Here is a 55,421-nt window from a genome sequence, read left to right as displayed (position 1 = left end):
GCATCGTGGCTGGCGCTGACCTGGTGGCATGCGTCCATTCCCGCGGTGCTGCTGTTCCTGGCGGGCGGCTATGTCACGCAGTGGCATTTCTCTCTGCAACACGAGAGCATCCACGCCATGCGCCACTGGCCCGCCTGGCTGCGCACCGCCTTCGTCTGGCCGCCCCTGGGCCTGTGGATGCCCTACCCCATCTACAACAAGAGCCACAGCACGCACCACGTCAACTTCTACCTGACGCACCCGCAGCGCGACACCGAAAGCTACTACCACCTGCAGGGCGCCTGGCCCGCGCCCGGCAGCTGGCGCTACCGACTGGTCATGCTCAACCAGCAGCTGTGGTTCCGCCTGGTGTTCGGCCCCTTCCTCAGGCTGTGGAAGCTGGCGCGCAAGGAAACGCTGCGCGTGCGCACAGGCGACCACTCCAACCTGCGGCACTGGGCCGTGCACGCGGTCAGCCTGGCGGTGATCCTTTGGTGGGTCATCGGCGTGTGCGAGATGCCGCTGTGGAAATACCTCGTGTGCTTTGCCTGGCCCGGCATGTCGCTGGGCATGCTGCGCACCTTCACCGAACACCGCTGGGGCGAGCAGCCCATGGAGCGCGTGGCCATCGTGGAGTCCAACACCCTCATGGGCGTGCTCTACCTCTACAACAACCTGCACCTGGTGCACCACCGCCAGCCCACGCTGCCCTGGTACCAGATCCGCCAGCGCTTCACGGACCACCGCGAGGAGATGCTCGCGGCCAACCAGAACTTCTACTACCGCAGCTACCTGCAGATCGCCCGGCTGTTCCTGTTCCGGCCGGTCTTCGTGCCTCAGCACCCCAAGTGGTGATGGCGGCGCGCCTTCCGGCTTTCCTCCCCTTTCCCGACCCAGGTAGATTTCCCATGCCCTCCTCTTTTACCCGCCTTGCCGTGGCCGCCGCCACCGCCCTGGTGTCCCTGGCCGCCGCGGCCCAGGACTACCCGACCAAGACCATCCACCTGGTCGTGCCCTACCCCGCTGGCGGCATTGCCGACAAGGTGGCGCGCGAGACGGGGGAAGAACTGGCCAAGCGCCTCAAGCAGCCGGTGGTGGTGGAAAACCGCAGCGGCGCCGCCGGCAACATCGGATTCGACTGGGTGGCGCGCCAGCCGGCCGACGGCTACACCCTGCTGCTGGCCCCGGCGTCCAACCTCACGGTGCAGCCCGCCTTGTTCAAGTCGCTGCCCTATGACCTGGAAAAGGACTTCACCCCGGTCTCGCTGCTGGTGCTCACGCCCCAGGTCCTGCTGGTCAACCCCAATGTGCCCGCAACGAATCCCAAGGAACTGATCGAGTACTCGAAGAAGAACCCGGGCAAGGTGAACTTCGGCGTGAGCCTGGGTGCCTACTCGCACCTGGCGGGCGAGCTGCTCAAGACGCAGACGGGTGCCGACTTCACCGCCATCCCCTACCAGGGCGCGGCGCCGGCCATGACCGACCTGCTCTCGGGCCAGACGCAGTTCATCTTCAACGAGGTGATCACCGCCATCCCCAACGTGCAGGCCGGCAAGCTCAAGCCCCTGGCCGTGGCCTACAAGACGCGCGCGCCCTGGCTGCCCAACGTGCCCACCTTCGCCGAGGTCGGCTACCCGGGCTTCGAGGTCACCTCGTGGTATGCCGTGGTGGCCAAGAGCGGCACGCCCAAGCCCATCGTGGACAGGGTCGCGGGCGAACTCAAGGGCATCATGCAGAGCGCGGACTTCAAGAAGCGCTATGACGCCATCGGCGCCTTCACCGTGGGCAGCACGCCCGAGGAGCTGGGCAGCTTCATCAAGTCGGAGACGACCAAGTGGGTGGCCGTGGTCAAGCAGGCCGGCATCCAGCCCAACTGAGCTCCCTCGCTTCGAGCCGCACCATGCCCCATTCCCACACCGTTTCCCCCGCCACTGCCCGCGCCTGGCTGAGCGATGGCCAGGAGATCGCGCTCCTGGACGTGCGCGAGGCCGGCCAGTTCGGCGAAGGCCACCCGTTCTTTGCCATCCCCGCGCCCTACAGCCGGCTCGAAATCGACATTGCCGCCCTGGTACCGCGCCTGGACACCCGGGTGGTGCTGCTGGACGCAGGCGACGGCGTGGCCGGGCGGGCTGCGCAGCGCCTGGCGGGGCTGGGCTACTCCCAGGTGCATGTGCTCGCAGGCGGCGCGCCCGGCTGGGAGCAGGCCGGCTTCACACTGTTCCAGGGCGTGAACCTGCCCTCCAAGACCTTCGGCGAACTGGTCGAGCATGCCTACGACACACCGCACCTGAGCGCGCAGGAGCTCAAGGCGCGCCTGGATGCAAAGCAGCCGCTGGTGCTGCTCGACGGCCGCACGGCGCAGGAGCACCACAAGATGGCCATCCCCGGCGCCGTCTCCGTCCCCAACGGTGAGCTGGCCCTGCGCTGGCGCAGCCTGGTGCCCGATGCCGACACCCCCATCGTAGTCCACTGCGCGGGGCGCACGCGCAGCATCATCGGCGCGCAGATCCTGCGCAGCCTGGGCGTGCCCAACCCGGTGCTGGCACTGGAAAACGGCACCCAGGGCTGGGCCCTGGCCGGGCTCACGCTGGAACATGGCAGCACCCGCAGCGGCGCGCGCCAGGCCGTGGCGCCGCACGCGGCCGACCAGGCCGCCGCGCGCGCGCTGGCCCAGGAGGCGGGCGTGCACTGGCTCACGGCCGCGCAGGCCCAGACCTGGATCGACGACAGCACGCGCACCACCTATGTGCTGGACGTGCGCACGGCCGAGGAATTCGCCGCGCGCACCCTCCCCGGCGCCCGGCACGCCCCGGGCGGCCAGCTGCTGCAGGCCACGGACCAGACCATTGGCGTGCGCGGCGCCCGCGCCCTGCTGCTCGACGACGACGGCGTGCGCGCCGCGGTGGTGGCCGCCTGGCTGGCGCGGCTGGGCCACGAGACGGCGGTGGTCGAGGGCGGCATCGGCGCCGCCCTGCGCCTGCCCGCCGCGGCCCCGCATGCACCCGCCCTGCCCCCGGTGCCCGAAGTACCCGCGGCGGACCTCGCGCAGTGGCTGGACAGGGAGCAGCCGCTGCTGCTGGACCTGCAGCCGTCGCTCGCGCACCGCCGCCAGCACCCCCAGGGTGCCCGCTGGGCCGTGCGGCCCCGCATCGCTGCGGCAGCGCAGGCCGCAGGCGCAGCGCCGCAGCGCCCGGTGCTGTTGATCGCAGCCGACGCCGCCAGCGCCCAGCTGGCGGCCATCGACCTGCGCGAGGCCGGCTGGCCCCTGGTGCACTGGGCATCGCATGCCCAGTGGGCGGCCGCAGGCCTGGCCCAGCAAGCGTCGCCCGAGAGCCCCGCCGATGCCGAGGCCATCGACTACCTGTTCTTCGTGCATGACCGGCACGACGGCAACCTCGACGCGGCGCGGCGCTACCTCGCCTGGGAAACCGGCCTCATCGCGCAGTGCGCACCCGACGAACTCGGCGCCTTCCGCCTGCCAGAACGCCACACGGCGCACGCCTGAAGTCCCACCCGCCCCGCCACCCACGGGTGCGCGGGCGCGTCCAACGAAATCCGGATATGAATAGTTGGAAACGTTTCTTTTCTATCGACATGCGGGGCGGCACCATGCGGCTTTTGCTGCCTATCCACCCATGCTGCCTCTTCGCTCCTTCGCACGCTCCGTCCTCGCCACCGCATCCCTGCTGGCACTGAGCATCCCCGCCGCCCATGCCGATGCCACGCTGGACAAGATCAAGCAGCGCGGCAAGGTCACCATCGGCGTGCTGATCAACGGCGGGCCCTTCGGCTCCATCGATCCTGCCAACCAGCAGCTGGTGGGCTGGAACCCCGAGCTGGCCCGCGCCCTGGCCAAGGGCCTGGGCGTGGAGGCCGACCTGGTGCAGGTGCAGACGGCCACCCGCGTGCAGTTTCTGCAGGCCGGCAAGGTCGACCTGCTGATCGCCTCCATGGAGCTCACCCCCGAGCGCGGCGAGGTGCTGGGCTACGCGCCCACCCCGTTCTACCGCGTGGGCGGCACGGCGGCCACACTCAAGAACAGCGGCATCACGCGCTGGGAAGACCTGCGCGGCAAGACGGTCTGCCTGTCGCAGGGCAGCAGCTATGCCAAACCCCTGGCGGCCGACTACGGTGCCCAGGTGCAGAGCTTCAAGAGCTCGTCCGAATCGCTGCTGGCGCTCAAGGGCGGCAACTGCGTGGCCGCCGTGCACGACGCGACGCTGATCCACCCGCTGCTGCGCAGCAACCCCGAGTGGAGCGGCCACAACGCTCCCATCGCGGCCGAGCTGCTGCCGGCGCCCTCTGTCGTGTGGACGCGCAAGGGCGAGGTCGACACCATTGCCGCCGTGGACAAGGTGGTGCGCGACTGGCACCGCACGGGCTGGCTCATCGCCACCGAAAAGCGCCTGGGCATCGAGCCCGCGCAGCCCTTGCTGCCCGAGCTGCAGGCAAAGTTCAAGTCGGGCACCTGACACCCCGACGGCACCCCACGCCCCGCCAGGCGGTGGGGCGCTTCCCGTGATGACCACTGAACTCCTCCCCCAGGCCGTGCAGGCCCTTCAGGGCATCGGCCTGAACTATGCCTTCGTGCTCGATGCTGCCGAACGCCAGGCCTTCGTGCGCGGCCTCGGGGTCACGCTGCAGCTGTGCCTGCTCACCATTCCCTGCAGCTTGGCAGCCGGCGTGGCGCTGGCGGCCCTGCTCACCTCGCCGCGCGGCTGGCTCGCGCTGCCGGCGCGGGCCTTCGTCGAAGTCACGCGCAACACACCCACGCTGGTGCAGCTGTACTGCGGCTTCCTGGTGCTCAACATGCTCATCAGCCAGCAGCTCAAGGGCACGGGCGTGGGCAACCCGCTCACGCCGCTGGTGTGGGTGGTGATCGTGGTGTCGCTGCACAAGGGCGTGTTCCATGCCGAGGCCCTGCGCGCCGGCATCGAGGCCGTGCCGCGCGTGACCCTGGAGGCCGCGCGCTCGCTGGGCTTTTCGCGCCGGCAGCTGCTGGCGCGGGTGCAGCTGCCGCTGGCCCTGCGCTTTGCGCTGCCCTCGCTGGTCAACAACCTGGTGGACCTGGTGAAGATGACCGCCGTGGCTTCGGCCATTGCCGTGGGCGACGTGACCTACGAATCCATCATGATCTGGACCAACCGCGACAACGTGCTCGAACTGCTGCTCCTGATCCTGCTGTATTTCGGCCTGCTGACCTGGCTGGTGAGCCGCGCCGGCCTCTGGCTCGAACACCGATTGAGGATGCCCGGCTATGGCCAGTGAACTCACCCTGCGCCGTCCCGTGGCGCTGGCCGTGGTGCGCAACCCCTGGCTGATCGGCGCGGCCGCCGTGCTGGCCGTGCTGGCGTTCTGGAGCACCACCGGCACCACGCCCACCGCCTTCGAGCACCTGTGGAAATGGGCGCCCGCCCTGCTGCGCGGCCTGCTGGTCAACATCGAGATCAGCGTGCTCGCCGTTGCGCTGGGCACGGTCGTGGGCCTGGTGCTCGGCGCGCTGGCGCTCTCGCCCGTGGGCGCGGTGCGCACAGCGGTGCGCTGCTATGTGCAGGCCTTTCGCAATGCGCCGGTGCTGGTGCTGGTGTACTTCACGACCTATGTGTTCCCGTTCGAGCTGCACCTGGTGTCCTGGACCCTGCCGTTTCCCGACTGGACCAAGGTCGTGCTGGGCCTGGCCCTGCCAACCAGCGCCAACGTGGCCGAGATCTTCCGCGGTGCGATCCAGTCCATCCCCGCCACGCAGTGGGAGGCCGCGCATTCGCTGGCGTTCCGCCGGCGCGACATCTTCCGCCTCATCGTGCTGCCCCAGTGCCTGCGGCGCATGCTGCCGCCCTGGATGAACCTGTACGCCAGCATCACCATGAGCACCTCGCTGGCCTCGCTGGTGGGCGTGCACGATGTGGTGGACACGGCCCAGATCGCCAGCAACACCGTGGCCCGCACCGACTTCACCATCCTCGTGTACTTCACGCTGCTGGCGCTCTTCTTCGCCTACTGCTACCCCATCGCGCGCGCCACGCGGCTGCTGGAACAACGCCATGACCACCACTGAGACTGCAACCGCCAACCAGGACCAGGGCACCCCGCTGGTCGCGCTGCGCGACCTGCACCTGGCGTTTGACAGCAACACCGTGCTGCAGGGTATCGACCTCGATGTACGCCGTGGCGAGGCCGTTTCCATCATCGGGCCCTCGGGCTCGGGCAAGTCCACCATCCTGCGCTGCATCACGGGCCTGCTGCGCCCCCAGCGCGGCAGCATCACGGTGGGCGACACGCGCGTGGACACGCTGCGCACCGAGGCCGAGCTGATCGCGCTGCGCAAGCGCGTGGGCTTCGTGTTCCAGCAGTACAACCTGTTCCCCCACCTCACGGTGCTGGAGAACCTGGTGATCGCCCCCACCCGCGTGGTGGGCCGCGCGCGCGCCGATGCCGAGCGCACCGCACGCCAGCTGCTCGACCGCGTGCGCCTGTCGCACAAGGAAGCCGCCTACCCGGGCGAGCTCTCCGGCGGCCAGCAGCAGCGCGTGGCCATTGCCCGCGCCCTGGCCATGCAGCCCGAACTGATGCTGTTCGACGAGGTCACCTCGGCCCTCGACCCCGAGACCGTGGGTGAGGTGCTCACCGTGATCCGCGAGCTTGTGCAGGCCGGCATGACCTGCGTGCTGGTCACGCACGAAATGCGCTTCGCCGAGGAGGTGAGCGACGCCGTGTACTTCACCGAGGCCGGGCGCATCGTCGAGCACGGGCCGCCCGCACGCATCTTCGGCCAGCCCGAGAGCGAGCGCACACGCGCCTTTCTCAGCCGCGCGCTGGGCGACGGCACCCGAGCCCGGCCCCCAATGCCCTTCCCCGCGGAGCCGGCCACCCCCTTCGGTGGCCTGCGCTTTGCCATCTGACCCCAAAACGACTACCGTCACCCCCACAGGAACGCCCATGACCACCGCCCACACCCCTTCCAACCCCGCGCTGGCCGCCCAGCGCCGCGCCGCCATCGACCAGGCCCTGGCCGACATCCGCCGCACGGTAGAGGCAGGCCCACCCGACCGCGCCACGCTGGCCCAGGTCACGGCCCGGCTGGAGGCATTGGCCGCACAGGGCACGCTGTTCACGCGGGCCGACTTTCCGCCGCCGGCCTCGGGCGTGGGCGAGTCCACGCGCTACCGGCTCAACGCGGCGGATGGCGACGAGGGCATCGCGCTGTACCTCAATTCCATCAACCCCGGCAAGACCACGCTGCCGCACAACCACACGACCTGGGCCGTGATCGTGGCCGTGCAGGGCCAGGAGGAAAACCGCCTGTACGAGCGCACCGACGATGGCAGCAATCCTGCGAAAGCCGAGATCCGCGTGGTGCGCGAACTCACGGTGCAGCCGGGCACCTCGGTGGCCTTTCTGCCGGACGACCTGCACAGCATCCACGTGGTGGGCACCGAGCCCACGCTGCACTTCCACCTGTATGGCAAGCCGCTGGAGCGCCTGTCGGGCCGCATCGGCATCGACCCGGCCACGGGCGCGGTGATCAACTACAACGCCACCCAGTTCAAGCCCAGCACGGCCGCGGCATGAGCGCGCCCGTGACGACCAACACCTTGGGCGCGGCCACCCGGCTGCTGCACGCCGGCCAGCCGGCACTGCGCGAAGGTGCCGGCCCGGTCAACGTGCCCGTGGTGCGCACCAGCACCGTGCGCTTCGAGAGCATGGCGGCCTACCACCGCTACCACGAGCGCCGCGATGCCGGCGAACGCGTGGCCGCCTATGGCCGCCATGGCATGGACACGCACCGCGCACTCGAAGATGCGGTGACCGGCCTCGAAGGCGGGCACCGCGCCTTCCTCACGCCTTCGGGCCTGTCGGCCATCGCCCTGGTGCTGGTGGCCCTGCTGTCGCCGGGCGAGCATGCCCTGGTGGCCGACAGCGTGTACGCGCCGCTGCGCCGCATCGACCGGCTCCTGCTGCAGCGCCTGGGCGTCACGCTAGAGTTCTTCTCGCCCTCCGAGGACGACCTGGCCGGCAAGATCCGCCCCACCACGCGCCTGGTGTACCTGGAGTCGCCCAGCTCGCTGCTCTACGAGGTGCTGGACCTGCCACACCTGGCCACGATCGCGCGCGAACGCGGGCTCACCGTGGTGGCCGACAACACCTGGAGCGGCGGCTGGTTCTACCAGCCCCTGTCGCATGGCGCCCACATCTCCGTGCAGGCGGCCACCAAGTACCTGGCCGGGCATTCCGACGTGATGCAGGGCGTGGTGGTGGTGGACAGCCCGGCCCTTGCCAAAGAAGTGTCGAACGCCTACGAGGCCCTGGGCCTCACGGTGGGCGCCGACGATGCCGCCCTGACCCTGCGCGGCATGCGCACCCTGCCGGTGCGCCTGGCCCAGCACCAGCGCCATGCCACCGAGGTCGCGCGCTGGCTGCAGCAGCAGCCGGGCGTGGCGCGGGTGTTCTACCCGGCGCTGCCCGAGGACCCTGGCCATGCCCTGTGGCAGCGCGACTTCCGTGGCGCCAGTGGCCTGGTCTCATTCGCGCTGCAGGGCAGCGACCCGGCCGCGGCCGACCGGGTGGTCGACGCGCTGCAGCTCTTTGGCATCGGTGCCTCGTGGGGCGGCTACGAAAGCCTGGCCATCACGGCCGCGCCCGAGCGCCTGCGCGAGCACAGCCACTGGCGCAGCGAGGGCACGCCCGTGGTGCGCCTGCATGTGGGGCTGGAAGACCCGGCCGATCTCACGGCCGACCTGGCCCAGGCGCTGGCACGCAGGGGCTGACCCGCCTCATCCGTGCCGCGGCGGCTTCGCCAGGCCCAGGTGCTCGCGCATCATCCGTGCCGCGGCGGCTTCGCCAGGCCCAGGTGCTCGCGCAGCGTGCTGCCTTCGTACTCGGTGCGGAACAGCCCACGGCGCTGCAGGAGGGGCACCACGCCATCGACGAAATCCTGCAGCCCGCCGGGCAAGGCGTCGGGCATGAGGTTGAAGCCATCGGCCGCGCCGCTCTCGAACCAGTGCTGCAGATCGTCCGCGATCTGCTCGGGCGTGCCCACGATGACGCGGTGCCCGCCCCCGCCGGCCAGGCGCCGCACCAGCTCGCGCACGGTGAGCTTGTCGCGCCGCCCCGCCGACAGCGTCGCGTGAAAGAAGGTGTGGTTGCCGTTGCCGCCCGCCGGCAGCTCGATGTTCTCGGGCAGGGGCTGGTCGGCGTGCAGCCGCTCGGGCGCAATGCCCAGGATGCCGGCGAGCCGCGTCACGTTGTACTCCCAGGGGATCAGGTCCACCAGCTCGTCGCGCCGGCGCACTGCCTCGGCCTCGGTGGCACCGACAATGGTGGTCAGGCCGGGCAGCAGCTTGAGCGAGCCCGCCGGCCGGCCGGCCGCACGCACGGCGGCGCGCAGCTTGTTCGCATAGGCCAGCGACTCCTCCAGGGTGGTCGATGCGGTGAACACCGCCTCGGCATGCTCGGCCGCCAGCTGCAGGCCATCGGCCGAGCCGCCGGCCTGCACCAGCACCGGGTGGCCCTGGGCGCTGCGCGGCAGGGTCAACGCACCGTGCACGGCGAAGTGGCTGCCATGGTGCAGGATGGGGTGCACCTTGGCCGCATCCACGAACTGGCCGGTGGCCTTGTCGGCCACCAGGGCGTCGTCCTCCCAGCTGTTCCACAGGCGCTTGACCACGGTGGCGAACTCGCCCGCTCGCGCATAGCGCTGCTGGTGGTCGGGCACTTCCTGGCGGCCGAAGTTGCGCGCCGAGGCCAGGTCGGCCGTGGTCACCATGTTCCAGCCGGCGCGCCCTGCGCTCACATGGTCTACCGAGGCAAAGCGCCGCGCGATGTTGTAGGGCTCGTTGTAGCTGGTGGAGGCCGTGGCGATCAGGCCGATGCGCGAGGTCGCCGCCGCCATGCTGGTCAGCAGGATGGTGGGCTCGATGGCGGTGATGGGCCGCAGGTGGATCTGGTCCGCGATGGCCGCGTTGTCGGCCAGGAAGACCGCATCGAACTTGGCGGCCTCCGCGATCTGCGCCACGCGGGTGTAGTGGTGCACGTCGATGAAGGCGCCGGGGTCGCTGTCCGGCAGGCGCCATGCCGAGGGCACGAAGCCCGAGTGCAGGATGTTGACGTTCAGGTGCAGCTGGCGCGGCGGAGAGGCTGTGGTCATGGCGCGTTTCGCAGGCGGTGGCACGCCCGTCAATGGACCTTGGGATAGCCGTGGCGCTCGGCCAGCAGTTCGAGGATGCGCTTGGCGTCGTTCACGAAGCGCACCGCGCCGATCGCCTTGGCATCGGCAGGCACGGGGTGCCCGTCGCCCAGGATCAGCGCGGGCAGGCTCTGGTGGTCGGCATCGAGCGCGGCAATGACCACGGGGCGCGGGCGCGGGTACGGCAGGCGCTCGATGTCCAGGCGCGCGGCCAGTTCGGGGTTGCCGGCCAGCAGGCCTTCGATGCCGATGCAGTGCGGGCACACGAAGCGCTCGCCGGGATGGCGGGCATCCTCGAAGCCCGGTTGCAGGAGCAGGAGTCGGTCGCGGCTCATGGCGCTTTCTCTTTCGTTCAATCAAGGTGAGTGCAGCCGGCAAGGCTGCGCCGCGCCGCCACAGCGGTGGCAGCGATGGACAAGCGTCGAATGGAATATGCGGTGCGCAATGGCAGCGGCACAGATATCAGCGAGCCGCCAATATAGCCAGGCGCCGAATCAAAATGGCATGGAATATGTCATATGGATATTCTTCAATATGACATATGCATATGCGCAAACCAAGGCAGCACCTTCGTTTGCCGCTGTGCAGGCCGCTGAAAGGGATACCATGCTCCGGGGTTTGCGGCACCATCCCTGCCGCGCACTGTTTCGTTGATTATTCTTCCAACCGGGGACATTCACATATGAGCTATACCGCATCGCCCTCCCGCTATGAAGGCGCGGCCTACCGCCGCGTGGGCCGCAGCGGCCTGGTGCTGCCCGCCCTGTCGCTGGGCCTGTGGCACAACTTCGGCGACAGCACGCCCATCGACACGCAGCGCCAGCTGCTGCGCACCGCGTTCGACCACGGCATCAACCACTTCGACCTGGCCAACAACTACGGCCCGCCCTACGGCAGCGCCGAGACCAATTTCGGCCGTCTGCTGCGGGAGGATTTCCGGCCCTACCGCGACGAGCTCATCATCTCCTCCAAGGCCGGCTGGGACATGTGGCCCGGCCCCTATGGCAAGGGCGGCGGCTCGCGCAAGTACGTGCTGGCCAGCCTGGACCAGAGCCTGCAGCGCCTGGGCCTGGACTATGTGGACATCTTCTACTCGCACCGCTACGACCCCGACACCCCGCTGGAGGAAACCGCCGCCGCGCTGGCCCAGGCCGTGCAGCAGGGCAAGGCGCTGTACATCGGCATCTCGTCGTACTCGGCACGCAAGAGCCGCGAGATCGCTGCGTTGCTCAAGGAGTGGAAGGTGCCGCTGCTGATCCACCAGCCGGCCTACAACCTGTTCAACCGCTGGATCGAGAAGGACCTGCTCGACGCCACCGAGGAGATCGGCGCCGGCGTCATCGCCTTCACCCCGCTGGCCCAGGGCCTGCTGACCGACAAGTACCTGGCCGGCACGCCTGCCGATGCGCGCGTGAACCGCCCCGGTGGCGGATCGCTGCGCGCCGAGCACCTGTCCGACGCCAACATCCAGCGCGCGCGGGCCCTCAACGAGATCGCCCAGCGCCGCGGCCAGAGCCTGGCCCAGCTCGCGCTGGCCTGGACGCTGCGCGACCCACGCGTCACCTCGGCCCTGATCGGCGCCAGCCGGCCCGAGCAGATCGTGCACAACGTCGCGGCGCTGCAGAACCTGTCGTTCACCGCGGAGGAACTCGCCGAGATCGACCGCCACGCGGTCGAAGGCGGCATCAACCTCTGGGAAAAGCCTTCAACCGAGTACGCCTGAACGGAACGGCGGCAGCAAGCCCTGCCGCCGCATCGCCTCAGGCGTAGGCGCCGGCAGATGCGCCTGGCCGTATCCCCTCGGCTTCCAGCACGTCGGCATAGTGGCGTTCGGCCACATCGGGGTGCGAGCGCAGGCGCCCCTTGAGCAGGTTGCGCCCCGTGTGGGCGATCAGCGGGTTGCGCGGATCCCGGTCCACGCCCCGCGCGCGGGCCGCCAGCGCGGGCGGCAGCGGCAGGGGCGGCAGCTCCGCATCGAGCTGCGGGCTCAAAAAGAAGGCGATGGAAAAGCGCTCGCGGCTTTGCGGCGGGCTCACCACGCGGTGGATGTTGGCGCGCAGGTAGCCGCCCGACTGCACCTCCAGCACCTCGCCCAGGTTGATGACCACCGTGCCGTCGATGGGCGGCACGTCGATCCAGGCCTCGCCAGGCGCACTGCGGTCCAGCACCTGCAGGCCCGCCTCGCGGTGCTGCAGCAGCAGGGTCAGGCAGCCCGAATCCTTGTGCGCGCCCACGCCCTGCTGCGACACGTCGGCGCCACGCCCCGGGTAGCGGATCAGCTTGACATGCTGGATGGGCGCGGTGGCAAAGGCCGCGTCGAAGCAGTCCTCGGCCTGGCCCAGCGCCAGGGCCAGCGCGCGCAGCAGCTGGCGCCCGGCCACCGTCAGCGCCTGCTGCCAGGCCACCACGGCAGTGCGCAGGCCGGGCAGCTCGGCCGGCCACTGGTTGGGGCCCTGCAGGCGCGTCCACACCGGCACGCCCGGGCCCTGGGCAATGGCCGGGTATTCGGCGCCGATGTCGATCTGCTCGCGCCAATCCTGCGCGCCGCGTGTGATCTCCAGGCCCGGCCCGGTGTAGCCACGGAAATGCGGCGAATTCACCATCTGCAGCGCCTGCTTGCGCTCGGCCGGCAGCGCGAAGAAGGCGCGCGCCGCGTCGAACAGCGCCTCTTCCTGCCCCAGCGCCGTGCCGTAGCCGCGCAGGTAGAAGAAGCCCACCCCATGGGCCACCTCGCGCAGGGTGTGCACGAAGCGCTCGCGCTGCAGCGCATCGCCCTCGGTGAATGCACGCAGATCGAGGACAGGCAAGGTCGGGGCAGTCAAGGCAGTGGTGGCGGTCATGGAACAGGCAGGCGTCAAGCCATCGGATGGGGAGCGCATTGTCCGCAGCGCCTGCCGCAGGGCCAACGAAGTTTTTCGCCCAAGCACATGCGCAAAGCATCGCTGCGCCCCGTCCCGCGCTTGCTCGGCAGCGGCATTTGCTTACTCGAAAAGCTTCGCTGCGCCGGCCCGATTGCTGCCTAGACTCCGCCCTCTTAGAACCTATTCATTGATTTTCTGGTCATCCATATGCAAAAACGCTCTGTACTGCGCACCCTGGCCGCAGCCGCCCTCCTCGCCACCACCGCAGCCGCATGGGCGCAATCCACCCAGACGCTGCGCGTGGGCGTGCGCGGCGGTGTGGACGAGGAGATCTGGGAGGTCGTCACCCAGGTGGCCAAGAAGAATGGCCTTGCCATCAAGCCCGTGGTGATCACCGGCACCGCCAGCCCGAACGAGGCGCTCAACAACGGCGACCTCGAAGCCAACTCGTTCCAGCACAACCCCTTCCTGCGCGACCAGATCCAGCAGCGCGGCTACAAGCTGGCCGCGGTGGGCGACACCTACATCTCGCCGATCGCGTTCTACTCCAAGAAGGTCAAGGCCTTCAAGGACCTGCCCGACGGCGCACGCCTGGGCATCCCCAACGACCCGAGCAACCAGACCCGCGCGCTGGTGGTGCTGCGCGACCAGGGCGTGCTCACGCTGCGCGATGGTTTCAACCCCGCCACCGGCACGGCCACGCTGGCCGATGTCACGGGCTACAAGAAGAAGGTGCAGTTGGTCGAGGCGGCATCGGTCGTGCTGTCGCGCTCGCTCGACGACCTGGACGCCTCGGCCATCGTGAACACCTTTGCCTACCAGGCGGGGCTGATCGCCACGCGCGATGGCATCGCCGTGGAAAAGCGCGAGAACAACCCCTACGTCAACATCCTCGTGGTGCGCGAGCAGGACAAGGGCAAGCCCTGGGTGGCCCCGCTGGTCAAGTCCTACCAGTCCGAGGAAGTGCGCCAGTTCATCCTGAAGAAGTTCGAGGGCTCGGTCATCCCCGCCTTCTGACGCGCACGCCGCCTTTCTTCGCCTTCGCACCGATTGCCCGCAGGGTGCCGAACCCGGCGCCCTGCCCCACCTTGCCTGCCCCATGACCTCCCCCCAGAGCGCGGCGCCCGACCCGGCCGGCCCGCACATTGTTTTCGACCATGTGCACAAGGAGTACCCAGGCCCGAGCGGCCCGGTGAAGGCCCTGGACGCGATCTCCTTTCACGTCCGCCGCGGCGAGGTCTTCGGCATCATCGGCCGCAGCGGCGCGGGCAAGTCCACCCTGCTGCGCACCATCAACCGGCTCGAAGATGCGAGCGGCGGGCGCGTGCACGTGGACGGTGTGGACGTGAACACCCTGGACGAGGACGGCCTGGTGGCGCTGCGCCGGCGCATCGGCATGATCTTCCAGCATTTCAACCTGCTGTCGGCCAAGACGGTGCGCGAGAACGTGGCCCTGCCGCTCAAGGTGGCCGGCGTGCAGCCGGCCGAGATCACGCCGCGCGTGGATGCCCTGCTCGACCTGGTCGGCCTGCGCGACAAGGCCGACGTGTACCCCGCCAAGCTCTCGGGCGGGCAGAAGCAGCGCGTGGGCATTGCCCGGGCACTGGTGCACCGGCCCGAGGTGCTGCTGTGCGACGAGGCCACCTCGGCGCTGGACCCCGAGACCACGCAGTCCATCCTGGCCCTGCTGTCCGACATCAACCGCACGCTGGGCCTGACCATCGTGCTCATCACCCACGACATGGCCGTGATCCGCGAGGTCTGCGACCGCGTGCTGGTGGTGGACCAGGGCCAGCTGGTGGAGCTGGGCGAGGTCTGGCGCGTGTTTGGCGAGCCGCAGGCCGATGCCACGCGCGCCCTGCTGCGCCCGCTGCAGCACGACCTGCCGGGCGACCTGGCCAGCGCGCTGGTGCCGGACCTTGGTGGCCGACCCGGCCAGGCCGTGCTCAGCCTGGGCTTTGCGGGCGCAGCGCGCCCCCAGGGCCTGCCGCTGCAGGCGCTGGCCGCCCTCGGGCCTGGCGCCACGCTGCTGCATGGCGGGCTGGACCGCATCCGTGGCCACGCCCAGGGGCGGCTTCTGGTGTCCGTGCCCGCCCACGACCTTCCTCCCCTGCACAGCGCACGCGCTGCTCTGGGCGCCGACCGCATCGAGATCCTCGGCTATGTCCACTCCGCTGATTGACAAGTACGTTCAGGCCTTCCTGGAAACCCTGCTCATGGTGAGCGTCTCCGCCGTGATCGCCATCGCGGTCGGCCTGCTGCTGGCCGTGGTGCTCACGGTCACTGCAGCGAAAAGCCTGTACCCGCGGCCACGCTTCCACAAGGGGCTGTCGATCATGGTCAACGTGTTCCGCGCCGTGCCCTTCATCATCCTGCTGGTGGCGCTGCTGCCGGTCACGCGTTTCCTGGTGGGCACCACGCTGGGCACCTGGGCGGCCGTGGTGCCGCTGTCCATCAACCTGATCCCGTTCTATGCGCGCATCGCCCAGGTCAGCCTGAACGACGTGGACCCGGGCCTGATCGAGGCGGCACGCGCCATGGGCTGCCGGCGCTGGCACATCGTGCGCCACGTGCTGCTGCCCGAGGCGCTGCCCGGCATCATCGGCGGCATGACGGTGAGCGTGATCGCCATGGTCAACGCCTCGGCCATGGCCGGCGCGGTCGGGGCCGGCGGCCTGGGCGACCTGGCCATCCGCTACGGCTACGAGCGCTACGAAACGCGCGTGATGTTCGAGGTGATCGTGGTCCTGGTCGGCCTGGTCACGCTGATCCAGCTGGCCGGCGAATGGCTGGCACGGCGGGTGGACCACAAGCGCTAGGGCCAGCGGACCCGGGGGCTTTGGGGTAGAGTGCTGCGCAGCGCCGGGCCAGCTGCGCCCCACCAGGGCGAAAGCAGCGACGGGCGCTGCACAGTACCACCCCCACTGAAGTAGAAAGCGCCCACCACCATGCACATCGGCTTCATCGGAATTGGCGTCATGGGGCTGCCCATGGCCCTCAACCTGGCCCGCGCCGGCACCCCGCTCTGGGTGTGGAGCCGTTCGCCGGAGAAATGCGAACCGCTGCGCGCCGCAGGCGCACAGCTGGCGGCCAGCGCTGCGGAGGTCTTCCAGAATACCCCGGTCATCCTCCTCATGCTGGCCAACGAACCTGCGATGGACGAGACCCTGCAGCGCGGTACCCCGGCATTTGGTGCACTGGTGCATGACCGCACCATCGTGCACATGGGAACCACCTCGCCGGCCTACTCCAGGGCGCTGGAGCAGGACATTCTTGCGGCCGGCGGTCGCTATGTCGAGGCACCGGTCTCGGGCTCGCGCAAACCGGCCGAGGCGGGCCAGCTCGTCGGCATGCTGGCGGGAGATGCGGCCAGCGTCGCGGCCGTGCAGCCCCTGCTCGCACCCATCTGCCACACCAGCTTCGCCTGCGGGGCCGTGCCTTCGGCGCTGCTCATGAAGCTGTCGGTGAACCTGTTCCTCATCACCATGGTGACCGGCCTGTGCGAGGCCTCGCACTTTGCGGCCCGGCAGGGCCTGGACATGGAGCTCTTTCGCTCCGTGCTGGACGCAGGCCCCATGGCCAGCAACGTCTCGCAGGTGAAGCTGGCCAAGCTGGTGGCGCGCGACTTTGAAGTGCAGGCCGCCATCCACGATGTGCTCAAGAACAACCAGTTGGTGGCGCAGGCGGCCCGCGACGCCCAGGTGGCGTCTCCCTTGCTCGACGTGTGCCATGCCCTCTTTGCGCAGACGGCTTCCATGGGGCTCGGGCAGGCCGACATGGTGGCTGTGGTCCAGGCGATCGAGCAACGCACCCAAGCGCTGTAGCGAGCCCTGCGCGCGCCCCGGCGCAGCGCGCATCAGATCGCAAACAGCAGCACGCGCCCCCCGCTGGGCGAAGGCGGCGGCGCCAGGATGCGCCCGATGTCGGGCACCGCAGCCATCAGCTCGCGCGTATAGGGGTGGCACGGCGAGGAGAGCACCGCATCGGCCTGCCCCACCTCCACCAGTTGGCCGCGCTGCATCACGCCCACGTGGTCGCACATGTGGCGCACCACCGCCAGGTTGTGGCTGATGAGCAGGTAGGTCAGGCCCAGTTCGTCCTGCAGGTCGCGCATCAGGTTGAGCACCTGGGCCTGCACCGAGACGTCAAGCGACGAGGTCGGCTCGTCGCACACGATGAACTCGGGCCGGCTGGCCAGGGCCCGCGCGATGGCGATGCGCTGGCGCTGCCCGCCCGAGAACTGGTGCGGGTAGCGCAAGCCGTCGTCGGGCGACATGCGCACGCGGCGCAGCACATCGGCCACGCGCTCGCGCGTCTCCTCGCGGCTGGCGCTCAGGCCCAGCACCTGCAGCGGCTCGGCAATGATGCGGTCCACGCGCCAGCGCGGGTTGAGGCTGGCATACGGGTCCTGGAAGATCATCTGGAAATTCCGGCGCAGCGCGTCGGCTCCGCGCCGGTCGGCCCAGCGGTCGATGCCGTCGATGAGCACCCGCCCCGCCGTGGGGCGCGTGAGACCCGCGACCATGCGCGCCAGTGTGGACTTGCCCGAGCCCGACTCGCCCACCAGGCCGAAGGTGGTACCGCGCGGAATGTCGAACGACACGTTCTGCACCGCCTGCACCACGCGCCGCGGCTGCCGTGCAAGCGTGCGCACCAGCCAGGGGGCCGAGGTATCGAAGTCGCGCGACAGACCCTGCACCTGCAGCACCATGCGGGGCGCCAGTGAGCGCGGTTTGCCCAACGCCGGCGCCACGGCTGCTGCCGCCCGCGGGGCTGAGGCGACCAGCGCCAGGTGGGGCGCGGCACCGGGCGCGCCGTGGGCGTGCTCCGATGCGGAAAACGCGGCCGCGATGTCCGCCCCCACCTCGGGCACCGGCAGGCGCCGCACGCGCCGGTGCAGCGAAGGGATGGCCCCCATCAACGCCCGCGTGTAGGGCGCCCGCGGGTGGTTGAGCACGGCATGCACGCTGCCGGTCTCCAGCACCTGGCCCTGGTGCATCACCATCACGCGGTCGGCCGCCTCGGCGATCACACCCATGTCATGGGTGATGAGCACCACGGCCGTGCCGTGCTGCCGGCACACGCGCCGCAGCACGCGGATCACCTGGGCCTGCACCGACACATCGAGCGCGGTGGTCGGCTCGTCGGCGATCAGCAGCGCGGGCTCGGCGCACAGCGCCAGGGCAATCGCCACGCGCTGGCGCATGCCGCCCGAGAACTGGTGCGGAAACTGGTCGATGCGGGTTGCGGGGTCGGCGATCTCCACCTCGGCCAGCCATTGCAGCGCCCGCTCGCGCGCCTGGGCCGCCGAGAGCGGCAGGTGCACGCGCAGCGTCTCCACCAGGTGCTGGCCGATGGTGAGCACCGGGTTCAGGCTGGTCAGCGGATCCTGGAACACCATGCCGATGTGCCGGCCCCGCAGCGCATGCCGGTCCGCACCGCGCAGGGTGTCGATGCGCTCGCCGCGCAGCACGATCGAGCCCGCGCTGACGCGCCCCGGCGGAGGCACCAGGCCGATGACGGCGTTGCCCACCATGGACTTGCCGGCACCCGACTCCCCCACCACCCCGAGCACCTCGCCGGGCGCGATGTCGAACGAGACGCCATCGAGCACCTGCACGGGCCCGCGGTAGGTATCGAACACCACGCCCAGGCCGCGCACTTGCAGCGTGGGTGGTTCGGACAGTCCGGCATGCAGTGGCGGCAGGGAATCGGTCATTGGAGCTTGGGGTTGAGCGCATCGCGCAGCCAGTCCCCCACGAGGTTGACGGACAGGGCCAGTGCCAGCAGCACCAGCGCCGGGAAGAACAGGATCCACCACTCGCCCGAGAACAGAAAGCCCTGGCCCACGCGGATCAGCGTGCCCAGCGAGGGCTCGGTGGGCGGCAGGCCCACGCCCAGGTAGGACAGCGTGGACTCGGCCACGATGGACAGCGCGAAGCTGATGGTGGCGATCACCAGCACCGGCGCGAGCAGGTTGGGCAGGATGTGCAGCACCAGGATGGCGCTGCGCGAGCGCCCGATGAGCTGCGCGGCCAGCACGTAGTCCTTGTGCCTTTCCACCAGCACGGCGCCGCGCACGGTGCGCGCGTACGGCACCCATTCGGACAGGCCCAGCGAGAGCACGATCACATACACCGCCATGTCGTCGCGGTAGCCCTCGGGCAGCAGCCCGCGCGCGATGCCGAAGATGAGCAGCGCCACCAGCAGCACCGGGAAGGTCAGCTGCACATCAGCCACGCGCATCACCAGCGCATCGAACCAGCCGCCTCCATAGCCCGCCACCAGGCCCAGCGGCACGCCGATGGCCAGCGACAGCCCCACGGCCGCAGCGCCCACCAGCAGCGACTTGCGCAGACCGTGCAGGATGGCCGAGTAGACATCGCGCCCCTGGTCGTCCGCACCCAGGGGGTAGACCATGCCCGAGGGCCCGGCCTGGCCCGGCGGCGTGAAGGCGTCGAGCAGCTCCAGCACCGAGGGGTCGAAAGGGTTGTGCAGCGACAGCCCGGGCGCGAAAACGGCCGCCAGCACCAGGGCCAGCAGCACCAGCAGGGCCAGTTGCACGGTGCGGGAACCCGCCAGGGCACGCAGCACAGGGGCGTCGGATCGCCGCCAGGAGCGGCGCGGGGAGAACAAGGTACTCATGTGCGAACAGGGCTCATTGGCGGCGCAGCCGCGGGTCCACGAGCAGGTAGACCAGGTCCACCGCCGTGTTGATGGCGACATAGAGCACGGCGATCAGCAACAGGTAGGCCGCGATCACCGGCACGTCCACCGCCTGGATGGAGGCGATGAAGAGCAGGCCCACGCCAGGCCACTGGAACACCGTCTCGGTGACGATGGCAAAGGCGATCAGCGAGCCGATCTGCAGGCCGGTGATGGTGACCACCGGCACCAGGGTGTTGCGCAGCGCGTGGCGCAGGTGGATGCTGCGCCAGGGCAGGCCGCGCGCCTTTGCAAAGCGCACATGGTCACTGCGCAGGGCCTCGAGCATCTCGGCGCGCACCAGGCGCATGATGAGCGTGAGCTTGAACAGCGCCAGCGTGCACACCGGCAGCACCAGCGAGGCCCAACCCGATGCCGTGAGAAAGCCCGTGCTCCAGCCGCCCAGCGCCACGGTGTCGCCACGGCCGAACGAGGGCAGCCAGCGCAGCTCCACCGCGAACAGGTAGATCAGCCCGATGCCGATGAGAAAGGTGGGCAGGGAGATGCCCACGAGCGACACCGACATCAGCGCGCGGCTGGCCCAGCCCTCGCGCCGGATCGCGGTGTACACGCCCAGGGCCACGCCGACACCCACGGCCAGCAGACCAGCCACCAGCGCCAGTTCCAGCGTGGCCGGCAGGCGCTCGGCGATCACGGCCAGCACAGGGCGCTTCAAGCGGTAGGAGATGCCGAACTCGCCCTGCGCCACCTGGCCCAGGTAGCGCAGGTACTGCACGGCCACGGGCTGGTCGAACCCCAGCTCGGCCAGCACCGCCTGCCGGTCGGCCAGCGAGGCGTCCTCGCCCAACAGGCTCACCGTGGGGTCGCCGATGTGGCGGAACACCAGGAAGGCGATGAACGACACGGCCAGCAGCACCAGGACGGACTGGCCTGCACGGCGCAGCAGCAGTTGCAGCATGGGGCCGGGCGCTCAGCGCACCGCCTTGTAGTACTTGAAGTGGATGGCGCCCGACGGATTGACCGGGATGTCGAAACGCCGCGCCATCGCGAAGGTCTGGATCTGGTGGTGCAGCGGCAGGTAGACCAGGTCCTTCTGCACCTGGGTCCACACGGCCTTGATGGTGGCGTCGCGCACCTTGGTGTCGCCCTCGGACGCGAGCGAGAGGATCTTCGCGTCCAGATCCGGGTTGCTGTAGCGTGTGGCATTGGTGGCGCCGCGCGAGGCCTTGCCCCGGGTGTGCACCAGGTAGTCGAAGATGTAGGCCGCGTCGTAGGTCGGCACGCCCCAGCCGTAGAGGTAGAAATCCGTGTCCTGGTTGTTGATGGCCGCGGACTGGATGGCCAGCGGCCGCGCCACCACCGAGACCTTGACCCCCGCGCGGCCCAGGAAGCCCGCCACGGCCTGGCAGATGGCCTCATCGTTGATGTAGCGGTCGTTCGTGCAGTGCAGGGTGATGCCGAAGCCGTTGGGGTAGCCGGCCTCGGCCAGCAGCTTTTTCGCCTGCGCCGCGTCGGCTTTGCCCACCACGTCGAAGGCCTTGTCGTAGCCGTGCACGAAGGGCGGCGAGACGATGTTGGCAGGGACCGAGAGGCCGCGCATCACGGCCTTTTGCAGCGCCGTGCGGTCGATGGCCAGCTGGAAGGCCTGGCGCACGCGGCGGTCGGCCAGGGGGTTCCTGTCCTTCACGTCGGCGTACTTGAGCGGCTCGGCCCCCACGTTCAGGCCCAGGAAGATGGTGCGATTCTCGGCCGCCTGGGTCACGCGCAGCTTGCTGTCGGCCTGCAGGCGCGCGATGTCCTGGATGGGCAGGTCCTGCACGAAGTCCACCTCGCCCGAGAGCAGGGCCGCCACGCGCGTGGCCGGCGCCTTGATGGGCAGGTACACCAGCTCGTCGATGCCCAGCGGAAACTGGCCACGCCCCCAGTAGCCCGGGAACTTGCGCAGCACCGTGCGCGCATCGGGCTCGCGCGAGACCAGGGTGTAAGGCCCCGTGCCATTGACGTTGCGCGTGGCGTAGGTCTCTTCCTTGGCCGATGCATTCTGCGGCTGCTCCACGCCGTTGGCGCGGGCCCAGGCCTGGCTCAGGATCTGGATGTTGGTGAGGCTGCTGGGCAACAGCGGGTTGGGCCCGCCGCCCGTGGTGATGTGCACGGTGAACGGGTCGACCTTGGCCACACCGGTGATGGCCACCAGCAGCGACTTCATGTCCGAGGTGGGCGCGCGGGCGCGCTGCAGCGAGAACACCACGTCGTCGGCCGTGAGCACGCTGCCGTCGTGGAACTTCACGCCCTTGCGCAACCGGAACTCCCACACCTTGGGGTCGGCCGTGGGCTTCCACGATTCGGCCAGCGTGGCTTGCAAGGAGCCATCGGGCGCACGGATGAGCAGCGGCTCGTAGACCTGGTGCAGCAATGCATGGTTGGGGCCGTTGTTGAGCGCATGCGGATCGAGCGTGGAGGCGTCGACCGAGCGCGCCCAGCGCAGGGTCTCGGCGTGCAGCAGCACAGGGGCGGCGGTGCCCAGGGCAATGGCCAGGGCCAGGAGGCGGATCATGGAAGCAGGTCCTCTTTGCAATGCAGTCGGTGGCAGGCCGCGGATGGCCTGCAGTGCGTGCATTGTTCCGAGGCACCTGCCCCCCTGGCAAAGCAGAAAACCGGCTAAGCAAACACGAAGTTCATGCTTGCCGGGCGGGCCTCATCCCTGTGGTGCAAAGCGCTGCTGCAGCAGCACGAACAGCGCACGCAAGGCCTGGGCCTCGCCGCCCTTGGGGCGGCCGGGGCGCTCCTCCTGGTTCCAGGCAAACAGGTCCAGGTGCAGCCAGGGCGTGCCCGGCGGCACAAAGCTTTCGAGGAACAGCGCCGCCGTGATGGCGCCGGCCAGCGGCGCGCCGGCGGCATTGGCCAGGTCGGCGCTGCCGGACTTGAGCATGGAGCGGTAGGGCTGCCACAGCGGCAGGCGCCACACCGGGTCGGCCACCTGCTGTGCCGTTGCGGCCAGGGCCTGGGCCAGCGCCTCGTCGTTGCTGAAGTAGGCGGGCAGGTCCGGGCCCAGTGCCACGCGCGCCGCGCCGGTGAGCGTGGCCAGGTCAATCGCCAGCGCCGGGAGTGCGCCGGCCTCGGGCCGCAAGGCGTGGTGCAAGGCGTCCGCCAGGATCAGCCGGCCCTCGGCATCGGTGTTCTCGATCTCCACCGTGGTGCCATTGCCCGCGCGCACCACGTCGCCCGGGCGCAGCGCACCGGCGCCCACGGCGTTCTCCACGGCGGGCACCACCAGCGTCAGGTGCACGGGCAGACGCGCACCGATCACCAGTTCGGCCAGCGCCAGCGCATGGGCCGCACCGCCCATGTCCTTCTTCATCCAGCGCATGCCCGCGGGCTCCTTGAGGTCCAGCCCGCCCGAGTCGAAGCACACGCCCTTGCCCACGATGACCAGGCGCGGCGCGGCCGGCTCGCCCCACTGCAGCTCGGCCACGCGCGGGGCATCGGCCGCGGCGCGGCCCACTGCGTGCACCAGCGCAAAGCCGGCACCGGGCAGTTCCTCGCCCACCCATTGGCGGTACTGCGCGCCATGGCGTTCGGCCAGGGCCCGCACCTCGCCCGCCAGCTCTGTGGGGCCGAGCACATTGGGCGGCGCGTTGACGAGGCGACGCACCTGGGCCACGGCATGCACCAGGGGCTGCACCGCGGCACGAACCGCAGGGGGCACGGCGAGCCGGGGCACGGCGCCCTGCCCGGTGCCGGCCTTCACGGCCAATGCGCCCAGGGCCCAGCCCAGGGCGCGCAAGCCCTGCAGGTCCGTGCCTTCATCTGCGCCGGATGCCACGGCATAGCGCCCTGCAGGCAGGCTGGCCGGCAGCGCCGCCAGTTGCCACAAGGGCGCAGCCGGCTCCACGCCCACCAGCACGGCCCAAGGGCGCAGCCGGCTCCACGCCCACCAGCACGGCCGCCAGGCGGCCGTCGGCACCGGGCAGCCACAGGGCCCGCCCTGCTTGGGCGGCAAAGCCGTGGGCCTGGGCCCAGGCCGCATGGGCGGTCGGCTGCGTGGCCCAGAAGCCGTCCAGGCCGGCCGGCTCCAGAAGGTGCAGGGGCACGGGGGCATCGGCACCCGCATCGGAAGAAAGGTCGTCGAAGAAAGCGAAGGGTTCGGACATGTCGGATGGGCGATGAAAAACAGGCAGCGGCCGAAATGGTAGCCGCCAGCACGCCGACCGGCGTCAGGCCTTCACAGGCAGCAGGCGGATGCCGATGTCGCCCTCGCGCTCCAACTGCTCGACCAGGCCGAGCTCCCACGCCAGGTAGGTCCTGAAACCCGCATCACGCACCGCCGGATCGCGGTGGTGGTAGGGGCTGAACCAATGGTCGTCCTCGCCCGTGAGCACGCCCTCGGGCCCACGCGCAATGGGCAGGCCGGCGGCCACCCAGGCCTGGGTGCCTCCCGTGATGGACCGCACGTCGCGCCCCGTGCGTGCCTGCAGCTCGGCCGCCACGCTCTGGGCCAGCACCCCGTCGGACGAGGTGAGCAGCACCGTGCGCCCGGGCGGCCCATCGGCCAGGAACTCCTGCAGCCGGTCGGGCACGGCAAAGCGTGCGGCCTCGATGTGCACGCGCTCGAAGGCAGCGCGCCGCTCCACGTCGAACACCAGGGCCCCCTGCTGCACCCACTGGGCCGCCTGGCGCGGTGACACCGCCGGCGCCGCAGGGTGCGCGCGCAGCACGCGCACGGGCTCGGGCCCGGTGACCACCGTGGCGCCCGCAGGCGGGCTGTAGACCAGCACCTCCAGCCCGCCGAGCTGGGCCAGCCAGGCCCCCGTGGTCAGCGCGCGCACGCCGTCCCAGTCGGCCAGCACCACGCGGGCGCGGCGCGTGCCCAGGTATTCGTCGGTGGCCTGCACCAGCTGGCCGCCCGGCGCCCAGCGCCAGCCTTCGAGGTGGCCGGCGGCGTATTCCTCGCGCGTGCGCACGTCGAAGCGGTAGAGCGTGCGCTCGTTGGCCGTGGCTTCGAGCAACGCCAGGTCGAGCCCGTCGATGCGGCGCACGCCGGCCCGCGCTGCCACCTGCTCGGCGCGGACCCGGGCTTCGGCGAGGTTGCGCGCGCTCGGTTCCGGCAGGGGCGATGTGCGGCCGTGCGACAGCGGCCGCCCCGACAGCAGCCAGGCCATGGTGCCATCACGCAGCGACACCACCGGGTTGGGAATGCCCGCATCGATCAGCGTCTGCGCGCCCACGATGCTGCGCGTGCGCCCTGCGCAGTTGACGACCACCAGCGTCTGCGGGTGGGGCGCAAGTTCACCGATGCGGTAGACCAGTTCGGCCCCCGGCAGGCTGTGCGCGAACGGCAGGCTGAAGTCGGCAAATTCTTCGGGGGTGCGGCTGTCCACCACCACCACATCGTCGCCGCGCGCAATGCGCTGCTGCAGCGCATCGGCGTCGATGGTGGGCGTGTGCTTCTCCACCTCGATCACTTCGCCAAAGGCCTTGCTCGCCACATTGCTGCCGCTGAAGATCTCGTAGCCCGCAGCCTCCCAGCCATCGGTGCCGCCCTGCAGCACCGACACATTGGTCCAGCCCAGCCGCACCAGCTTGGCGGCCGCCTGGTGGGCCAGGCCTTCGTCGCCATCGACCAGCACGATGCGCGTGCCACGCCGCGGCACCAGGCGATCGATCAGGCCCTCCAGCCGCCACAGCGGGGCCGGCGCGGCCCACAGGATGTGGCGGCGCACATAGACGCCGGCCTCGCGCACATCCAGCACGGCGATCTCCTCGCCATCGGCCACGGCAGCCTTGAGCGCCGCGGGGGAGACGACGGCATGGTGGATGGATGCCGGTGGCGCAAAGGTGCGGTAGCTGCCACCCGCCAGCCCCTCGAACACCACCCGGCCGTGCAGTCGGTCCAGCGCCAGGCCGTAGAAGTGCAGGTGCAGGCCGGGCTCGTCGCCCACGAGCTCGATGGTGTGCACGTCGGTGGGGGCCAGCGTCACCGAAACGCCGCGCACCACATCCACCGTGCGCTCCGCGGTCAGGGCATCGCGCTGAGGATCATGGGTGCGCGTGCGCCGGTAGAACACGTTGCGCTCGTTGCCCGACACACCGGCGATCAGCGCCCAGGTCGTGTGGTCGTGCGGCGGCTGGAACTTGCCGGGCAATGCCGCCGAGGCATAGAGCGCGAAGCCGCCGTCCACATCCTCCGCCAGCCGGTACACCTGCGCGGGGCGCTCGGTGGACACGGGGAAGTGCTCCGCCGGGAACAAGGTGCGCTGCAGCCCCAGCTCCTGCAAGGCAATGGCCAGCGTACGCAACTGGTCTGCCGTGGGGTGCGTGGGGTCGGGCAGCAGGCGGCGGGCGGTGCGGATGAAACCCGCGACGGCGTGGGCGCGCTGGCTGGCCAGGTCGCTGCCACTGAAGTCCAGGCGGATGTCGGTCTGTGTCATGGGTGGGGGCACGCGCAGGCGTGGCAGGTCGGTTGAAAAGGGTGGCCCACCTTAGGCGCGAGAGCGCATTCCAGGCAAGGAAGCAAACCGCCTATGGATATGCACAGGCGCTCCCGCCGCCGCAACCGGCAGACCCAACTATCGATATTCGGAAAGCTTCGTTCACGGCAGGGGCAGGCGCTTCTACGCTCGCATCCATGCCCTCTGCCCCGTGGCAGAACCTTCTCGCAGTGCCCTTGCCGGCGCTCGCGCCTGCACGCCACCCACCCTGCACCGCCATGAACAAACGCCATCTCCTGCGCGCCCTGGGCGCCACCGCCGCCGCCCTCGCCGGCCTGCACGCCCCTGTGGCCCACGCTGCCGACGTGAAGGCCTTCCCCTCCAAGCCGGTGCGCATCGTCGTGCCGGTGGCGCCCGGCGGCAGCGCCGACAAGCTCACGCGCACGCTGGCGGAAAAGCTCAGCGTGCTCTGGGGCCAGAGCGTGGTGGTGGAGAACGTGGCCGGCGCCAGCGGCACCATCGGCGCGGCGCGCGTGGCCAAGGCCGCGCCCGACGGCTACACCCTGCTGCAGCAGGGCGAGGGCATCACGCTCAACGGCATCCTGTTCAAGGAGCTGCCCTACGACACGCAGAAGGCCTTCACGCCCGTGATCAAGGCCGTGGTCAACCCGCAGATCCTGGTGGTCAACCCCGGCACGGGACTGAACAGCTTTGCCGACTACCTGGCACGCGCCAAGGCCCAGCCCGAGAGCATCAGCCTGGGCCTGCCCGGCAACGGCGGCATCGCCCATGTGGCGCACGAGATCCTGGCGCAGGAGACCGGCGCCAAGGTCAACTACATTCCCTACCCCGGTGGCGGCCCGGCCACCCAGGACGTGCTGGCCGGCCACACCAATGCCACCTTGATCACGCTGGCCGCCGTGACCGAGTTCGTGCGCGCCGGGCGCCTGCGCGCGCTGGCCGTCACCACCAGCTACCGGTCTGCCGCGCTGCCCGATGTGCCCACCGTGGCCGAGGCCGGCGGCCCCGCCGGCTTTTCGGTGGAGAGCTGGCAGGGCTACTTCGCCCCGGCCGGCACGCCACCCGAGGTGGTGGCCAAGATCAACCAGGACATCCAGACCGTGCTCAAGGCGCCTGACGTGCGCGCCAAGCTCGAAGACCTGGGCTTCAAGATCGCAGGCGGCAGCGCCGCCGACCTGGCCGCCAGCCTGCAGGCCGAGCAGCCGCGCTACTCGCGCGCCATCAAGACCGCCGGGCTGACCCTGCGCTGACCCGGCACCAGGCCTGCGGGGGCAGGCGCCCCGTCCTTGTACCCACAGCACATAAGAAAGCACACAAAGCTTCGTTGGCCCGTGCGGCCGTGCTCCGTAGATTCAGGCGTTCGCCACCCTGCGTTTCCCACGTCCCTTCTTCGGAGCTGCCTGCATGCCTTCCCATCCCCGCCCATCCACCCTTCTTCGCCTGCGCACCCTGGCAGCCTCGCTGCTGCTCACCGGCCTGGCCAGTGTGGCCCATGCCGCCGACCTGAGCATCGGCTTCATGCCCGGCCCCTACCGCGACGCCTTCACCAAGGGCATCGAGCCGCTGCTCAAGAAGCAGGGCTACACCATCAAGTACGTGGAGTTCAGCCAGGGCGTGCAGCCCAACGACGCGGTGGAGCGCGGCCAGATCGACGCCAACATCTTCCAGCACTCGCTGTACCTCAACGCCACCAACAAGCAGCAGGGCTTTGACCTGGTGCCCGTGATCCACGTGCCTACGCCCCCCATGGGCCTGTACTCACAGCGCCACAAGACGCTCGATGCCGTGCCCGACGGCGCCACCGTGACCCTGCCCGCCGACCCGGTGAACGCCGCACGTGCGCTCAACATCCTGGCCGCCATCGGCTGGATCGAGCTCAAGCCCGACGTGAACCCGATCACCGTGTCCGAACGCGACATCGCCAGCAACCGCAAGAAGCTGCGCCTGGTGCCGCTCGATGCCGCCCAGGCCCCGCGCTCGCTGGCCGACGCCGACCTGGCCGCCGTGCAGGGCAACTTCGCCGTGGCCTCGGGCCTGAAGCTGAACGACGCGCTCAAGCAGGAGAACATGACCCTGCCCTATGTGAACGTGGTGGCCGTCAAGCGCGGCAACGAGAACGCCAAATTCGCCAAGGACATCGCCCAGGCCTACCAGTCGGCCGAGTTCCAGCAGGCCTTCAAGGCCAACCCGGCCTGGGCGGGCTACCGGTTGCCGGACTATTTCGCCAAGTAAAGGGCGGACCACAGCCCGACGCCATGCCCTTCGCACTGCGGGTGGCAGACTATGTCCAGGCGCTCCCGTCGTCCCCATTGGCGCACCTGGGAGACCTGGCACCCTGGGAATGGACCAGCCAGGCACGGGAGATCGTGCAGGCACTGCTGGCAACGCTGCCCGGCGATGCGTTCTCCATCCAGGGCGATATCGCCCTCCACCGCAGTGCCAGGGTGGAAGAGGGGGCTGTGCTGAAAGGCCCTTTGATCCTGGGTGCCGGCTGCCTGGTGGCATCCGGCGCCTACCTGCGGGGCTGCAACTGGGTGGGCGATGGCTGCGTGCTGGGGCCGGGAACGGAGCTCAAATCCTCGTTCCTCTTCGCGCAGACGACGTTGGCACACTTCAATTTCGTGGGGGACTCGCTCGTCGGCAGCGGAGTCAACCTCGAAGCAGGCAGCGTGGTATGCAACTTCCGCAACGAGCGCGCGGACCCCGAAGTCCGGGTGGCCGCGAATGGCACGCTCCACCGCACCGGTGCACACAAGTTCGGCGCGCTGATCGTCGACGGCGCCCGGCTGGGCGCCAATGCGGTGCTTGCGCCCGGGGCCATCGTACGCCCCCGCACCGTGGTGGCCCGCCTGGAATTGTTCGACCAGGACCCCACTCCATGAATCAACCGTTGGCCCCGCCGCTGCCAGCCCGGCGCGCCTTCTTCACGTCGGCCATGCAGGCCGCATAGTGCCAGGCGGCAATATTGCGGTTGGAACGCCGTGCCTTCTGCTCGTAGATGAGCTCCACCATCGGCAACAAGTCCGGCTGTGCGGCCAGCAGCCGCTTCATCTGCTGCTCGCTGACCCCGGCATCGGCCTTCTTCGCAACATCCAGCACCAGGTCCCGGTAGCCTTCGCAGGCCTCGCGGTCTTCCCGGGTCACGGCGCATGCGGGAAGGACCAGAAGGGCCAGGGCCACGGCACCGCATCCGGCCGAAAACCGCGCACGGGCCCCGCTAGTCTTCTTCGGCATAGCCCGTCAGCTCCAGCAGGGTGGCGATGAAATTACCGTGGGAGGGCAGCGCATGGTGTTGCCCGGCCAGGGCACGCGCCGGTACCGGCTCGCGGGCCGCTGCCGCGGGCGATACCAGCAGGTCGAGCTCGGGCGCCTCGCCCGCATCCAGCCTGAACGGCAGGTCGGCCGGCAGTGCCAGCCATTCCCTCGCCTCGCAGAGCACGGCGGCATGGCCCGATCCGGCCTCCAGCTGGACCAGCAGGCTGCCCTGCACCACCCAGAGCACGAGCCCGCCGTCGCCCGCCACCTGGTGGCGACCCCAGCCGCGCCAGCGGGCCTGCCAACTGCTCACCTGCTTCGGCAAGACGACGCGCTCTACGGAATCGTCGGCGCGGTGGGCCTGCCATCCGGCAGGCGCGTCGGCAGGCAGGGGCAGATCGCCGCCCTCCAGACGGCCGAAATCCGCGCCCACGGCCCACAGGTGCCGCTGGATCAGGTGGTCGCAGACCAGGGTACGCCCCCAGGTGCCATGCGCATCGAACGCGACCAGGGCGCCCATCGCGTGCCTTACTGCAGGAAGGCCGGCTTGGCGTAGCCGCGGAACTTGCTGTCCACCACGGCCTGGAAGTCCTTGGAGCGGTAGACCTCGACCAGGTCCCTGGCCCAGGGCGCATCCTTGTCGGTGCGCTTGACGGCCACGACGTTGAGGTAGTGGTCGGGCGTCTTCTCCAGCGCCACGGCCTCGGTCAGTTTGAGGCCCGAAGAGATCGCGAAGTTGCCATTGATGATGGCGTACTCGGTATCGCCGAGCGAGCGCGGCAGTTGCGCCGCTTCGAGCGGGATGAACTTGAACTTGCGCGGGTTCTGCTCGATGTCCTTCTCGGACGCACGGATCGGGTCGATGCCGGCCTTGAGCGTGATGAGCTTGTTCTGCTCCAGCAGCACCAGTGCGCGCGCCAGGTTGCTCGGGTCGTTGGGCAGCGTGAAGCGGTCGCCGTCCCTGGCTTCTGTCAGCGTCTTGCGCTGGGTGGAGTAGACGCCCAGCGGTGCGATGGGGCCCTGCACCAGCTCCACGAGGTCGAGCTTCTGGTCGGCCGCGAATTTCTTCAGATAGACCAGGTGCTGGAAGAAGTTGGCATCGAGCGAGCCCTGGGCCAGCGCGAGGTTGGGCTGCACGTAGTCGTTGAACTCGACCAGCTTGACCTTGTAGCCCTTCTTTTCCAGCAGGGGCACGATGCCCTGCTTGAGCTGGTCGATGTTGGAGCCGGCGGTGCCGCCGATGGTGAGCTCCTTCTTGGCCGCCTGGGCATTGGCTGCCAGGGGCAACATGCCGGCGGACAGTGCCAGCAGCGACAGGGAAAGGACGGAACGGCGGAGCAATGCGTTGTTCATGGAAGTGATTCGAAAAAAAAGGAAGAAAAGGTTCAGCGCTTGTCCAGCCGGCGCGCCGTGGCCGTGCCGACGAACTGGATGATCTGTACCAGCACCACCAGCAGGGCCACGGTGAGCACCATCACGTCGGTCTGGAAGCGGTAGTAGCCGTAGCGGATGGCCAGGTCGCCGATGCCGCCACCACCCACCACGCCGGCGATGGCCGAGTAGGACAGAAAGCTCACCGCGAGCACCGTGAAGGCCAGCACCAGGCCGGAGCGCGCCTCGACGACGAGCACGCGCCAGATGATCTGCAGCTCGCTCGCGCCCATGGCGTGGGCCGCCTCGATCACGCCGCGCGGCACCTCGCGCAGGCACTGGTCCACCAGGCGCGCCAGGTAGGGGATGGCCGCCACCGACAGTGGCACCGCAGCCGCCAGCGGCCCGATGGACGTGCCCGCGATGACCCGCGTGAACGGCACCAGCGCCACCAGCAAAATGATGAAAGGGAAAGAGCGCACCGTGTTCACAAGCCAGTTGAGCACCAGGTGCACCGGCCGGTTGGCCAGCGACTGGCCCGGGCTCAGCAAGAAGAGCAGAATGCCCAGCGGCCCGCCGATCAAGAGCGCCGCGCTCAGGCCGATGGCCAGCATCAGAAAGGTCTGGCCCACGGCCACGCCCAGCTCGGGCAGGATGGCGAGGATGTTCTCAGGCATAGGCCACCCCCTGCGTTGCGTTGGCGCGTACCGCTTGGCTGGCAGCAGCTTCTTCCCGAGCGTCGCGCGCGCGCCGGCGCACCAGCGCATCGATCTCGCGGCCCAGCGCGGTCAGGCGCTGCGCGGGCGGTGCATCGACGGCGAACTGCTCCACCAGCTCGCCCTGCTCCAGGATGGCGACCTGGCGGCACAGCAGCTCCACCACCGGCAGCTCGTGCGTCACGATGACGATGGTCACGCCGATCTGCTGGTTGATGTCGCGCAGCGTGGCCAGCAGCTCCTGCGTGGTCTCGCTGTCCAGCGCCGAGGTCGGCTCGTCGCACAGCAGCACCTTGGGCCGGGGCGCCAGGGCACGGGCAATCGCCACGCGCTGCTTCTGGCCACCCGAGAGTTGGGCGGGGTAGCTGTCGATCTTGGATTCGAGCCCCACCAGCTGCAGGCACTCGCGCACGCGCGCCTTTATCTCGGCGCGCGAATGGTGGCCGTGGATCTTGAGTGGAAAGGCCACGTTGTCGGCCACCGTGGCGTTCTGGATCAGGTTGAACTGCTGGAAGATCATTCCCAGGCTCTGGCGCGTATCGCGCAGCTCGGCACGCGAGAGCGTGGTCAGGTCGCGCCCACCCACGATCACCCGGCCCGCGTCGGGGCGCTCCAGCAGGTTGATCAGGCGCAGCAGCGTGGACTTGCCCGCACCGCTCTTGCCGATCAGGCCGAAGATATCGCCGGCATGGATGTCCAGCGAGAGCGCGCGCACGGCATCGAAGCGCTCGCCGTTGGGCAGGGTGAAGGACTTCTGCACGGATTCGAGCCGGATCACGGGCGCGGTACCGGAAGGGTGGGGATGCAAGGGTGAAACAACGGTCATGGGACAACGAAGGCGCCGCACCCGGCAGTGCAGTGCGCACCCGGGCCAGGCAGACCTTCTGGAACAAACAGATGCACCCAGTATGGGAACGCGGCGCGCACCACGGAACGACGCATTCGGCGCGTGCTTATGCGTTTTTCAAGTAAGCGCTTGGACTGGGCAGGCCGCACCAGCGCGTGCATAAGCTTGCGCGCATTCCTTCGTTGGGCAATGTGCGTGGCGCGCACACAGTCGGCGGCTTGTTCATCCACCACGCAAGCAAGAAGGAAACATGCTGCACACCATCCGCCGCCGCACAGCCGCCGCCACGGCCATCTCCCTGGCCGCCATCGCCCTGCTGGCCCCCTACAGCACCCTGCATGCGCAGGACAGGAAGACGCTCAAGGTGGGCGTCTCCGTGGGCAATGGCGAACAGATCTTCGAAGTCGTCAAGAAGGTCGCCGCCCGCGACGGCCTGGCCATCGACGTGATCGTCTTCAACGACTACCAGCTGCCCAACGCCGCCCTGGCGGCCGGCGACCTGGACGCCAATGCCTTCCAGCACCAGCCCTTCCTGGACAACCAGAACAAGGCGCGCGGCTTCGACATCGTGCCCGTGGGCCTGACCATCACCGCGCCGCTGGGCTTCTACTCGCGCAAGATCAAGAGCCTGGATGCGCTGCCCGACGGCGCCACGGTGGGCATCCAGAACGACCCCTCCAACGGCAACCGTGCCCTGCTGCTGCTGCAGGAGGCCAAGCTCATCACCTTGAAGCCCGAGGCGGTGAAGAACAACACTGCCACGCCGCTCGACGTGCTCACCAACCCCAAGAAGCTCAAGCTCGTGCCCCTGGACGCCGCGCAGCTGCCGCGCTCGCTGGACGACCTGACCATCGCCTCCATCAACAACGACTATGCCGAGAAGGCCGGCCTGTCGCTCGCCAAGGACGCGGTGATCAAGGAATCGCCCAAGAGCCCCTACGCCAACCTGATCGCCGTGCGCCGCGCCGACAAGGACCAGCCCTGGGCCAAGCAGTTGGTCAAGGCCTACCAGTCGCCCGAGGTGAAGAGCTTTATCGAGACCAAGTTCAACGGCGCACTCGTGCCGGCGTTCTGATCGGGCCGGCTCTGCCAGGCAGCACAGGCGGGGCCGGGTGCGCGACAATCGGCCCCGCAATCCATCCCCCTGCACGCCCCATGCTGGTCTTTGTCTTCGGAACGCTCAAGCAGGGCTTTCCCAATTTTCATGAGAACCTGGGCACGCATGTGCCGGGGGATTTCACCACCTGCGATCCCTATCCGCTGTACCTGGTGGGCGAGCGGCACTCCCCTTGGATGATTGATGCGCCCGGAACCGGTCACCCGGTCACGGGCCAGGTCTTCGAGGTGGATGCGCCCGCGCTGCAGAAAATGGACCTGCTGGAGCGGGTACACGAATCTGATGGCTACCGGCGCAGCACCATCAAGGTCATCCCAGCCGCCACCCCGGCCGCTTCGCCCTTGCAGGTGTTTGCCTACCTCAAGTCTGCCGACCAGGTACAGCCCCAGCATGTGCGCCTGGGGCCCCTGCCCGAATACGGGCTGTCGCACGCAGCCCTCTACCGCAAACGCCAACCCTAGGCGGCCTATCGACCAGCGGCCGGCGCCCGTGTCCCAGCACCCAGGCTGATGCGGTCGACGCCTTCGGGGTCCGCCGGCCGGGCCCCGGCCGCCACCAGGCGCGAGCGGGCCATGCGGGCAGCGGCCTCGGCCTGCAGGGCGGCCATATAGGCCAGGTGGTTGGTCTGGGCCTCGTCGTGTGTCTTGCGCCACACGCGGTCGGCATGGGCCAGGGCCTCTGCGGCCCGCACCAGCTCGGCAGGCGCATGGCGGGCCACGGCGGGATCGGCATGCGCTGCTGCAACCGCCGCACGGGCACGCTCCAGGGCCATGGAGGGAGCGCTGGCGCAGGCAGTCAGCGCGAGGGCGAGCGCTGCCATGGCAGAAAGAAAGACGATGGTGCGCACAGGCATGGTGGTCTGGGATCTCAAGGCCGGTTGGCGGGCTGCTGCTGCAGCAGCCCCGCGGAAGGTCCACCCACGGATTCGTGGGGGCCTTCGCGCACCTTCGCGCTGGCCGATGTGACGATGAGAAAGCTGGCGATCAGCGCCAGTGCACAGACCACGAGCATGGCGACGGCCAGCCCGGGCAGGATCTTCCAGAACACCGTGCCGCCAGGGCTGGGGTCGAGGTCTTCGATGGACAAGGGGTACATGGCAGTCCAGTGCGGTGGATCACACGGCTGCGGGCACCGGGGCCGGGGCAGGCGACCTGGCACGGCGCGCATCCACGCTCCAGGGCCCGGCACCGGCCGCGGCGAGGTACAGGAACACGAAGGAGAACAGCACCGCGGCCTCGCCCTGGTTCAGGAAGGGCACGATCACATTGCCTTTGGGCGCATGCCCGATGAAATAGGCAAAGGCCAGCAGCCCCGACAGCACAAAGGCCGTGGGCCGTGTGAACAGGCCGATGAGCAGCAACACGCCGCCGACCAGCTCCAGGGCACCGGCCACGCCGAGCAGCGACAGCGGCTGCAGGTTGTCGAAGAAGGCGACATGGGGCACGCCGAACCACTTGGCCGATCCATGCTGGAGCAGCAGGAAGGCAGAAACGATGCGCAGCACGGACAGCACGCGCGGTGCCAGGAGTTCAGGATTGCGAAGCGACATGGCGAGGGTCCCATCCAGAGGTAAGAACAGAAGGCCGTGCGCTGCGGATCTGCAGCGACAGCACCCTGGGAATTCTGGGCACAACCCCCTTGCCAACCAACGAACGAATGCGAGTTTGCAGATGCGGTTTCCGTTGGGGTGGGCAACACCGGGCTATAGCCAGGGTATCTGGTGCGCCGCGTAGCGGAAGGTCTGAAATACGCTGTTGAGCTGCCCAGGCCCGGTCTTGCGGGCAGCGGCATCCGGGTACTCGGCAAACCAGGGGATGACGTACTCCCACACCACCTGCCCGGCAGGCGTCACCTCGAACAGCCGGCCGGTGGACGACTCCGTGACATGGGTGTTGCCATTGGGCAGCCGCTGGGCGTTGCCCATGAAGGGCGAATAGAACAGGTGGGCCGTCTCGTCCTGGTACTGCCAGGCGATGCGCTGGCCATCCGCCGGGTCGATCTCCAGCACGCGCGAAAAGGCCACGTGCGAGCCCGTGCGGAAGTTGCCGTTGTCGAAGACCAGGATGTGGCCGTTGTCCAGCGCCACCGGCGCATGCTGGTGCGATACGAGCTCGGGTGGAATGTGCAATTGCACCTGGCCGCTTGCGCGGTCCACGCCGATCACGCCCGAGGTGGTGCGCAGGCTCATCAGCACCAGCCCATCGGCCGTGGTGCCCAGGCCATTCACCAGCGGCCAGTGGTAGCGGCCAAAGCCCGGGTGGATGGGAAAGTGCGCCGGGTCCAGGTGCTCGGCCGCATGCCACTCCCACACCAGCCGGCCGCTGCGATCGACCTCGCGCACCACATCGGCGTACAGGGGCGTTGCCGGGTCACCCGTTCCACCGGGAACGCGCTGCGCGAAGCCTTCGTCCACCCGCTCGCAGGCGGCATACAGCAGATGGCCGCTCAGCAGCCACTGCGCATCGTGGTGGTGGGTCGGGTCCTCGTAGCGCCAGACAACCTCGCCGGCAGGAGTCACCTCGTAGAAGTCGCCGCCATGCCACATGGACCAGGGGGCATACAGGTCGGGCGAATCGGCGTGGCTGCCGTTGTAGCCCAGGTTGCCATTGGGCAGGATGACGGCGTGCCGGCCCGGGCGCACCGGCAGCTGCCATTCGTGCACCACAGTGCCATGGATGTCCACCAGGAACACACGGCCCCCGGCGGTCTGCGGGGCGATCAGCGTATAGCCGCCAAAGCTTTGCGCCGCGTCATGCGCGATGAGGCCCACCCCGCGCCTGCGCTGGGTGGCCTGGTCGACGCCCGCGCTCATGGCGCCGGGGGTCCACGCCAGACGATGTCGCGCACGTTGATCTTGCGTGGAATGATGCCCAGCGACTGAAAGGTGTCGGCCAGTTGCTGCTGCTGCGCCACATGGGCATCGGTCACCGGGCCCAGCGAGAACTCGGCACGCTTGAACGCAGCCGACCACGACTTCACGTCGATGCCCGTGGCCTCGGCCGCCAGGGCGGCCAGCTCGTCGCGGTTCTCGCCCGACCAGAGGATGAGCTTGCGCAATTCATCCAGCACGCTGGCCAGCACCTGCGGGTGGCGCGCCGCAAAATCCTTGCCGGCCATGTAGTAGGACGAGCTGGCCAGGCGCCGGTCCGTGGTGTCGGCCACCACGCGCGCGCCGTACTTCTCTTCGGCGATGGCGTAGTACGGGTCCCAGACCACCCAGGCGTCGATGTTGCCGCCGTTGAATGCAGCGGTCGCATCGGCCGGAGAGAGATAGGTCGGCACGATGTCATTGAACGACAGGCCAGCGGTCGCCAGCGCCTTGACGGTCACGTTGTGCGCGCTCGACCCCTTGCCGAAAGCCACCTTCTTGCCCTTGAGGTCGGCCAGGGTCTTGATGGGCGAGTTTTTGGGCACCAGCACCGCATGCTGGGCCGAGGGCGTGGCGGCGGCGTAGACCAGGTTGGAGCCTCCGGCCTGCGCGAACACCGGGGGCGTGTCGCCGACCGACCCCAGGTCGACCGCGCCAGCGCCCAGCGCCTCCAGCAAGGGCGGGCCGAATTGGAATTCGATCCACTTCACGCTGGGCACGCCCAGCGCCTTCAGGCGCGCCTCGATGACCTGTTGCTTGCGCGCCAGCACCAGGATGGCCGAGCCTTTCTGGAAGCCGATCCGCACCTCCTTGGGCAGGGGCGCCTGGGCCCAGGCGGGCGTAACCGCAGCGGCCGCGGCCCCTGCCCCCGCTGCGATGAAAGTGCGGCGGCGCAGGGAAGGTTGAGAGGTATGCAAGGGAACTCCTGTCGGAAAGTGGGGGACCAAGGCTCAGGCGAGCGAAAGAACGGGGATTTCCACCGCCCCGGCCTGCGCGCGCTGGCGCAGCACGGGCACGGCACGCTGCACCGCCAGGTCGATGCGCGCCTGCAGGGCATCGCTGGCCACGCGGTAGTTGTCGAACTCCTTGTCGGTCGCATACACGCCGATGGGCAGGGTGTGTGCCTGGAAGAAGCTGAACAGCGGGCGCAGCTGGTGGTCGATGGCCAGGGCATGCCGGTCGCTGCCGCCCGTGGCGGCCAGCAGCACAGGCACGTCGATCAATGCCTCGTGGTGCACGAAGTCGAACAGGTGCTTGAACAGGCCCGTGTAGGTGCCGCGGTAGATGGGGCTGGCCACCAGCAGCAGGTCGGCGGTCTCGATCTCGCGCAACACCGACTCCACGGCCGGCGGCAGCTGCGCGCGCTGCAGCACGGCGCCGAACTGGGGCACGAGCTCGCCCAGCTCGATCAGGCGCGTGTCGGCCGGGTAGGCATCGGCAAAGCCTTCGAGCAGATGCTGCACCAGCGCCAGGGTACGGGAGGGGCGCTGCAGGCCGCCGGAGACGGCGACGATCTTGGGGGTTCTGGCCATGGTGGAACGGTGTGGGTTGGAACAAAAACGGGGACGCCGTCCCGGCGAATGCAAGGCGGCGCAGGCAGGGTTTCCACTGTGCCGCGAAGCGCTGTCGCGCGGCACCTGCGCGCTAGAAGCATTTCGGCTATCGATATGCGCAGCACGCGGCAACGGGTCTCAGAACACCCGCCCTTCCTCCAGGTGCGTGGTCACGCCATTGAGCTGGTAGTCCCCCAGCACCCGCGTCTTCTGCAGCAGCGGGTTGTGGTTGAAGATGGTGCGGATGTTGCGCCAGTGGCGGTCGAAGTTGTGGCGGCTGGAGGTGGCCGAGGCACCGCCCGCCTCGAACATGCGCTCGGCCGCGCCCAGGGCCAGGCGCGCCACCACGGTCTGGGTCTTGGCCGTGGCCAGGGCACCCTGCAGCACCAGGTCGGCCGCCTGCGGAGCGCCTGCCGCAATGGCCTGGGCCGAGCGGTCCAGCCAGCGCGCGTTGTCGAGCACCAGCGCGTCGATGGCGTGCGAGGCGGCCGCCAGCTCACCCACCACCAACTGGTTGAAGTGGTCTTCGCGCGCCGTGGCGGCCGGGCTGTGCATGGTCGGGCGGCCGTGATCGCGCACATAGCGTGTGGCATCGGCCAGCACATTGCGCACCGCGCCGGCCGCCGCGGTCACCAGGTGCAGCTGTCGCAGCGCCGAGGTATGGCGCCCCACCAGCGAACCCGCATCGCGCGGCTGCACCTCGTGCGCATGCACCAGCACATCGGTGAACACGATGGAACCGCTGGCCGTGAGCCGCTGGCCAAATCCGTCCCAGTCGTCCAGGATGGCGATGCCCTCGCGGTCCACCGGCAGGTTGAGCGTGACCAGCGTGCCCTCTTCGTCGAGCACGCTCACGTTGGCATAGTCCGAGAACGCCGTGCCCGTGGCGTAGAACTTGCGGCCCGAAAGCCGGAAGTGGTCGCCCTCGCGCACCAGCGCAGTGTGGGTCAGGCCCGCGCGCTCGGTGCCGCGCTCGGTGTAGGCGCCGCCGAACAGCGCGCCTTCGAGCGTGCGCTGCACCTGCAGTTGCCGCTGCGGGCTGGGCGGCGTGAGGCGCAAGGCCTCGGTGGCGTTGAAGTGGATGCGCAGCGCATGCGCCACATTGGAGTCGGCCGCGGCCAGCGTGGCGAGCGCGCCGATCAGGTCTTCGACCGAGCCATCGGGCCCGCCGTCGGCCTTGCCGATGCGCAGCGCGCCCAGGCCCGACTGGCGCACCAGGCGAAAGGCCTCGTAGGGCAGCGAACGGTCGGCCTCGCGCTGGGCCGCGCCCTGGCCCACGGCCTCGGCCAGGGCAGGAATGCCGGCGAGGATGGCTTCGCGCGTGCGCGGCAGCTGCAGAACGGTATGTGCCATGCTGCCCTCCTTACCGTGCCGCGGCCGCAGCCGCCACCTGGGCCACGCGGCCCTCCACGGGGTGGCTGGGGTCGGTGAAGCCCAGCGTGGACGCATGGCCCGGCGCCACCAGGCGGTTGACCAGGGCCTCGTCCTCGGGGGTGAACTGGTAGCCAAGCGCGTGCACATAGCCCTCCCACTGCGCCAGTGTGCGCGGCCCGGCGATGGCCGAGGTGATGAGCCGGTTGTTGAGCACCCAGGCCACGGCGAAGTCGGCGGGGTTCACGCCCCGCGCCGCCAGGTCGTCGCGGATCTGGCGCGCGATGGCCAGCGACTCGGGGCGCCACTCGGTCTCCAGCAGGCGCTTGTCGGCGCGTGCCGCGCGCGAACCGGCTTCGGGCGCGGCACCATCGTCGTACTTGGCGGTCAGCACCCCGCGCGCCAGCGGGCTGTACGAGACCACGCCCAGGCCATAGGCCGCGGCGGCGGGCAGTTGCTCGGCCTCGGCCGTGCGGTTCACGATGTTGTACAGCGGCTGGCTGGCCACGGGCCGGTCGATGCCCTCGGCATCGGCCAGATGGACCACCTCGGCAATGCGCCAGCCGCGGAAGTTGGAGACCCCGAAATAGCGCAGCTTGCCCGCACGCACCAGGTCGCCGATGGCCCGCACGGCCTCGCCCAACGGGGCGTTGAAATCGGTGCGGTGAAAGTACAGCAGGTCGATGTAATCGGTCCCCAGGCGGCGCAGGCTGCCCTCGACCGCATCGATGATCCACTTGCGCGAGATGCCGCTGCGGTTGGGGCCCTCGCCCATGCGATTGGCGAACTTGGTGGCCAGCACCCAGTCGTCGCGGTCATGGCGGATACCGCGGCCCACGATCTCCTCGGTGCGGCCCTTCTGGTAGGCGTCGGCCGTGTCGATGAAATTCACGCCGCTGGCCTTGGCCGCCGCGATGATGGAATGCGAGGTGGCCTCGTCGGTCGGGCCGCCGAACATCATGGTGCCCAGCGCCAGGCGCGAGACTTTGAGGCCGCTGCGGCCCAGGTAGTGGTAGGTGGTCAAGAAGGCTCCGGGAAGGGGTGGTGGCACGCGGCCGATGCCGGCCAGCCGCGCATGGTAGGCAGGGCCTGGCAAAGCACAAACTCGCTGCGCGCATATCGATAGCCGCCCAGCTTCCAAGCGCAGGCCTCCATGCCGGCACAAGCTTCATCGGTGCAGATGTCCGCATATGCAAATGCGGAAAGAACTCTGCGGCCGGCCCCGATATTGGGTGCAATGCACGGGTCTCCATTCCGGCCCTGCCGCACCGCGTGCAGGGCGTGCCGATTGCCTCCATGACAACCATCACACACCGCGCAGGCGCGCTGGTCGGGCTCGACCGCTTCACCGCGCCCACCGACTTTGCCGAAAGCCCTCTGTCCGAAGCGTTGAAGCAGCCCCTGCTGCTCGGCCTGTTCCTGCCCATCCAGGCCGGGGGCTGGAGCGCCTCCACCCTGCCCCGCACGACCGACTGGCAGTTCGCCTACAACCGCGACCTGGTGCTCAAGTCCGAGGCGCTGGGCTTCGACATCGTCTTCGCCCTGTCGCAGTGGCTGCCCAAGGGCGGCTACGGTGGTGTGTTCGACGGCAATGCGCTCGACTCCTTCATGACCACTGCGGCGCTCACCGGCGTCACGCAGCGCATCATCCTGATCTCCACCATCCACGTGCTCTACGGGCCGCTGCACCCGCTGCACCTGGCCAAGTGGGCCAGCACGCTGGACCACATCTCGGGCGGGCGCTGGGGCATCAACGTGGTGACCGGCCACCGCGCCGTGGAGCACGAGGCCTTTGGCTGGGACCGCATCGACCACGACCGCCGCTACGAGCTGGCGGCCGAGTTCCTCGAGGTGGTGCAGCGCCTGTGGACAGACGGCGAGAACTACTCCTACGAAGGCAATTCTTCGTGGAAGCTGCAGGGCGCCTTCGTCTCGCCCAAGCCGCGCTTTGGCCGCCCGGTGCTGGTCAACGCCACGGGCTCGGACGCGGGCATCGAGTTTGCCGCGCGCTACTCGGACATCGTTTTCATCACCAGCCCTGCGGGCTCGGACTTCGCCAGCGCCATCGCCGCGCTGCCGGCGCACACGGCGCGCGTGAAGGCCGCCGCGCGGGCCCAGGGGCGCGAGGTGCGCACCCTGCTCAACCCCATGGTCATCAGCCGCGAGACCGAGGCCGAGACCTGGGCCTACCACGATGCCATCGTGGCCGCGCAGGACCACCGCTCGCCCCAGGGCTTCAACGGCTTCGACAGCGACGCCCATGCCTGGAAAGGCCGCGTCGGCGTGGATGCGCCCAAGCGCCGCGCCATCGGCGGAAACATCGAGGTCATCGGCACGCCCGAGCAGGTGGTCGAGCAGTTCGTGGCCCTGAAGCGCGCAGGCGTGGATGGCCTGCAGCTGAGCTTCTTCGACTTCAAGCCCGACCTCGAATTCTTCGGTGACCGCATCCTGCCCCTGCTCAAGCAGGCCGGCCTGCGCTTGTGACCACACTCCACCCACACCGTCCCACCCCATGGCTCTCCACCGCACCTTCGCCCACCTCGCCTTCGCCGTATTGCCCGCCATGGCACTGGCCCAGCCCGCTGCCGACACCACCCCGGTCAAGGGCGGCACGCTGACCTATGCCAGCGACATCGAGCCCCCCATCCTGGTCTCGCTGCTGGACACCAACACGCGCATCCGCAACATCAGCGCCAAGATCACCGAGGGGCTGCTGCGCTACGACGCCCAGTTCAAGCCCCAGCCCCTGCTGGCCACGCGCTGGAGCGTGAGCCCCGACGGCCTGCGCTACACCTTCGAGCTGCGCAAGGGCGTGAAGTGGCACGACGGCAAGGACTTCACCGCGGCCGACGTGCGCTACTCGGTGCTCACACAGAAGAAGCAGGGCCCGCGCGGGCGCATCACCCTGGCCAACGTGGAGCGCGTGGACACGCCCGACGCCCACACCGCCGTGCTGGTGCTCGGAAAGCCCGCGCCCTACCTCATCAAGGCGCTGTCCTCGGCCGAGCTGCCCATCGTGCCGGCCCACCGCTATGGCGACGGCGACCCGCTGGCCAGCGCCAATGCCACGGCCCCCGTGGGCACAGGGCCCTTCATCTTCGAGCAATGGGTGCGCGGCAGCCACATCATCCTGCGCAAGAACCCGAACTACTGGCGCAGCGGCACGCCGCACCTGGACCGCCTCATCTTCCGCTTCATCCCCGACAAGGCGGCCATCTCGGCCGCACTGGAGGCCGGCGAGGTGGACGTGGCCAGCAACGTGAACCTGGCCGACCTGGAGCGCCTGGGCAAGAACCCGCAGCTCAAGGTGGAGGACACCTACGACGCCTACCTCAACAACGCCGTCTTCCTCGAATACAACCTTGACAACCCCATCCTGGCCAAGCCCGGCGTGCGCCACGCCATCGCCCATGCCATCGACCGCACCGCGCTGAGCAGCGTGGTGTGGTACCAGCGCGGCGAAGTGGTGAACTCGCCCATCCCCAAGGTGTTCACCAGCTACTACGACGACAGCGGCTTCAACTACCCCTACGACGTGGCGCGCGCCAACCAGTTGCTCGACCAGGCGGGCCACCCGCGCCAGGGCGGCGGCACGCGCTTCACGCTCAAGCTCACCAACATCCCGGGTGCGGACTTCAAGCGCAGCTCGGACTTTCTGCGCTCCTCGCTGGCGCGTGTGGGTATCCGCGTGGACGTCCTGGACGGTGACCTGCCCACCTTCCTCAAGCGTGCCTACACGGCGCGCGAGTTCGACCTCAACATCAATGGCCTGGGCCGCCTGTACGACCCCACTGTGGGCGTGCAGCGCATCTACTGGGGCGACGGCGTGAGAAACCCGCTGATCTGGATCAACGCGGCGCACTACGACAACCCCAAGGTGGACGAACTCTTCGCCCAGGCCGCGACCGAGGTCGACGAAGCCCGCCGCGCCGCGCAGTTCCGCCAGATCCAGCAGACCGTGGGGCGCGACCTGCCGGCCTACCCGCTGGTCACCGTGCCCTCGGCACTGCAGGTCTACAGCACCCGCGTGCACCAGCTCGTCAACAGCATCGACCTGACGGCCGGCGACCTGGCCGACACCTGGCTGCAGCCCCGCAAGTAACCCGCACCACCGCCACCAAGGAGCCACCATGAGCACCGCCACCGCACCCGTACCGTCCGACGCCCGCAGCCCTGCGGCCGAACTCAGCTTTGCCAGCGCCAGCGAGCAGGCCCGCGCGCTGGCCGAAGGCCGTGTCACTGCCAGCGCCCTGCTGGAGCACAGCCTGGCCCGCATCGCCCGGCACGACCCGGCCTTCAACCTCGTGGCCGTGCGCGACTTCGCGCAGGCCCGCGCCGCCGCCCGCGCGGCCGACGAGGCCCTGGCGCGCGGCGAGCGCAAGCCGCTCTTGGGCGTGCCCATCACGGTCAAGGAGTCCTTCGACGTGCAGGGCCTGGTGACGGCCACGGGCAACCCCGCCCACGCGGGCAACGTGGCGACACAGGACTCCTGGGTGGTGCGCGCCTTGCGCGAAGCCGGTGCCGTGGTGCTGGGCAAGACCAATGTGCCCGTGGCCCTGGCCGACCTGCAAAGCTACAACCCGCTGTACGGGGTGAGCAACAACCCCTGGGACGTGGCGCGCACGCCCGGCGGCTCCTCGGGCGGCTCGGCCGGCGTGCTGGCCGCAGGCTATGTGGCGCTGGAGCTGGGCTCGGACATCGGCGGTTCCATCCGCATCCCCGCGCACTTCAACGGGGTGTACGGTCACAAGCCCACGCAGGGCCTGATCGGACTGCGCGGCACAGGCCTGCCCGCCGGGCGCCTGGCCGACCGCGACCTGAGCGTGGCCGGCCCGCTGGCGCGCACTGCCGCCGACCTGGCGCTGGCACTGGACCTGCTGCTCAACCTCGACCCCCTTCAGGCCAAGGCCTGGCGCGCCACCTTGCCCGCGCCGCGCCACCAGCGGCTGGCCGACTACCGCGTGTTGGTGATCGACCAGTTCCCTGGCACCGAGCGCAGCGTGGCGGAGCGCGTGGCCACCGAGCGCGTGGTGGAGCGCCTGCGCACCCAGGGCAGCCGGGTGCTGCGCCCCATCGACCTGCCCGCCGGCCTGCTGCCCGACCTGGCCGAGGCGCACCGCGTCTACCGCAGCCTGCTCGGTTCCTCGCTGGCCGAGCCGCCAGCCCTCTCGGCTGCGGCCCAGGCCCGCCTCGATGCCCTGCAGCCCGACGACACCAGTGCCGATGCCGCCTGGCTGCGATCGTTCAGCCTCTCGCACCGCGCCTGGCTGCACGACAACGAGGCGCGGCTGAAGCTGCGCCAGCAATGGGAACAGCTGTTCGAGCAGGTGGACGTGGTCGTCACGCCCGTGCTGGCCACCCAGGCCTTTGCGCACAACCACAGCGAGCCCAAGGACGAACGCAGCTACCCCGTGGCCTTCGAGGACGGCACCCGGCAGGTGCGTTTCCAGGACCTGTTCACCTGGGCTGGCCTGCCGGTGCTGCCCGGCCTGCCGGCCACCAGCTTCCCGCTGGGGCTGGACGGCGATGGCCTGCCCATCGGCGCGCAGGCCGTGGGGCCCTACCTCGAAGACCACACCAGCATCCACTTCGCCCACCTGCTGGAGCAGGTGTATGGCGGCTTCCAGGTGCCGCCAGGCCTGGAAAACTGAGAGAAGCACGGTGAGCGACCTGTCACAGCCCTTGCAGGCTTCGCCCCAGTCCGCCGCGCACGCGGATCTCATCGCGCATGCGCGCCAGCTGGGCCGCGATTTCGCCCTGCTGGCCGCCGAGCACGACCAGAGCGGCGCCCCGCCCGAAGCGCAGTTCGCGGCCCTGCAGGCCGCCGGCCTGCTGCGCCTGACGATTGACAGCGCCCACGGCGGCCATGGCGCCGGGCTGGCTGTGGCGCGCGAGGTCATCAGCGCCATCGCCTATGGCGACCCGTCGGTGGCGCTGATTTTGTCCATGCACTACAGCCTGCACGGCCACATCGCGCGCAGCCTGCGCCAGGGCTCGGACGAATGGCCCGAAGCGCTGGCGCGGCAGTTGATCGCCGAATCCCTCGAAGGCCGTTCGCTGCTCAACGCCGCCCAGGTGGAGCCGGCGCTGGGCTCGCCTTCGCACGGCGGCCTGCCGGCTACGGTCGCGCGGCGCGTGGGCGATGGCTGGCGCCTGTCGGGCCACAAACTCTATGTGACCGGCGTACCCCTGCTCTCCTGGATCAGCGTGCTGGCCGTGACCGACGAGCCCGATCCGCGCCTGGGCAGCTTTCTCGTGCGGCGCGATGCGCCCGGCGTGCAGGTGGTCGCAACCTGGGACCCCGTGGGCATGCGTGCCACGGCCAGCCACGACGTGCTGTTCCACGACGCCGCCGTGCCGCTGACCCACACCGTGGGCCTGCGGCCGGCGCACCTGGGCCTGCGGCGCGACGCGACCACCATCGCCTGGTACTTCAGCCAGGTGGGCGCGGTCTACGACGGGGCGGCCCGTGCAGCGCGCGACTGGCTGCTGCAGTTCCTCAACGCGCGCAAGCCCAGCGCGCTGGGCGGTGCCGCACTGGCCAGCGTGCCCGCCGTGCAGGACGCGGTGGGCCACATCGAGGAACTGCTGGCCACCAATGCCTGGCTGCTGCACAGCCACGCCCAGGCCTACGACGCGGGCACCGCACCCGACCACCTGGGCGCGCTGGTCAAGCAGGTGGTGACCGACAACGCCGCCCAGGCTGTCACAGCGGCCTTCGAGCTGGCCGGCAACCACGGCCTGGCTCGGCGCAATCCGCTGGAGCGGCACCACCGCAATGTGCTGTGCAGCCTGATCCACGCCCCGCCCAACAAGCTGCTGCGCACCCATGCGGGGCGCGCGGCGCTGCAGGCCGCGGCATAGCGCGGCCTGCCACCGATTCACTCCCACACCGTTCTGTCCATCCATGCCTTCTTTCGACGATATCCACACCCTTGCCGCCGCTGCCATGCAGCGCGATGCCTCGCGCCGCGCCTTCCTCCAGGGCACGGCCGGCCTGGGCCTTGCCACCCTGGTGCCCTGGGCCCAGGCACAGGGCAGCGAAGCGCCCCAGCGCGGCGGCTCGCTCACGCTGCTCATCTTTCCCGAGCCGCCAACGCTGACCACCATCGCGCACACGGCCAATGCCTCGGTGCTGATCTCGGGCAAGGTCACCGAAGGCCTGCTGACCTACGACTTCGACCTGAACCCCAAGGCGCAGTTGGCCACCTCCTGGACCGCCAGCGCCGATGGCCTGCAGTACACCTTCAAGCTGCGCCAGGGCGTGAAATGGCACGACGGCAAGCCCTTCACCTCGGCCGACGTGGCGCATTCGCTGAACCTGGTCAAGGAATTCCACCCGCGCGGGCGCGCGACCTTCGCCGCGCTGAGCGAGGTGCAGACGCCCGACGCCCACACCGTGGTGCTGCGCCTGGCCAAGCCCGTGCCCTACCTGCTGTCGGCGCTGGCCGCGTCCGAGACGCCCATCGTACCCAAGCACCTGTACAGCACGGGCAAGGCCGATGCCAACCCGGCCAACAATGCGCCGGTCGGCACGGGGCCCTTCATCTTCAAGGAATGGGTGCGCGGCAGCCATGCCATCTTCGAGCGCAACCCGGCCTACTGGGACGAGGGCAAGCCCTACATCGACCGGCTCATCGTGCGCTTCATCCCCGATGCCGCGGCACGCTCGGCAGCCATCGAGAGCGGCGAGGTGCACCTGGCCCCGGGTTCGCCCGTCTCGCTGGCCGACGTGGAGCGCCTGCGCGCCAAGCCCAACCTGGTGTTCGAGAACAACGGCTACCAGTACATCAACTCCATCTACCGCACCGAGTTCAATCTGGAGACCCCGGCCCTGCAGGACCTGCGCGTGCGCCAGGCCATCGCCCACTCCATCCAGCGCGACAACCTGCTCAAGGTGGCCTGGTACGGCCAGGGCAAGCTCATCCCCGGCCCGGTGAGCAACACGCTCAAGAAGTACTACGTGCCCGACCTGCCCGTGCTGCCCTACGACGCCAAGCAGGCCGAGAAGCTGCTCGACGAAGCGGGCCTGCCCCGCGGCAAGGCCGGCGGCAACCTGCGCCTGAAGCTGCGCGCCACGCCCATCCCCAACGAAGGCGGGCTGCGCACGGCCGAGTTTTTGCGCCAGTCGCTGTCGCGCATCGGCATCGAACTGCAGATCAACTCGCAGGACTTCGCGACCTACATCAAGCGCGTCTACACCGACCGCGACTTCGACCTGCACATCAGCGCGATGAGCAACACCTTCGACCCCACGGTGGGCATCCAGCGCCTGTACTGGTCCAAGAACTACAAGCGCGGCCTGCCGTTCTCCAACGGCTCGGCCTACAGCAACGCCGAGGTGGACCGCCTGCTGGAGGCCGCCTCCATCGAGACGAACGAAGCCAAGCGCATCCAGCTCATCACGGAGTTCCAGCGCCTGATCATCCGCGACCTGCCCGACATCAACCTCGTGGCGCCCGACACCTACACCATTGCCGACCGCCGCGTGCGCAACCACACCGTGGGCGGCGACGGCCCGGCCGGAAACCTCGCCCATGTCTGGCTGGCCAAGGCCTGACCAGGCCGGCCCGCCCATCCACAGGAGGAACTGCCATGACGACACACACCACCGCGGCCCACCAACCCCGGCCGGACAAGCTCTGGTACACGCGCTGCCCCGTGCCCTCGCCCCTGGGCATTGCGGCGCGCCTGGGCTGGCTGGCCGAGGCCTTCGCCCCGGACGGCATCGCCATCGAGTCCATCATCGACTCCAAGGACCGCAGCGTGCGCGAAAGCCATTTCGACCACCACCTGGCCTGGTCCTTCCGCCAGGGCGGCAACATCCCGCCCATCTGGGCGCGGGCCAGCGGGCGCGACACTCGCCTGGTGGCCATCACCTGGACCGACGAGTTCCAGGCCCTCATCGCCCTGCCGGGCAGCGGCCTCACCAGCGCCGCCCAGCTGGCGGGCAAGCGCATCGCCATCCCGCGGCGCGTGAACGACCTGATCGACTTCCACCGCGCCACGGCGCTCAAGGGCACGGTATCGGGCCTGTCGCTGGCCGGGCTCACGCACCAGGACGTGGTGCTGGTGGACCTGCCGATCGAGGAGTCGGTCATCATCGCCGCGGGCGAGCCCAGCCTGCATGGGCTGCGCCGGCGCCACCCGTACTTTGCCGAGGTGCAGGCGCTGGTGCGCGGTGAGGCCGACGCCATCTTCGTCAAGGGGGCCGAGGGCATCGTGGTGGCCAACCTCATCGGCGCGCAGGTGGTGGCCGAGTTCGGCAATCACCCTGACCCCAAGGTGCGCATCAACAACGGCACGCCGCGCACGCTGACGGTGGACGCCGCCCTGGCCGACCAGCGCCCCGACCTGGTGGTGCGCCTGCTCGGCGTGGTCGAGCGTGCCAGCCACTGGGCCGGGCAGCACCCTGATGAGACCCTGCGCTTCGTGGCCCGCGAGATCGCCACCACCGAGGAGGCGGTGCTCGCCTCCAACGGGCCCGAAGTGCACCGCCATCTGGGCCTCAGCCTGGATGCGCCGCTGGTCGATGCCATCGGCCATTTCAAGGACTTTCTGCTGGCGTGGGGCTTTCTGCCGCGCGACTTCGCACTGGGCGAATGGGTGGACCCGCGCCCGCTGGTCCAGTTGCGCGCCCAGACCGAGGCGGCCACTGCGCTGCCACTGGCTGCCTGACGCGAGGGAGACCGCCAGATGACCACGGAATCTTCGGCCCGGGGTCTGCGCGTGCTCGTCACGGGCGCCACCGGCAAGCTCGGCCAGTTGCTGGTGCCACGCCTGCGGGCCCAGGGCGTGGCAGTGCGCGCCCTGGCGCGCCAGCCCGAACGCGCGCGCGATCTGCTCGGCCCCGGCGTGGAGATCGCCGGGGGCGACCTGGGCCAGCCCGCCACACTGGATGCCGCCTTGCGCGGCGTGACCCATCTGTTCCTGCTCTCGCCCATCGACCCGCTGCTGGCAGTGCACCAGGGCCATGCCATCGCGGCCGCGCAGCGCGCGGGGGTGCAGCGCATCGTCAAGCTCTCGGGCTCGGCCTGGACCATCGCGCCGCAGGGGCGCTCGCTCTCGGGCGACCTGCATGCTGCGGCCGAGCGCCAGCTCGCGCAATCGGGCATCGCGCATGTGGTGCTGCAGCCCAACGCCTGGGCCCAGGTGGCGCTGGGGCGGCTGGGCGCGCAATTGCAGCAGGGCGATGCACTCACCGACCCCTTTGGCGGCGCCCGCGTGGCCTACATCGATGCGCGCGACATCGCCGATGCGGCAGTGGCGGCCCTGCTGCAAACGGCAGTGCGAGCGCCACCCGATGGTGGGCCCTGGGTGCTGACGGGCCCCGAATCGCTCGACTTTGGCGACCTGGCCGCAGCAGCCAGTGCGGTGCTGCGCCGCACGGTGGCCGTGCAGGCGCCAGGGCACGCAGCCGATGCGCACACCGGTCTGCCGGCATTCACGGCGCAGGTGCATGCGCAGTTCAGGCAGTTGATCGCCGCCGGGGCGGCGCGCGAGGTCAGCTCCACCGTGGAGCGCGTGCTCGGCCGGCCCGCGCGCAGCGTGCGCGAGCACGCTGCCGAGCAGGCACGGCAGGCGCTGGCGGCTCCCCCTGCCACAGCGCCGGCGTAAGTACAAAGTAGCACTTGCTTACTCAGAAACGTTCGTTGTAGCGCCCCGGGGGGCCTGCCACATTGGGGCTTGTCCATACACACGCTCTCATGCAAAGGAATCCCATGTTGTCCCGCCCCCCGCAGCGCCCCGCCCTCCCGTGGAAACGCACCGCCGCCGTGCTCGGCCTGGCCGGCCTGGTCAGCCTGTCGGCCCTGGCCCAGGCGCGCCACGGCGGCACGCTCAACTGGGCCGTCAATCCCGTGCCCTCGTCGCTGGTGCCCTTGACCACCACGGCCGGCGGCAACACCGAGATCGGGCCCAAGGTGGTCGAAGGCCTGCTCACCTACGACTGGAGCCTGGCGCCCAGGCCCCAGCTGGCCACGGCCTGGGCCGTCAGCAAGGACGGCCTGCAGTACACCTTCACCCTGCGCAAGGGCGTGAAGTGGCATGACGGCAAGGATTTCACCTCGGCCGATGTGGCCTACTCGATCCAGACGCTCAAGCAGGTGCACCCGCGCGGGCGCGGCAGCTTCGCCAACGTGGTGGAGGTGAAGACCCCCGACGCCCACACCGCCGTGGTGGTGCTCTCCAAGCCCTCGCCCTTTCTGCTGACGGCGCTGTCGGCGGCCGAATCGCCCATCGTGCCCAAGCACCTGTACGACGGCACCGACGCCAACACCAGCAAGTACAACAGCGCCCCCGTGGGCACGGGCCCCTTCGTCTTCAAGGAATGGGTGCAGGGCAGCCATGTGCTGCTGGAGCGCAACCCGAACTACTGGGACAAGCCCAAGCCCTACCTCGACAAGATCGTGGTGCGCTTCATCACCGACGGCGTGGCCCGGGCCGCGGGCCTGGAGTCCGGCAGCATCGACCTGAGCGCCGGCAGTTCCATTCCGCTGTCGGATGTGGAGCGCTTCAAGAAACTGCCCGGCATCGAGATCGACACGCGCATCTCGCCCTATGTGGGCAACCACCAGCAGGTGTATTTCAACCTAGACACACCGGCCCTGAAGAACATCGAGGTGCGCCGCGCCATCGCCCAGGCCATCGACGCCAACGCTTACAACAACACCGTGTGGTATGGCCTGGGCAAGCTCTCGGCCACGCCCATCGGCGCGCACAGCCGCTACCACGACGCCAGCGTGCAGCGCATCGCCTACAGCCCCAAGGCGGCCGAGGCCGCGCTCGATGCGGCCGGCTTCAAGAAGGACGCCAGCGGCACACGCCTGAAGCTGCGTGTGCTCTACAACCCCTTTGTCGAGCGCCGCTCGGCCGACTTCATCCGCCAGTCGCTGGGCCGCATCGGCATCGATGCCGCGGTGGAGACCTATGACTTCGCCACCTACGTGAAGAAGGCCTATACCGACCGCGAGTGGGACATCACGGCCGAGAGCCTGACCAACATCTTCGACCCCTCGGTGGGCGTGCAGCGCATCTTCTGGTCCAAGAACTTCAAGGTCGGCCTGCCGTTCTCCAACGCACCGCACTACAGCAACCCCGAGGTGGACCGGCTGCTCGAAGCCGCCGCCGTCGAGGTGGACGAGGCCAAGCGCCGCCAGCTGTTCTTCGACTTCCAGAAGGCCGTGGCGGCCGACATCCCGTCCATCGAGTTCGGCGCCAACCCCAACATCACGGTGGTGGCCAAGAAGGTGCGCGACTACGCACCCACGGGCGAGCATGTGCGCGGCAGCTTTGCCGACCTGTACTTCGCCACGCCCTGAGAGACCTGCGCCCATGACCACGCTCTCGCGCGTCGGCCACACCCTTCGGCGCACGGCCTGGCAGGCCGTGCCCACCGTCCTGGGCGTGGTGGTGCTCAACTTCCTGCTGCTGCAGCTGGTGCCCGGCGACGCGGCCGATGTGATCGCGGCCGAGTCGGGCTCGGCCACGGCCGAGACCATGGCCCAGCTGCGCACCCATTTCGGGCTGGACCTGCCGCTCCTGGACCGGCTGCTGGCCTACCTCAACAACCTGGCCCACTTCCACCTGGGGGTGTCGCCACGCCACAACCAGCCGGTGCTGGAGCTGATCGGCGGGCGCCTGGGCAGCACCCTGCTGCTCATGGTCACCGCCCTGGGCCTGGCGCTGGCCACGGGTGTGCTGCTGGGCACCATCATGGCCACCTGGGTCGGCCGGTGGCAGGACCGGGTGCTCTCGGTGCTGGCGCTGCTGCTGTACTCCACGCCGGGCTTCTGGCTCGGGCTGATGGCCATCGTGCTGTTCTCGGTCAAGCTCGGCTGGCTGCCCACCGGCGGCAACCTCACCATCGGCGCCGGGCTGACCGGCTGGGCGCTGGTCAAGGACGCCGCACGCCACCTGGTGCTGCCGGCCCTGGCCATGGCGGGCTTCTTCGTGGCCATCTTCTCGCGCCTCACGCGCGCCGCCATGCTGGAGGTGAGCCACCAGGACTTCGTGCGCACGGCCACCGCCAAGGGCCTGACCCCGGTGGCCATCACGCTGCGCCATGTGCTGCGCAACGCGCTGATCCCCGTGACCACCGTGGCAGGCATGCATTTCGGAACGCTGCTGGGCGGGGCCATCGTGGTCGAGTCGGTCTTCAGCTGGCCGGGCCTGGGCCGCCTGGCGCTCGAATCCGTGCTGGCACGCGACTACAACGTGCTGCTGGGCATTCTGCTGCTGTCTTCGCTGCTGGTCATCGTGGCCAACATGCTGGTGGACCTGTTGCACGCCTGGCTCGACCCGCGCATCCAGGTCCGTTGACGCCTTTTCTGCCGCACCTGCGGCCTCCATTCCCTTGCCATGACCACTGCTGCCCCCCCTTCCCCCCAGAGCCGCTTCCTTCGGCTCATCCGCGGCGCATCCCCCGCCCCCAGCGCGCTGGATGACAGCCCCGCCCCCATCGCCGTGCAGCGCCATGCGGCCTTGCGCGCCTTCGTGCGCAACCCGGCGGCCGTGAGCGGCGTGCTGATCCTGCTGCTGGTGGCCAGCCTGGCCGTGCTGGCGGGCGTGCTCTTTCCCAACGACCCGCTCGACATGGCCACCCGCCCGCTGCTGCCGCCGCTGCAGTCGGCCGAGTTTCCGCTGGGCAGCGATTCGCTGGGCCGCAACGTGGCGGCCGGCATCGTGCATGGCGCGCGGGTCTCGCTCGCGGTGGGCCTGTCGGCGGCCACGGTCAGCGTGCTCATCGGCATCCTGGTCGGGTCCGTCGCGGGCTACTTCGGCGGGCGGGTGGACGACCTGCTGGTGCGCCTGACCGAGCTGTTCCAGACCGTGCCCACCTTCCTGCTGGTGATCGTGATCGTGGCCATCGGCCAGCCTTCGGCCAAGGTCATCGTGCTGGCCATCGGCCTGGCCTCGTGGCCCGTGATCGCGCGCCTGGTGCGGGCCGAGTTCCGCTCGCTGCGCGAGTCCGAGTTCGTGCTGGCGGCCCGCAGCCAGGGCTTTTCGGACCTGCGCATCATCTTCCAGGAGATCTTGCCCAACGCCCTGCCCCCGGTCATCGTGACCGCCTCGGTGCTGGTGGCCACGGCCATCCTGATCGAGTCGGCGCTGGCCTTCGTGGGCATGGGCGACCCCAACGTGGTCTCCTGGGGCAGCATGATCGGCGAGGGGCGCGAGCAACTGCGCACCGCCTGGACGCTGACCGCCATCCCCGGCGCCGCCATCATCTTCACCGTGCTGTCGCTCAACCTGGTCGGTGACGGCCTCAATGACGCCTTCAACCCCCGCCTGCGAGGCCTGCGATGAGCCACTCCACCCTGATCCACCCGGTACACGGCGATGGCGCCACTGGCACGCAGCGCGCCCCCCTGCTGCTCGACATCCGCCAGCTCGACGTGCGCTTCAAGGGCTCGCAAGGCATGCTGCATGCCGTGCGCGGGCTCGACCTGCAACTGCACCAGGGCGAGACCCTGGCCCTGGTGGGTGAGTCGGGCTGCGGCAAATCGACCACGGCGCTGGCGCTGCTGCGGCTGCTGGCACCCGGCGCGCAGATCGGCGGCCAGATCCTGTTCGATGGCCGCGACATCGTGCAGCTGCCGCTGGACCAGTTGCGCCGACTGCGCGGGCGCGAGATCTCCATGATCTTCCAGGAGCCCATGACCTCGCTGAACCCGGTCTACACCGTGGGCACGCAGATCGCCGAGACCCTGCGCCAGCACGAAAGCCTGTCGGCCACGGCAGCGCGCCAGCGCGCCATCGAGCTGCTGGACCTGGTGCGCATCCCCGAGCCCCAGCGGCGCGTGGACGACTACCCGCACCAGCTCTCGGGGGGCCAGCGCCAGCGCGTGATGATCGCCATGGCCGTGGCCTGCCGCCCACGCCTGCTGGTGGCCGACGAGCCCACCACGGCACTGGACGTGACCATCCAGGCGCAGATCCTGGAGCTGCTGGACCGGCTGCGGCGCGAGCTGTCCATGTCGCTGCTGCTCATCACGCACGACCTGGGCGTGGTGGCCCAGTGGGCCGACCGCGTGGCCGTGATGTATGGCGGCGAGAAGGTCGAGGAGGCCAGCGCGACCCAGCTCTTCTCCGCCCCTTCGCACCCCTACACACGCGGCCTGCTCGGTGCCTCGCTGCATGCCGGGCGGGACCTGCACTACACCGACGCGCGCCTGCCCGAGATCCAGCCGCGCCGGGATCCCGAGACCGGCCAGCGCAGCTTCGACCTGCACATTCCCAAGGCGGCGCCGCCACGCGGGGAATCCCCTGCCGCGGCGCAGCCCCTGCTCGCGGTGGAGAACCTGCGCACCGACTACGCCCCCCGCACCGGCACCGTGCGCGCGGTGGACCATGTGTCCTTCACCATCGGCGTGGGCGAGACCGTGGGCCTGGTGGGCGAGTCGGGCTGCGGCAAATCCACCCTGTCCAAGACGCTGCTGCACCTGGTGCCCGCCACGGCCGGTCGCATCGTGTTCGATGGCACGGACCTCACCCGCCTCGCGGGCCGGGCCCTGCAGCCCTGGCGCCAGCGCATGCAGATGGTGTTCCAGGATCCGTATGCCTCGCTCAACCCCCGCCGCACCGTCTACGACATCCTGGACACGGTGCTGTACGTACACGGCAACCGCTCGCGCCAGGACCGGCACCGCCGCATCGCCGCCATCCTGGACCGCGTGGGCCTGCCGCGCGACGCCGGCAACCGCTACCCGCACGAGTTCTCGGGCGGGCAGCGCCAGCGCATCGGCATCGCCCGCGCGCTGGTGGTGCGGCCATCGCTGGTGATCTGCGACGAGCCGGTGTCGGCGCTCGATGTGTCCATCCAGGCGCAGATCCTGAATCTGCTGGTGGAGCTCAAGGAAGAATTCCAGCTGTCCTACCTGTTCATCTCGCACGACCTGGCGGTGGTGCGCTACATCGCGGACCGGGTGCTGGTGATGCACCAGGGCCGGTTCGTGGAGTCGGGCGATCACCAGAGCATCTGGGCGGCGCCTCAGCATGCGTACACGCGGAGTTTGATTGCTGCTGTGCCGCGGGCGGAGCAGCGCAAGGTGGCTTGATAGAGGTTCTGCTGTTTGTGGGCTGTGGTTGCTTCTGCTGTTTGTGTTGAGTGCGGGAGCCGGGATGTGCGCCCGGCGGCGCACCTACTTTCTTTTTGCGCAAAAAGAAAGTAGGCAAAGAAACAG

Annotated in this window: 53 protein-coding genes (1 of these 53 running past the window's edge); 30 read left to right on the top strand and 23 right to left on the bottom strand. The window is 69.6% G+C overall.

Annotation, left to right across the window (positions count from 1 at the left end; all coding sequences use genetic code 11):
* The 9 genes from AC3WOH_RS24875 to metC form a co-directional block, all read left to right on the top strand.
* Positions 1–834: the 3' portion of a fatty acid desaturase gene (locus AC3WOH_RS24875; RefSeq protein ID WP_492232008.1), read on the top strand. Its footprint begins 69 nt before the window's first position; the window shows 834 of its 903 coding nt (coding positions 70–903); the start codon falls outside the window, past its left edge; it ends in the stop codon at positions 832–834.
* Positions 835–887: 53 nt separating this feature from the next.
* A complete protein-coding gene (locus tag AC3WOH_RS24870) occupies positions 888–1,856 on the top strand; it encodes a Bug family tripartite tricarboxylate transporter substrate binding protein (RefSeq protein WP_492232007.1) in 969 nt (322 codons plus the stop codon).
* 23 nt (positions 1,857–1,879) lie between these two features.
* On the top strand, positions 1,880–3,484 hold the full coding sequence (locus AC3WOH_RS24865) for a rhodanese-like domain-containing protein (RefSeq protein WP_492232006.1): 1,605 nt from the start codon (positions 1,880–1,882) through the stop codon (positions 3,482–3,484).
* A gap of 130 nt (positions 3,485–3,614) precedes the next feature.
* On the top strand, positions 3,615–4,451 hold the full coding sequence (locus AC3WOH_RS24860; RefSeq protein ID WP_492232005.1) for a transporter substrate-binding domain-containing protein: 837 nt from the start codon (positions 3,615–3,617) through the stop codon (positions 4,449–4,451).
* Between the two features lie 49 nt (positions 4,452–4,500).
* Positions 4,501–5,247 carry an amino acid ABC transporter permease gene (locus AC3WOH_RS24855; protein ID WP_492232004.1) on the top strand — a complete coding sequence of 249 codons (747 nt, stop codon included), beginning with the start codon at positions 4,501–4,503 and terminating at the stop codon, positions 5,245–5,247.
* Positions 5,237–6,034 carry an amino acid ABC transporter permease gene (locus AC3WOH_RS24850; RefSeq protein WP_492232003.1) on the top strand — a complete coding sequence of 266 codons (798 nt, stop codon included), beginning with the start codon at positions 5,237–5,239 and terminating at the stop codon, positions 6,032–6,034. The genes AC3WOH_RS24855 and AC3WOH_RS24850 overlap by 11 nt, the downstream gene beginning before the upstream one ends.
* Positions 6,021–6,878, top strand: coding sequence for an amino acid ABC transporter ATP-binding protein (locus tag AC3WOH_RS24845; RefSeq protein ID WP_492232002.1), 858 nt, complete (start codon positions 6,021–6,023; stop codon positions 6,876–6,878). The genes AC3WOH_RS24850 and AC3WOH_RS24845 overlap by 14 nt, the downstream gene beginning before the upstream one ends.
* Positions 6,879–6,915: 37 nt before the next feature.
* Positions 6,916–7,548 carry a cysteine dioxygenase family protein gene (locus AC3WOH_RS24840; RefSeq protein WP_492232001.1) on the top strand — a complete coding sequence of 211 codons (633 nt, stop codon included), beginning with the start codon at positions 6,916–6,918 and terminating at the stop codon, positions 7,546–7,548.
* Positions 7,545–8,744 carry a cystathionine beta-lyase gene (gene metC, locus AC3WOH_RS24835; protein WP_492232000.1) on the top strand — a complete coding sequence of 400 codons (1,200 nt, stop codon included), beginning with the start codon at positions 7,545–7,547 and terminating at the stop codon, positions 8,742–8,744. Before AC3WOH_RS24840 ends, metC begins: the two co-directional genes overlap by 4 nt.
* 50 nt (positions 8,745–8,794) lie before the next feature.
* Here the strand turns inward: metC and AC3WOH_RS24830 are convergent, their stop codons facing one another.
* Together AC3WOH_RS24830 and AC3WOH_RS24825 are read right to left on the bottom strand one after the other, a co-directional pair.
* Positions 8,795–10,123 (bottom strand): LLM class flavin-dependent oxidoreductase, encoded by a 1,329-nt coding sequence (locus tag AC3WOH_RS24830; protein ID WP_492231999.1) that lies wholly within the window; start codon positions 10,121–10,123, stop codon positions 8,795–8,797.
* 29 nt (positions 10,124–10,152) lie between these two features.
* Entirely contained in the window at positions 10,153–10,497 is a 345-nt protein-coding gene (locus AC3WOH_RS24825) for a DUF3088 domain-containing protein (protein ID WP_492231998.1), read from the bottom strand.
* 347 nt (positions 10,498–10,844) lie between these two features.
* Here AC3WOH_RS24825 and mgrA point away from each other — a divergent pair, with 347 nt between their 5' ends.
* Positions 10,845–11,885: an L-glyceraldehyde 3-phosphate reductase gene (gene mgrA, locus AC3WOH_RS24820; RefSeq protein WP_492231997.1), complete on the top strand. Its 1,041-nt coding sequence runs from the start codon at positions 10,845–10,847 to the stop codon at positions 11,883–11,885.
* 37 nt (positions 11,886–11,922) lie between these two features.
* On the opposite strand, the gene AC3WOH_RS24815 is transcribed toward mgrA, so the two are convergent.
* On the bottom strand, positions 11,923–13,002 hold the full coding sequence (locus AC3WOH_RS24815) for an isopenicillin N synthase family dioxygenase (protein WP_492231996.1): 1,080 nt from the start codon (positions 13,000–13,002) through the stop codon (positions 11,923–11,925).
* 228 nt (positions 13,003–13,230) lie between these two features.
* On the opposite strand from AC3WOH_RS24815, the gene AC3WOH_RS24810 reads away from it, so the two are divergent.
* From AC3WOH_RS24810 to AC3WOH_RS24795, 4 genes are all read left to right on the top strand, one after another.
* Positions 13,231–14,040: a MetQ/NlpA family ABC transporter substrate-binding protein gene (locus tag AC3WOH_RS24810; protein ID WP_492231995.1), complete on the top strand. Its 810-nt coding sequence runs from the start codon at positions 13,231–13,233 to the stop codon at positions 14,038–14,040.
* Positions 14,041–14,122: 82 nt separating this feature from the next.
* Complete coding sequence (locus AC3WOH_RS24805; RefSeq protein ID WP_492231994.1) at positions 14,123–15,205, top strand: methionine ABC transporter ATP-binding protein; 1,083 nt, start codon at positions 14,123–14,125, stop codon at positions 15,203–15,205.
* On the top strand, positions 15,186–15,842 hold the full coding sequence (locus AC3WOH_RS24800; protein WP_492231993.1) for a methionine ABC transporter permease: 657 nt from the start codon (positions 15,186–15,188) through the stop codon (positions 15,840–15,842). The genes AC3WOH_RS24805 and AC3WOH_RS24800 overlap by 20 nt, the downstream gene beginning before the upstream one ends.
* A gap of 129 nt (positions 15,843–15,971) precedes the next feature.
* A complete protein-coding gene (locus AC3WOH_RS24795) occupies positions 15,972–16,847 on the top strand; it encodes an NAD(P)-dependent oxidoreductase (RefSeq protein WP_492231992.1) in 876 nt (291 codons plus the stop codon).
* 32 nt (positions 16,848–16,879) lie between these two features.
* Here the strand turns inward: AC3WOH_RS24795 and AC3WOH_RS24790 are convergent, their stop codons facing one another.
* From AC3WOH_RS24790 to AC3WOH_RS24760, 7 genes are all read right to left on the bottom strand, one after another.
* The gene (locus AC3WOH_RS24790; protein ID WP_492231991.1) at positions 16,880–18,742 is read right to left on the bottom strand and encodes a dipeptide ABC transporter ATP-binding protein; all 1,863 of its coding nucleotides are present in this window, start codon (positions 18,740–18,742) and stop codon (positions 16,880–16,882) included.
* Positions 18,739–19,668: an ABC transporter permease gene (locus AC3WOH_RS24785; protein WP_492231990.1), complete on the bottom strand. Its 930-nt coding sequence runs from the start codon at positions 19,666–19,668 to the stop codon at positions 18,739–18,741. The genes AC3WOH_RS24790 and AC3WOH_RS24785 overlap by 4 nt, the downstream gene beginning before the upstream one ends.
* Before the next feature lie 13 nt (positions 19,669–19,681).
* On the bottom strand, positions 19,682–20,647 hold the full coding sequence (locus AC3WOH_RS24780; RefSeq protein WP_492231989.1) for an ABC transporter permease: 966 nt from the start codon (positions 20,645–20,647) through the stop codon (positions 19,682–19,684).
* Positions 20,648–20,659: 12 nt separating this feature from the next.
* Positions 20,660–22,243, bottom strand: coding sequence for an ABC transporter substrate-binding protein (locus AC3WOH_RS24775; protein WP_492231988.1), 1,584 nt, complete (start codon positions 22,241–22,243; stop codon positions 20,660–20,662).
* A gap of 141 nt (positions 22,244–22,384) precedes the next feature.
* Entirely contained in the window at positions 22,385–23,581 is a 1,197-nt protein-coding gene (locus AC3WOH_RS24770; protein ID WP_492232071.1) for a leucyl aminopeptidase family protein, read from the bottom strand.
* Positions 23,493–23,840, bottom strand: a complete 348-nt coding sequence (locus tag AC3WOH_RS24765; protein ID WP_492231987.1) for a hypothetical protein — start codon at positions 23,838–23,840, stop codon at positions 23,493–23,495. The genes AC3WOH_RS24770 and AC3WOH_RS24765 overlap by 89 nt, the downstream gene beginning before the upstream one ends.
* Before the next feature lie 63 nt (positions 23,841–23,903).
* The gene (locus tag AC3WOH_RS24760; protein WP_492231986.1) at positions 23,904–26,117 is read right to left on the bottom strand and encodes a rhodanese-like domain-containing protein; all 2,214 of its coding nucleotides are present in this window, start codon (positions 26,115–26,117) and stop codon (positions 23,904–23,906) included.
* A 278-nt stretch (positions 26,118–26,395) separates the two neighbouring features.
* Here AC3WOH_RS24760 and AC3WOH_RS24755 point away from each other — a divergent pair, with 278 nt between their 5' ends.
* The 3 genes from AC3WOH_RS24755 to AC3WOH_RS24745 all read left to right on the top strand — a co-directional run bounded on the left by AC3WOH_RS24755 (position 26,396) and on the right by AC3WOH_RS24745 (position 29,020).
* The gene (locus AC3WOH_RS24755; RefSeq protein WP_492231985.1) at positions 26,396–27,388 is read left to right on the top strand and encodes a tripartite tricarboxylate transporter substrate binding protein; all 993 of its coding nucleotides are present in this window, start codon (positions 26,396–26,398) and stop codon (positions 27,386–27,388) included.
* Between the two features lie 154 nt (positions 27,389–27,542).
* Positions 27,543–28,370 carry a MetQ/NlpA family ABC transporter substrate-binding protein gene (locus AC3WOH_RS24750; RefSeq protein ID WP_492231984.1) on the top strand — a complete coding sequence of 276 codons (828 nt, stop codon included), beginning with the start codon at positions 27,543–27,545 and terminating at the stop codon, positions 28,368–28,370.
* Positions 28,371–28,393: 23 nt separating this feature from the next.
* Positions 28,394–29,020 (top strand): LbetaH domain-containing protein, encoded by a 627-nt coding sequence (locus AC3WOH_RS24745; RefSeq protein ID WP_492231983.1) that lies wholly within the window; start codon positions 28,394–28,396, stop codon positions 29,018–29,020.
* A 1-nt stretch (position 29,021) separates the two neighbouring features.
* Here AC3WOH_RS24745 and AC3WOH_RS24740 read toward each other — a convergent pair whose 3' ends face one another.
* The 5 genes from AC3WOH_RS24740 to AC3WOH_RS24720 are packed head-to-tail and all read right to left on the bottom strand — an operon-like array spanning position 29,022 to position 32,306.
* Complete coding sequence (locus tag AC3WOH_RS24740; protein WP_492231982.1) at positions 29,022–29,318, bottom strand: hypothetical protein; 297 nt, start codon at positions 29,316–29,318, stop codon at positions 29,022–29,024.
* Between the two features lie 37 nt (positions 29,319–29,355).
* On the bottom strand, positions 29,356–29,913 hold the full coding sequence (locus AC3WOH_RS24735; protein ID WP_492231981.1) for a hypothetical protein: 558 nt from the start codon (positions 29,911–29,913) through the stop codon (positions 29,356–29,358).
* Positions 29,914–29,921: 8 nt separating this feature from the next.
* Positions 29,922–30,746: a MetQ/NlpA family ABC transporter substrate-binding protein gene (locus tag AC3WOH_RS24730; protein ID WP_492231980.1), complete on the bottom strand. Its 825-nt coding sequence runs from the start codon at positions 30,744–30,746 to the stop codon at positions 29,922–29,924.
* A gap of 32 nt (positions 30,747–30,778) precedes the next feature.
* Positions 30,779–31,441 carry a methionine ABC transporter permease gene (locus AC3WOH_RS24725; protein WP_492231979.1) on the bottom strand — a complete coding sequence of 221 codons (663 nt, stop codon included), beginning with the start codon at positions 31,439–31,441 and terminating at the stop codon, positions 30,779–30,781.
* Positions 31,434–32,306 (bottom strand): methionine ABC transporter ATP-binding protein, encoded by an 873-nt coding sequence (locus AC3WOH_RS24720; RefSeq protein ID WP_492231978.1) that lies wholly within the window; start codon positions 32,304–32,306, stop codon positions 31,434–31,436. Before AC3WOH_RS24720 ends, AC3WOH_RS24725 begins: the two co-directional genes overlap by 8 nt.
* Positions 32,307–32,577: 271 nt before the next feature.
* On the opposite strand from AC3WOH_RS24720, the gene AC3WOH_RS24715 reads away from it, so the two are divergent.
* Together AC3WOH_RS24715 and AC3WOH_RS24710 are read left to right on the top strand one after the other, a co-directional pair.
* On the top strand, positions 32,578–33,402 hold the full coding sequence (locus AC3WOH_RS24715; protein WP_492231977.1) for a MetQ/NlpA family ABC transporter substrate-binding protein: 825 nt from the start codon (positions 32,578–32,580) through the stop codon (positions 33,400–33,402).
* A gap of 80 nt (positions 33,403–33,482) precedes the next feature.
* Positions 33,483–33,905, top strand: a complete 423-nt coding sequence (locus tag AC3WOH_RS24710) for a gamma-glutamylcyclotransferase family protein (RefSeq protein WP_492231976.1) — start codon at positions 33,483–33,485, stop codon at positions 33,903–33,905.
* Positions 33,906–33,910: 5 nt separating this feature from the next.
* Here the strand turns inward: AC3WOH_RS24710 and AC3WOH_RS24705 are convergent, their stop codons facing one another.
* The 8 genes from AC3WOH_RS24705 to AC3WOH_RS24670 all read right to left on the bottom strand — a co-directional run bounded on the left by AC3WOH_RS24705 (position 33,911) and on the right by AC3WOH_RS24670 (position 40,261).
* On the bottom strand, positions 33,911–34,297 hold the full coding sequence (locus AC3WOH_RS24705) for a DUF4398 domain-containing protein (protein ID WP_492231975.1): 387 nt from the start codon (positions 34,295–34,297) through the stop codon (positions 33,911–33,913).
* A 14-nt stretch (positions 34,298–34,311) separates the two neighbouring features.
* A complete protein-coding gene (locus AC3WOH_RS24700) occupies positions 34,312–34,539 on the bottom strand; it encodes a hypothetical protein (RefSeq protein WP_492231974.1) in 228 nt (75 codons plus the stop codon).
* Positions 34,540–34,558: 19 nt separating this feature from the next.
* On the bottom strand, positions 34,559–34,993 hold the full coding sequence (locus tag AC3WOH_RS24695) for a DoxX family protein (RefSeq protein ID WP_492231973.1): 435 nt from the start codon (positions 34,991–34,993) through the stop codon (positions 34,559–34,561).
* 153 nt (positions 34,994–35,146) lie between these two features.
* Entirely contained in the window at positions 35,147–36,256 is a 1,110-nt protein-coding gene (locus AC3WOH_RS24690; RefSeq protein WP_492231972.1) for an aryl-sulfate sulfotransferase, read from the bottom strand.
* Positions 36,253–37,230 carry a sulfonate ABC transporter substrate-binding protein gene (locus tag AC3WOH_RS24685; RefSeq protein WP_492231971.1) on the bottom strand — a complete coding sequence of 326 codons (978 nt, stop codon included), beginning with the start codon at positions 37,228–37,230 and terminating at the stop codon, positions 36,253–36,255. The genes AC3WOH_RS24690 and AC3WOH_RS24685 overlap by 4 nt, the downstream gene beginning before the upstream one ends.
* Before the next feature lie 33 nt (positions 37,231–37,263).
* Positions 37,264–37,845, bottom strand: coding sequence for an FMN reductase (msuE, locus tag AC3WOH_RS24680; RefSeq protein ID WP_492231970.1), 582 nt, complete (start codon positions 37,843–37,845; stop codon positions 37,264–37,266).
* Between the two features lie 159 nt (positions 37,846–38,004).
* Complete coding sequence (locus AC3WOH_RS24675; RefSeq protein ID WP_492231969.1) at positions 38,005–39,219, bottom strand: acyl-CoA dehydrogenase family protein; 1,215 nt, start codon at positions 39,217–39,219, stop codon at positions 38,005–38,007.
* Positions 39,220–39,229: 10 nt separating this feature from the next.
* Positions 39,230–40,261 carry an aldo/keto reductase gene (locus tag AC3WOH_RS24670; protein ID WP_492231968.1) on the bottom strand — a complete coding sequence of 344 codons (1,032 nt, stop codon included), beginning with the start codon at positions 40,259–40,261 and terminating at the stop codon, positions 39,230–39,232.
* Positions 40,262–40,533: 272 nt separating this feature from the next.
* Between AC3WOH_RS24670 and AC3WOH_RS24665 the strand changes: the two genes are divergently transcribed.
* From AC3WOH_RS24665 to AC3WOH_RS24615, 11 genes are all read left to right on the top strand, one after another.
* Entirely contained in the window at positions 40,534–41,721 is a 1,188-nt protein-coding gene (locus tag AC3WOH_RS24665) for an LLM class flavin-dependent oxidoreductase (protein ID WP_492231967.1), read from the top strand.
* A 28-nt stretch (positions 41,722–41,749) separates the two neighbouring features.
* Positions 41,750–43,339, top strand: coding sequence for an ABC transporter substrate-binding protein (locus tag AC3WOH_RS24660; RefSeq protein ID WP_492231966.1), 1,590 nt, complete (start codon positions 41,750–41,752; stop codon positions 43,337–43,339).
* Between the two features lie 28 nt (positions 43,340–43,367).
* Positions 43,368–44,888: an amidase gene (locus AC3WOH_RS24655; RefSeq protein ID WP_492231965.1), complete on the top strand. Its 1,521-nt coding sequence runs from the start codon at positions 43,368–43,370 to the stop codon at positions 44,886–44,888.
* Positions 44,889–44,898: 10 nt separating this feature from the next.
* A complete protein-coding gene (locus AC3WOH_RS24650; RefSeq protein WP_492231964.1) occupies positions 44,899–46,101 on the top strand; it encodes an acyl-CoA dehydrogenase family protein in 1,203 nt (400 codons plus the stop codon).
* 43 nt (positions 46,102–46,144) lie between these two features.
* Positions 46,145–47,797 carry an ABC transporter substrate-binding protein gene (locus tag AC3WOH_RS24645; protein ID WP_492231963.1) on the top strand — a complete coding sequence of 551 codons (1,653 nt, stop codon included), beginning with the start codon at positions 46,145–46,147 and terminating at the stop codon, positions 47,795–47,797.
* Between the two features lie 35 nt (positions 47,798–47,832).
* Positions 47,833–48,915, top strand: a complete 1,083-nt coding sequence (locus tag AC3WOH_RS24640; protein ID WP_492231962.1) for an ABC transporter substrate-binding protein — start codon at positions 47,833–47,835, stop codon at positions 48,913–48,915.
* A gap of 18 nt (positions 48,916–48,933) precedes the next feature.
* Positions 48,934–49,854, top strand: coding sequence for an NAD(P)H-binding protein (locus tag AC3WOH_RS24635; protein WP_492231961.1), 921 nt, complete (start codon positions 48,934–48,936; stop codon positions 49,852–49,854).
* Between the two features lie 104 nt (positions 49,855–49,958).
* Positions 49,959–51,557, top strand: a complete 1,599-nt coding sequence (locus tag AC3WOH_RS24630; RefSeq protein ID WP_492231960.1) for an ABC transporter substrate-binding protein — start codon at positions 49,959–49,961, stop codon at positions 51,555–51,557.
* 13 nt (positions 51,558–51,570) lie between these two features.
* Complete coding sequence (locus AC3WOH_RS24625) at positions 51,571–52,557, top strand: ABC transporter permease (RefSeq protein WP_492231959.1); 987 nt, start codon at positions 51,571–51,573, stop codon at positions 52,555–52,557.
* Positions 52,558–52,596: 39 nt separating this feature from the next.
* Positions 52,597–53,544, top strand: a complete 948-nt coding sequence (locus AC3WOH_RS24620) for an ABC transporter permease (protein WP_492231958.1) — start codon at positions 52,597–52,599, stop codon at positions 53,542–53,544.
* Positions 53,541–55,295 carry an ABC transporter ATP-binding protein gene (locus AC3WOH_RS24615; protein ID WP_492231957.1) on the top strand — a complete coding sequence of 585 codons (1,755 nt, stop codon included), beginning with the start codon at positions 53,541–53,543 and terminating at the stop codon, positions 55,293–55,295. Before AC3WOH_RS24620 ends, AC3WOH_RS24615 begins: the two co-directional genes overlap by 4 nt.
* Positions 55,296–55,421: the final 126 nt, after the last annotated feature.

The organism is Acidovorax sp. FW305-C-20-28 (genome assembly GCF_058783375.1).
Note: the sequence above shows the minus strand (reverse complement) of the source record. Positions and strands in the feature narration are given on the sequence as shown.

Bases quoted from the DNA above. Each gene is read 5' to 3' on its own strand.
- AC3WOH_RS24840 (WP_492232001.1), top strand. From the start codon at position 6,916: ATGACCACCGCCCACACCCCTTCCAACCCCGCGCTGGCCGCCCAGCGC.
- AC3WOH_RS24775 (WP_492231988.1), bottom strand. From the start codon at position 22,243: ATGATCCGCCTCCTGGCCCTGGCCATTGCCCTGGGCACCGCCGCCCCT.
- AC3WOH_RS24810 (WP_492231995.1), top strand. From the start codon at position 13,231: ATGCAAAAACGCTCTGTACTGCGCACCCTGGCCGCAGCCGCCCTCCTC.
- AC3WOH_RS24845 (WP_492232002.1), top strand. From the start codon at position 6,021: ATGACCACCACTGAGACTGCAACCGCCAACCAGGACCAGGGCACCCCG.
- AC3WOH_RS24855 (WP_492232004.1), top strand. From the start codon at position 4,501: ATGACCACTGAACTCCTCCCCCAGGCCGTGCAGGCCCTTCAGGGCATC.
- AC3WOH_RS24665 (WP_492231967.1), top strand. From the start codon at position 40,534: ATGACAACCATCACACACCGCGCAGGCGCGCTGGTCGGGCTCGACCGC.
- AC3WOH_RS24805 (WP_492231994.1), top strand. From the start codon at position 14,123: ATGACCTCCCCCCAGAGCGCGGCGCCCGACCCGGCCGGCCCGCACATT.
- AC3WOH_RS24745 (WP_492231983.1), top strand. From the start codon at position 28,394: ATGCCCTTCGCACTGCGGGTGGCAGACTATGTCCAGGCGCTCCCGTCG.
- AC3WOH_RS24630 (WP_492231960.1), top strand. From the start codon at position 49,959: ATGTTGTCCCGCCCCCCGCAGCGCCCCGCCCTCCCGTGGAAACGCACC.
- AC3WOH_RS24785 (WP_492231990.1), bottom strand. From the start codon at position 19,668: ATGAGTACCTTGTTCTCCCCGCGCCGCTCCTGGCGGCGATCCGACGCC.
- AC3WOH_RS24815 (WP_492231996.1), bottom strand. From the start codon at position 13,002: ATGACCGCCACCACTGCCTTGACTGCCCCGACCTTGCCTGTCCTCGAT.
- AC3WOH_RS24720 (WP_492231978.1), bottom strand. From the start codon at position 32,306: ATGACCGTTGTTTCACCCTTGCATCCCCACCCTTCCGGTACCGCGCCC.
- AC3WOH_RS24870 (WP_492232007.1), top strand. From the start codon at position 888: ATGCCCTCCTCTTTTACCCGCCTTGCCGTGGCCGCCGCCACCGCCCTG.
- AC3WOH_RS24825 (WP_492231998.1), bottom strand. From the start codon at position 10,497: ATGAGCCGCGACCGACTCCTGCTCCTGCAACCGGGCTTCGAGGATGCC.
- AC3WOH_RS24795 (WP_492231992.1), top strand. From the start codon at position 15,972: ATGCACATCGGCTTCATCGGAATTGGCGTCATGGGGCTGCCCATGGCC.
- AC3WOH_RS24725 (WP_492231979.1), bottom strand. From the start codon at position 31,441: ATGCCTGAGAACATCCTCGCCATCCTGCCCGAGCTGGGCGTGGCCGTG.
- AC3WOH_RS24700 (WP_492231974.1), bottom strand. From the start codon at position 34,539: ATGTACCCCTTGTCCATCGAAGACCTCGACCCCAGCCCTGGCGGCACG.
- AC3WOH_RS24790 (WP_492231991.1), bottom strand. From the start codon at position 18,742: ATGACCGATTCCCTGCCGCCACTGCATGCCGGACTGTCCGAACCACCC.
- AC3WOH_RS24760 (WP_492231986.1), bottom strand. From the start codon at position 26,117: ATGACACAGACCGACATCCGCCTGGACTTCAGTGGCAGCGACCTGGCC.
- AC3WOH_RS24690 (WP_492231972.1), bottom strand. From the start codon at position 36,256: ATGAGCGCGGGCGTCGACCAGGCCACCCAGCGCAGGCGCGGGGTGGGC.
- AC3WOH_RS24865 (WP_492232006.1), top strand. From the start codon at position 1,880: ATGCCCCATTCCCACACCGTTTCCCCCGCCACTGCCCGCGCCTGGCTG.
- AC3WOH_RS24655 (WP_492231965.1), top strand. From the start codon at position 43,368: ATGAGCACCGCCACCGCACCCGTACCGTCCGACGCCCGCAGCCCTGCG.
- metC (WP_492232000.1), top strand. From the start codon at position 7,545: ATGAGCGCGCCCGTGACGACCAACACCTTGGGCGCGGCCACCCGGCTG.
- AC3WOH_RS24710 (WP_492231976.1), top strand. From the start codon at position 33,483: ATGCTGGTCTTTGTCTTCGGAACGCTCAAGCAGGGCTTTCCCAATTTT.
- AC3WOH_RS24695 (WP_492231973.1), bottom strand. From the start codon at position 34,993: ATGTCGCTTCGCAATCCTGAACTCCTGGCACCGCGCGTGCTGTCCGTG.
- AC3WOH_RS24640 (WP_492231962.1), top strand. From the start codon at position 47,833: ATGACGACACACACCACCGCGGCCCACCAACCCCGGCCGGACAAGCTC.
- AC3WOH_RS24730 (WP_492231980.1), bottom strand. From the start codon at position 30,746: ATGAACAACGCATTGCTCCGCCGTTCCGTCCTTTCCCTGTCGCTGCTG.
- AC3WOH_RS24705 (WP_492231975.1), bottom strand. From the start codon at position 34,297: ATGCCTGTGCGCACCATCGTCTTTCTTTCTGCCATGGCAGCGCTCGCC.
- AC3WOH_RS24755 (WP_492231985.1), top strand. From the start codon at position 26,396: ATGAACAAACGCCATCTCCTGCGCGCCCTGGGCGCCACCGCCGCCGCC.
- AC3WOH_RS24780 (WP_492231989.1), bottom strand. From the start codon at position 20,647: ATGCTGCAACTGCTGCTGCGCCGTGCAGGCCAGTCCGTCCTGGTGCTG.
- AC3WOH_RS24715 (WP_492231977.1), top strand. From the start codon at position 32,578: ATGCTGCACACCATCCGCCGCCGCACAGCCGCCGCCACGGCCATCTCC.
- AC3WOH_RS24660 (WP_492231966.1), top strand. From the start codon at position 41,750: ATGGCTCTCCACCGCACCTTCGCCCACCTCGCCTTCGCCGTATTGCCC.
- AC3WOH_RS24615 (WP_492231957.1), top strand. From the start codon at position 53,541: ATGAGCCACTCCACCCTGATCCACCCGGTACACGGCGATGGCGCCACT.
- AC3WOH_RS24850 (WP_492232003.1), top strand. From the start codon at position 5,237: ATGGCCAGTGAACTCACCCTGCGCCGTCCCGTGGCGCTGGCCGTGGTG.
- AC3WOH_RS24830 (WP_492231999.1), bottom strand. From the start codon at position 10,123: ATGACCACAGCCTCTCCGCCGCGCCAGCTGCACCTGAACGTCAACATC.
- mgrA (WP_492231997.1), top strand. From the start codon at position 10,845: ATGAGCTATACCGCATCGCCCTCCCGCTATGAAGGCGCGGCCTACCGC.
- AC3WOH_RS24860 (WP_492232005.1), top strand. From the start codon at position 3,615: ATGCTGCCTCTTCGCTCCTTCGCACGCTCCGTCCTCGCCACCGCATCC.
- AC3WOH_RS24765 (WP_492231987.1), bottom strand. From the start codon at position 23,840: ATGTCCGAACCCTTCGCTTTCTTCGACGACCTTTCTTCCGATGCGGGT.
- AC3WOH_RS24645 (WP_492231963.1), top strand. From the start codon at position 46,145: ATGCCTTCTTTCGACGATATCCACACCCTTGCCGCCGCTGCCATGCAG.
- AC3WOH_RS24625 (WP_492231959.1), top strand. From the start codon at position 51,571: ATGACCACGCTCTCGCGCGTCGGCCACACCCTTCGGCGCACGGCCTGG.
- AC3WOH_RS24800 (WP_492231993.1), top strand. From the start codon at position 15,186: ATGTCCACTCCGCTGATTGACAAGTACGTTCAGGCCTTCCTGGAAACC.
- AC3WOH_RS24635 (WP_492231961.1), top strand. From the start codon at position 48,934: ATGACCACGGAATCTTCGGCCCGGGGTCTGCGCGTGCTCGTCACGGGC.
- AC3WOH_RS24620 (WP_492231958.1), top strand. From the start codon at position 52,597: ATGACCACTGCTGCCCCCCCTTCCCCCCAGAGCCGCTTCCTTCGGCTC.
- AC3WOH_RS24735 (WP_492231981.1), bottom strand. From the start codon at position 29,913: ATGGGCGCCCTGGTCGCGTTCGATGCGCATGGCACCTGGGGGCGTACC.
- AC3WOH_RS24750 (WP_492231984.1), top strand. From the start codon at position 27,543: ATGCCTTCCCATCCCCGCCCATCCACCCTTCTTCGCCTGCGCACCCTG.
- msuE (WP_492231970.1), bottom strand. From the start codon at position 37,845: ATGGCCAGAACCCCCAAGATCGTCGCCGTCTCCGGCGGCCTGCAGCGC.
- AC3WOH_RS24675 (WP_492231969.1), bottom strand. From the start codon at position 39,219: ATGGCACATACCGTTCTGCAGCTGCCGCGCACGCGCGAAGCCATCCTC.